Annotated in this window: 46 protein-coding genes and 3 pseudogenes (2 of these 49 only partly in view); 28 read left to right on the forward strand and 21 right to left on the reverse strand. The window is 60.6% G+C overall.

Annotated features, from left to right (window positions below; all coding sequences use genetic code 11):
• Positions 1-17 (forward strand): annotated as a pseudogene (locus AC1Q7Q_RS32760) (IclR family transcriptional regulator) (it extends 720 nt beyond the left edge of the window).
• 179 nt (positions 18-196) lie between these two features.
• Here AC1Q7Q_RS32760 and AC1Q7Q_RS32765 read toward each other — a convergent pair.
• Positions 197-1,039, reverse strand: a pseudogene (locus AC1Q7Q_RS32765) (aldehyde dehydrogenase family protein); the annotation flags it as partial.
• 354 nt (positions 1,040-1,393) lie between these two features.
• On the opposite strand from AC1Q7Q_RS32765, the gene AC1Q7Q_RS32770 reads away from it, so the two are divergent.
• The 5 genes from AC1Q7Q_RS32770 to dapA all read left to right on the forward strand — a co-directional run bounded on the left by AC1Q7Q_RS32770 (position 1,394) and on the right by dapA (position 7,881).
• Complete coding sequence (locus tag AC1Q7Q_RS32770) at positions 1,394-2,806, forward strand: FAD-binding oxidoreductase (RefSeq protein ID WP_492372618.1); 1,413 nt, start codon at positions 1,394-1,396, stop codon at positions 2,804-2,806.
• A 69-nt stretch (positions 2,807-2,875) separates the two neighbouring features.
• Positions 2,876-3,964: an ABC transporter substrate-binding protein gene (locus AC1Q7Q_RS32775; protein WP_492372572.1), complete on the forward strand. Its 1,089-nt coding sequence runs from the start codon at positions 2,876-2,878 to the stop codon at positions 3,962-3,964.
• Positions 3,965-4,008: 44 nt separating this feature from the next.
• Positions 4,009-5,109 carry an ABC transporter ATP-binding protein gene (locus AC1Q7Q_RS32780; RefSeq protein ID WP_492372573.1) on the forward strand — a complete coding sequence of 367 codons (1,101 nt, stop codon included), beginning with the start codon at positions 4,009-4,011 and terminating at the stop codon, positions 5,107-5,109.
• A gap of 18 nt (positions 5,110-5,127) precedes the next feature.
• Positions 5,128-6,912 carry an ABC transporter permease subunit gene (locus AC1Q7Q_RS32785; protein WP_492372619.1) on the forward strand — a complete coding sequence of 595 codons (1,785 nt, stop codon included), beginning with the start codon at positions 5,128-5,130 and terminating at the stop codon, positions 6,910-6,912.
• 66 nt (positions 6,913-6,978) lie between these two features.
• Complete coding sequence (gene dapA / locus AC1Q7Q_RS32790; protein WP_492372574.1) at positions 6,979-7,881, forward strand: 4-hydroxy-tetrahydrodipicolinate synthase; 903 nt, start codon at positions 6,979-6,981, stop codon at positions 7,879-7,881.
• 61 nt (positions 7,882-7,942) lie between these two features.
• Here the strand turns inward: dapA and AC1Q7Q_RS32795 are convergent, their stop codons facing one another.
• Positions 7,943-8,707, reverse strand: a complete 765-nt coding sequence (locus AC1Q7Q_RS32795; protein WP_492372620.1) for an IclR family transcriptional regulator — start codon at positions 8,705-8,707, stop codon at positions 7,943-7,945.
• A 208-nt stretch (positions 8,708-8,915) separates the two neighbouring features.
• Between AC1Q7Q_RS32795 and proC the strand changes: the two genes are divergently transcribed.
• The gene (gene proC / locus AC1Q7Q_RS32800) at positions 8,916-9,734 is read left to right on the forward strand and encodes a pyrroline-5-carboxylate reductase (RefSeq protein WP_492372575.1); all 819 of its coding nucleotides are present in this window, start codon (positions 8,916-8,918) and stop codon (positions 9,732-9,734) included.
• A gap of 564 nt (positions 9,735-10,298) precedes the next feature.
• On the opposite strand, the pseudogene AC1Q7Q_RS32805 reads toward proC, so the two are convergent.
• The 3 genes and pseudogenes from AC1Q7Q_RS32805 to AC1Q7Q_RS32815 all read right to left on the reverse strand — a co-directional run.
• A pseudogene (locus AC1Q7Q_RS32805) lies at positions 10,299-10,970 on the reverse strand (ISKra4-like element ISBusp5 family transposase); the annotation flags it as partial.
• 48 nt (positions 10,971-11,018) lie between these two features.
• The gene (locus AC1Q7Q_RS32810; RefSeq protein ID WP_492372576.1) at positions 11,019-11,558 is read right to left on the reverse strand and encodes a YbaK/EbsC family protein; all 540 of its coding nucleotides are present in this window, start codon (positions 11,556-11,558) and stop codon (positions 11,019-11,021) included.
• Between the two features lie 206 nt (positions 11,559-11,764).
• Entirely contained in the window at positions 11,765-12,469 is a 705-nt protein-coding gene (locus tag AC1Q7Q_RS32815; protein WP_492372577.1) for a TetR/AcrR family transcriptional regulator, read from the reverse strand.
• A gap of 136 nt (positions 12,470-12,605) precedes the next feature.
• On the opposite strand from AC1Q7Q_RS32815, the gene AC1Q7Q_RS32820 reads away from it, so the two are divergent.
• The 9 genes from AC1Q7Q_RS32820 to AC1Q7Q_RS32860 all read left to right on the forward strand — a co-directional run bounded on the left by AC1Q7Q_RS32820 (position 12,606) and on the right by AC1Q7Q_RS32860 (position 24,509).
• The gene (locus tag AC1Q7Q_RS32820; protein WP_492372578.1) at positions 12,606-13,820 is read left to right on the forward strand and encodes an ABC transporter substrate-binding protein; all 1,215 of its coding nucleotides are present in this window, start codon (positions 12,606-12,608) and stop codon (positions 13,818-13,820) included.
• A gap of 52 nt (positions 13,821-13,872) precedes the next feature.
• Positions 13,873-14,775 (forward strand): branched-chain amino acid ABC transporter permease, encoded by a 903-nt coding sequence (locus AC1Q7Q_RS32825; protein ID WP_492372579.1) that lies wholly within the window; start codon positions 13,873-13,875, stop codon positions 14,773-14,775.
• 44 nt (positions 14,776-14,819) lie between these two features.
• Positions 14,820-15,719 (forward strand): branched-chain amino acid ABC transporter permease, encoded by a 900-nt coding sequence (locus AC1Q7Q_RS32830; RefSeq protein WP_492372580.1) that lies wholly within the window; start codon positions 14,820-14,822, stop codon positions 15,717-15,719.
• On the forward strand, positions 15,716-16,486 hold the full coding sequence (locus AC1Q7Q_RS32835) for an ABC transporter ATP-binding protein (RefSeq protein ID WP_492372581.1): 771 nt from the start codon (positions 15,716-15,718) through the stop codon (positions 16,484-16,486). The genes AC1Q7Q_RS32830 and AC1Q7Q_RS32835 overlap by 4 nt, the downstream gene beginning before the upstream one ends.
• A complete protein-coding gene (locus AC1Q7Q_RS32840; protein WP_492372582.1) occupies positions 16,479-17,198 on the forward strand; it encodes an ABC transporter ATP-binding protein in 720 nt (239 codons plus the stop codon). Before AC1Q7Q_RS32835 ends, AC1Q7Q_RS32840 begins: the two co-directional genes overlap by 8 nt.
• Positions 17,199-17,430: 232 nt before the next feature.
• The gene (locus tag AC1Q7Q_RS32845) at positions 17,431-19,056 is read left to right on the forward strand and encodes an AMP-binding protein (protein ID WP_492372583.1); all 1,626 of its coding nucleotides are present in this window, start codon (positions 17,431-17,433) and stop codon (positions 19,054-19,056) included.
• Positions 19,053-22,394, forward strand: a complete 3,342-nt coding sequence (locus tag AC1Q7Q_RS32850; protein ID WP_492372584.1) for an acetyl-CoA carboxylase family protein — start codon at positions 19,053-19,055, stop codon at positions 22,392-22,394. The genes AC1Q7Q_RS32845 and AC1Q7Q_RS32850 overlap by 4 nt, the downstream gene beginning before the upstream one ends.
• A gap of 44 nt (positions 22,395-22,438) precedes the next feature.
• Positions 22,439-23,401 (forward strand): crotonase/enoyl-CoA hydratase family protein, encoded by a 963-nt coding sequence (locus AC1Q7Q_RS32855; RefSeq protein WP_492372621.1) that lies wholly within the window; start codon positions 22,439-22,441, stop codon positions 23,399-23,401.
• 112 nt (positions 23,402-23,513) lie between these two features.
• Positions 23,514-24,509 (forward strand): NAD(P)H-dependent flavin oxidoreductase, encoded by a 996-nt coding sequence (locus AC1Q7Q_RS32860; RefSeq protein WP_492372585.1) that lies wholly within the window; start codon positions 23,514-23,516, stop codon positions 24,507-24,509.
• A gap of 351 nt (positions 24,510-24,860) precedes the next feature.
• Here the strand turns inward: AC1Q7Q_RS32860 and AC1Q7Q_RS32865 are convergent, their stop codons facing one another.
• The 3 genes from AC1Q7Q_RS32865 to AC1Q7Q_RS32875 all read right to left on the reverse strand — a co-directional run bounded on the left by AC1Q7Q_RS32865 (position 24,861) and on the right by AC1Q7Q_RS32875 (position 29,207).
• Entirely contained in the window at positions 24,861-25,520 is a 660-nt protein-coding gene (locus tag AC1Q7Q_RS32865) for a TetR/AcrR family transcriptional regulator (RefSeq protein ID WP_492372586.1), read from the reverse strand.
• A 171-nt stretch (positions 25,521-25,691) separates the two neighbouring features.
• Positions 25,692-27,467, reverse strand: coding sequence for an acyl-CoA dehydrogenase C-terminal domain-containing protein (locus AC1Q7Q_RS32870; RefSeq protein ID WP_492372587.1), 1,776 nt, complete (start codon positions 27,465-27,467; stop codon positions 25,692-25,694).
• A 66-nt stretch (positions 27,468-27,533) separates the two neighbouring features.
• A complete protein-coding gene (locus AC1Q7Q_RS32875; RefSeq protein WP_492372588.1) occupies positions 27,534-29,207 on the reverse strand; it encodes an AMP-binding protein in 1,674 nt (557 codons plus the stop codon).
• A gap of 570 nt (positions 29,208-29,777) precedes the next feature.
• Here AC1Q7Q_RS32875 and AC1Q7Q_RS32880 point away from each other — a divergent pair.
• The 3 genes from AC1Q7Q_RS32880 (at position 29,778) to AC1Q7Q_RS32890 (ending at position 32,826) form a co-directional block, all read left to right on the forward strand.
• A complete protein-coding gene (locus AC1Q7Q_RS32880) occupies positions 29,778-30,356 on the forward strand; it encodes a TetR/AcrR family transcriptional regulator (RefSeq protein ID WP_492372589.1) in 579 nt (192 codons plus the stop codon).
• A 377-nt stretch (positions 30,357-30,733) separates the two neighbouring features.
• Positions 30,734-31,468 carry an SDR family oxidoreductase gene (locus AC1Q7Q_RS32885; RefSeq protein WP_492372622.1) on the forward strand — a complete coding sequence of 245 codons (735 nt, stop codon included), beginning with the start codon at positions 30,734-30,736 and terminating at the stop codon, positions 31,466-31,468.
• 173 nt (positions 31,469-31,641) lie between these two features.
• Positions 31,642-32,826: an acetyl-CoA C-acyltransferase gene (locus AC1Q7Q_RS32890; protein ID WP_492372590.1), complete on the forward strand. Its 1,185-nt coding sequence runs from the start codon at positions 31,642-31,644 to the stop codon at positions 32,824-32,826.
• A 312-nt stretch (positions 32,827-33,138) separates the two neighbouring features.
• Here AC1Q7Q_RS32890 and AC1Q7Q_RS32895 read toward each other — a convergent pair whose 3' ends face one another.
• The gene (locus AC1Q7Q_RS32895) at positions 33,139-33,459 is read right to left on the reverse strand and encodes a hypothetical protein (protein ID WP_492372591.1); all 321 of its coding nucleotides are present in this window, start codon (positions 33,457-33,459) and stop codon (positions 33,139-33,141) included.
• Between the two features lie 79 nt (positions 33,460-33,538).
• Between AC1Q7Q_RS32895 and AC1Q7Q_RS32900 the strand changes: the two genes are divergently transcribed.
• Positions 33,539-34,162 carry a 2-hydroxychromene-2-carboxylate isomerase gene (locus AC1Q7Q_RS32900; RefSeq protein ID WP_492372592.1) on the forward strand — a complete coding sequence of 208 codons (624 nt, stop codon included), beginning with the start codon at positions 33,539-33,541 and terminating at the stop codon, positions 34,160-34,162.
• A gap of 1,185 nt (positions 34,163-35,347) precedes the next feature.
• Here the strand turns inward: AC1Q7Q_RS32900 and AC1Q7Q_RS32905 are convergent.
• The 5 genes from AC1Q7Q_RS32905 to AC1Q7Q_RS32925 all read right to left on the reverse strand — a co-directional run bounded on the left by AC1Q7Q_RS32905 (position 35,348) and on the right by AC1Q7Q_RS32925 (position 41,349).
• Positions 35,348-36,235, reverse strand: coding sequence for a helix-turn-helix domain-containing protein (locus AC1Q7Q_RS32905; RefSeq protein WP_492372593.1), 888 nt, complete (start codon positions 36,233-36,235; stop codon positions 35,348-35,350).
• 464 nt (positions 36,236-36,699) lie between these two features.
• Positions 36,700-37,158 (reverse strand): DUF3237 domain-containing protein, encoded by a 459-nt coding sequence (locus AC1Q7Q_RS32910; RefSeq protein ID WP_492372594.1) that lies wholly within the window; start codon positions 37,156-37,158, stop codon positions 36,700-36,702.
• Between the two features lie 170 nt (positions 37,159-37,328).
• Positions 37,329-38,444: a saccharopine dehydrogenase family protein gene (locus AC1Q7Q_RS32915; protein ID WP_492372595.1), complete on the reverse strand. Its 1,116-nt coding sequence runs from the start codon at positions 38,442-38,444 to the stop codon at positions 37,329-37,331.
• Between the two features lie 64 nt (positions 38,445-38,508).
• The gene (locus AC1Q7Q_RS32920) at positions 38,509-40,107 is read right to left on the reverse strand and encodes an AMP-binding protein (protein ID WP_492372596.1); all 1,599 of its coding nucleotides are present in this window, start codon (positions 40,105-40,107) and stop codon (positions 38,509-38,511) included.
• 3 nt (positions 40,108-40,110) lie between these two features.
• Complete coding sequence (locus AC1Q7Q_RS32925; RefSeq protein WP_492372597.1) at positions 40,111-41,349, reverse strand: thiolase family protein; 1,239 nt, start codon at positions 41,347-41,349, stop codon at positions 40,111-40,113.
• Between the two features lie 639 nt (positions 41,350-41,988).
• Here AC1Q7Q_RS32925 and AC1Q7Q_RS32930 point away from each other — a divergent pair.
• Complete coding sequence (locus tag AC1Q7Q_RS32930; protein WP_492372598.1) at positions 41,989-42,435, forward strand: MarR family winged helix-turn-helix transcriptional regulator; 447 nt, start codon at positions 41,989-41,991, stop codon at positions 42,433-42,435.
• 52 nt (positions 42,436-42,487) lie between these two features.
• On the opposite strand, the gene AC1Q7Q_RS32935 is transcribed toward AC1Q7Q_RS32930, so the two are convergent.
• From AC1Q7Q_RS32935 to AC1Q7Q_RS32945, 3 genes are read right to left on the reverse strand one after another with little or no spacing between them, the layout of a single operon-like run.
• Entirely contained in the window at positions 42,488-43,639 is a 1,152-nt protein-coding gene (locus tag AC1Q7Q_RS32935) for an alkene reductase (RefSeq protein WP_492372599.1), read from the reverse strand.
• Positions 43,640-43,670: 31 nt separating this feature from the next.
• The gene (locus tag AC1Q7Q_RS32940) at positions 43,671-44,459 is read right to left on the reverse strand and encodes an enoyl-CoA hydratase/isomerase family protein (protein ID WP_492372600.1); all 789 of its coding nucleotides are present in this window, start codon (positions 44,457-44,459) and stop codon (positions 43,671-43,673) included.
• A 23-nt stretch (positions 44,460-44,482) separates the two neighbouring features.
• Positions 44,483-45,376: an alpha/beta hydrolase gene (locus AC1Q7Q_RS32945; RefSeq protein ID WP_492372601.1), complete on the reverse strand. Its 894-nt coding sequence runs from the start codon at positions 45,374-45,376 to the stop codon at positions 44,483-44,485.
• A 110-nt stretch (positions 45,377-45,486) separates the two neighbouring features.
• On the opposite strand from AC1Q7Q_RS32945, the gene AC1Q7Q_RS32950 reads away from it, so the two are divergent.
• From AC1Q7Q_RS32950 to AC1Q7Q_RS32965, 4 genes are all read left to right on the forward strand, one after another.
• Positions 45,487-46,293, forward strand: a complete 807-nt coding sequence (locus tag AC1Q7Q_RS32950) for an alpha/beta fold hydrolase (protein WP_492372602.1) — start codon at positions 45,487-45,489, stop codon at positions 46,291-46,293.
• Between the two features lie 30 nt (positions 46,294-46,323).
• Positions 46,324-46,770, forward strand: coding sequence for a nuclear transport factor 2 family protein (locus AC1Q7Q_RS32955; RefSeq protein ID WP_492372603.1), 447 nt, complete (start codon positions 46,324-46,326; stop codon positions 46,768-46,770).
• Positions 46,771-48,221: 1,451 nt separating this feature from the next.
• Positions 48,222-49,817: an MFS transporter gene (locus AC1Q7Q_RS32960; protein ID WP_492372604.1), complete on the forward strand. Its 1,596-nt coding sequence runs from the start codon at positions 48,222-48,224 to the stop codon at positions 49,815-49,817.
• 69 nt (positions 49,818-49,886) lie between these two features.
• Complete coding sequence (locus AC1Q7Q_RS32965) at positions 49,887-50,351, forward strand: MarR family winged helix-turn-helix transcriptional regulator (RefSeq protein ID WP_492372605.1); 465 nt, start codon at positions 49,887-49,889, stop codon at positions 50,349-50,351.
• A gap of 53 nt (positions 50,352-50,404) precedes the next feature.
• Here the strand turns inward: AC1Q7Q_RS32965 and AC1Q7Q_RS32970 are convergent, their stop codons facing one another.
• Positions 50,405-51,298, reverse strand: coding sequence for a DMT family transporter (locus AC1Q7Q_RS32970; protein WP_492372606.1), 894 nt, complete (start codon positions 51,296-51,298; stop codon positions 50,405-50,407).
• 137 nt (positions 51,299-51,435) lie between these two features.
• Between AC1Q7Q_RS32970 and AC1Q7Q_RS32975 the strand changes: the two genes are divergently transcribed.
• The gene (locus tag AC1Q7Q_RS32975; RefSeq protein WP_492372623.1) at positions 51,436-52,230 is read left to right on the forward strand and encodes an AraC family transcriptional regulator; all 795 of its coding nucleotides are present in this window, start codon (positions 51,436-51,438) and stop codon (positions 52,228-52,230) included.
• A gap of 9 nt (positions 52,231-52,239) precedes the next feature.
• Here the strand turns inward: AC1Q7Q_RS32975 and AC1Q7Q_RS32980 are convergent, their stop codons facing one another.
• The 3 genes from AC1Q7Q_RS32980 to AC1Q7Q_RS32990 form a co-directional block, all read right to left on the reverse strand.
• The gene (locus AC1Q7Q_RS32980; RefSeq protein WP_492372607.1) at positions 52,240-53,598 is read right to left on the reverse strand and encodes a cobyrinic acid a,c-diamide synthase CobB; all 1,359 of its coding nucleotides are present in this window, start codon (positions 53,596-53,598) and stop codon (positions 52,240-52,242) included.
• Between the two features lie 73 nt (positions 53,599-53,671).
• Positions 53,672-54,373 carry a response regulator gene (locus tag AC1Q7Q_RS32985; protein WP_492372608.1) on the reverse strand — a complete coding sequence of 234 codons (702 nt, stop codon included), beginning with the start codon at positions 54,371-54,373 and terminating at the stop codon, positions 53,672-53,674.
• A 404-nt stretch (positions 54,374-54,777) separates the two neighbouring features.
• Positions 54,778-55,731, reverse strand: a complete 954-nt coding sequence (locus AC1Q7Q_RS32990; protein WP_492372609.1) for a LysR substrate-binding domain-containing protein — start codon at positions 55,729-55,731, stop codon at positions 54,778-54,780.
• A gap of 938 nt (positions 55,732-56,669) precedes the next feature.
• On the opposite strand from AC1Q7Q_RS32990, the gene AC1Q7Q_RS32995 reads away from it, so the two are divergent.
• A complete protein-coding gene (locus tag AC1Q7Q_RS32995) occupies positions 56,670-56,960 on the forward strand; it encodes a transposase (protein ID WP_492372610.1) in 291 nt (96 codons plus the stop codon).
• Positions 56,961-57,105: 145 nt separating this feature from the next.
• Positions 57,106-57,137, forward strand: partial view of a hypothetical protein gene (locus AC1Q7Q_RS33000; RefSeq protein ID WP_254615495.1) — the 5' end (the start) only. The gene runs 337 nt beyond the window's last position; only the first 32 of its 369 coding nucleotides appear in the window; the start codon lies at positions 57,106-57,108; the stop codon falls past the right edge of the window.

The following is a 57,137-nucleotide window of genomic DNA, read 5'->3' on the forward strand; positions in this document are numbered from 1 at the left end:
GCGAGCCTTCCGGTTAAGCAGCTACGTATCGATAGAGCTTGTTAGTCCTTAGGTTGCAGCCGCAGCTTAAATCGCTCATGGGTGTAAATGTGCCAGTCAGGGCTCTCCATTCGCCCTATCAGGCGCAGATTGGCGGTATCGATGTAGTAGCGCTCGGCGTTCGGCAAGACTTCTATTACGATCGCTGGCGTCCAGGTTATGCCGCCATATGTGGATACTGGTAATCCAGTGGCGGCACGAAGGTCTCCTTGACGGTGCGGGGCGACACCCAGCGCAGCAGGTTAAGCGCTGAGCCTGCCTTGTCGTTGGTGCCGCTGCGGCGGGCGCCGCCGAAAGGCTGCTGCCCGACCACGGCGCCGGTCGGCTTGTCATTGATGTAGAAGTTGCCCGCCGCGAAGCGCAGCGCCCCAGAGGCCTGGACGATAGCGGCCCGTTCGCTTGCGAACACGGCGCCAGTCAGTGCATATGGACTGGTGCTGTCGATCAACTCGAGCACCTCGGTCCACTTGTGGTCGGGATAGACATAGACCGACAGCACCGGGCCGAAGAGCTCGGTTTCCATCAGTGTGTGGCGCGGGTCGGACACTTCGAGGATGGTTGGCTGGACAAAGTAACCGACGCTGTCGTCGGCCTTGCCGCCGGCGATCACCTTCACCGATGCATCGACGGCGGCGCGTTGCAGGTGCGTGTTGATGCGATCGAAGGCGCGGCGGTCGATTACCGCGCCCATGAAGTTGGAGAAGTCCGCGACATCGCCCATACGGATGGTATCGACCAAAGCCAACAGCCGGGCCTTGAGCGCCGGCCATAGGGATGCAGGAACATAGGCGCGCGACGCCGCGCTGCACTTCTGGCCCTGGTATTCGAAGGCGCCGCGCAGCAGCGCCACCGCCAGCGTTTCGACATCAGCGGAGCGGTGGGCCAGCACGAAGTCCTTGCCGCCGGTCTCGCCGACCAGGCGTGGATAGCTGCGATAGCGCGAAGTATTGCTGCCCACTTCCGCCCATAGCTTGTCGAACACGGCGGTGGAACCGGTGAAGGCGCTCTTGAAGAAGATCCTTTGACTGATCCAACCGCTTGGAGCCCGCACCTCATCGCAGACAAGCATGATAGGAAGCTCAATGGCCTGTCTGGCAACCTCGAGCCCGGCAAGCCGGGTACGGAAAGAGGTTGAGCAATGACATGCTCAATACCACGCACCACATTTGATACCCCACCGTGCACCACGACGGCGCCAGTGTTTGCAGACGCTGGTGCATGATCGTGCCTGTTTAGGTAATAACCCTTATTTAATCTCTATGCAATCGAATAGATTGCGATTCGCACATTGACGAATTATTCTCTGACTACCGACCCGCCTGTCGCGGGTGGATAGTCAACCGGGATGTTTATGATGAAATTGTTGCTGGATACCTTGTCCAATATCGTCGGAGCGACAGGGCTGCTTACCGGGAGCGACGATCTTGCAGGCTATGTCAGCGACTGGCGCGGCCGCTACACCGGTAAGGCGCTTTGTGTGGCGCTCCCGCGCAACGCCGAACAGGTTTCCGAACTCGTCAAGGCCTGTGTTGCCGCCGGCGTGGCGGTCCTGCCTCAAGGTGGCAATACCAGCCTGAGCGGTGGCGCAGTGCCGTATGGAGAAGGCGACTGTGTCATCGTCAATCTCTCGCGTATGCGCCGCATTGTGCGCATCGATCCAGCGGACAACTCGATGGAGGTGGAGGCCGGCTGCGTGCTCGCGGACATCCAGGCCGCCGCCATCGAGGCGGGCCGCTTCTTCCCGATCAGCCTGGGCGCGGAAGGTTCCTGTCAGATCGGCGGCAACATCGCCACCAATGCCGGCGGCACTGGCGTCCTGCGCTATGGCAACACCCGCGAGAACATACTCGGCTTGGAAGTCGTATTGCCGGACGGACGTGTCTGGCGCGGCCTGCGTACTCTGCGCAAGGACAATACTGGGTTTGACCTCAAGCAGATGTTCATTGGCGCCGAAGGCACGCTGGGTATCGTCACGGCGGCCACGCTGAAGCTGCACCCGTTGCCGAGCGCGCACGCAATGTCCTGGGTTGCGCCGGTCGACGTGGATGCGGCCCTGAACCTGCTGGGCATGTTCCAGGCCGCTTGCGGTGCACAGCTCTCGGCCTTCGAACTGATGAACGCCAACCAGTTGGACATCGTGCTGGAGCATGTGCCAGGGCAGCAGGCACCGCTCGCAGGCGCGCACCCCTGGCACCTGCTCGTGGAGCTCAGCGATACCTGCGATGACAAACGGTTGCAGGACACGCTCGAGGCCACCCTGGAAAAGGGCATGGAGCTCGGCCTGATCGCCGATGCGGCAGTCGCCGCCAACTCCGCGCAGCGTGAGGCGATGTGGAAGCTGCGGCATAGCGTGTCGGAGGGCAACAAGAAGGCCGGCATCGGCCTGACCCTGGATACCGCCGTGCCGGTGTCGATGGTGCCTGCTTTCATTGACCAGGCCACCCGCGCGATCGAAGACGGCTTCGATGCCCGTGTTGTGGTGGTAGGCCATCTCGGCGATGGCAATACTCATTTCATCCCGCTCTTCTGCTTTGACACCTGGCAGGCGCTGCCTGACCAGGCGAAAACCGCCGCCGCGGTGCGCCGCGCCGGGCACGACGTCGCGGCCGGATTGAACGGTACCTTCAGCGCGGAGCACGGCGTGGGCCGGACCTTGCTGGACGAAATGAGCCACTACAAGAGCGACATCGAACTCGACATGATGCGCGCGATCAAGCGCACCTTCGATCCGCAAGGCCTGTTCAACCCGGGCAAGCTGATTCCCTGAGTTCCCCCGGCGCAGAACGGTTTCCCTATTTTTTTCCTTTACGACCCCCGCCCCAGTAGGAGTACTGCCATGAGCAACGCCGACAAGCCGAGCAATCCTTCGCGCCGTGATGCCTTTAAGTTGCTGAGCGCCGGCACCGCCGCACTCGCCATGCCGGCGATCTGGGCATCCGCCAAGGCGGCCTCCCAGCGCATCGTGGTTCGCGACTCAGGCGGCGTGTTTGCCAAGGCGTACGGAGAGGTGTTCTACAAACCGTTCACCAAGGCAACCGGCATCCAGGTCGTCGGCGTTCCCTCCAACGCGGAGCCCACCGCCCAGATCCGAACCATGGTGGACGCCAAAAACTACAGCTGGGACATGGCATCCATCAGCCAGCCTGCGATCGAGGTCCTGACCAGCGATGGCAAGGAGTACCTGGAGAAACACGGGCTGGGCGCCGATCCGGTGGTGGCTGGCATCCCTGCGCAGTACATGTCGCCGTACGGTGTTGGCACCAACGTGTACACCACCGTTCTGGCCTACCGTACCGAGGCGTTCAAGGGTCGCAAGGCGCCTACGCAGTGGAAGGACATGTGGAACGTGCAGGACTTCCCCGGCCGCCGCTCGCTGCGCAAGCATCCCTTCGACACGATCGAGGAAGCACTGATGGCGGACGGTGTGGCGAATGCGTCGGTATATCCCTGCGACGTGGATCGCGCGCTGCGCAGCCTTGACAAGGTGAAGTCCAGCGTCGCAGTGTGGTGGAGCGGTGGCGCGCAGGTCGAGCAGATGCTCAAGTCCGGCGAAGTGGATATGGTCGCTACCTGGATCTCGCGCGCCCAGGCCGCGATGGATGCTGGCGCACCCGTCGGGATCTGCTGGGACCAGCACCTGTGGGGCGTCGACAGCTGGACCATCCTGAAGGGATCGCCCAACGCGGCCGCCTGCCGCGAGTTCATCAAATTCGCTTCGGACCCGAAGCGCCAGGCGCAGCTTACGCAATACCTGGCTGCTGGCGTCACCCATCCGGATGCATTCAAGTACATCGATGCCAAGCATGCCGTGACGCTGCCTACGTATCCCGACAACATTAGGCGTGGCGTGAAGATCGATGCCAAGTACTGGGTCAAGAACCAGGAACCCGTGCTCGAAAGATTCAATGCCTGGATCCTGAAGTGAAGCGCACGCATTGACCTCGGCAATATCAAGAAAAGGTGGGCGCGATGCCACAAGTGATACAGACAAAGACACAGAAACTGCAAACCAAGCAGCTATCCAAACGCTACGGCGATTTCATCGCGCTCGCGCCCACGGACCTCTCGGTCCCGGAAGGTGAATTCCTGACCCTGCTGGGCCCGTCGGGCTCCGGCAAGACCACGCTGCTGAGCCTGATTGCCGGCTTGTCGCAGCCGGATGGCGGCAGCATCCGCATCAACGGTGCCGACGTGACCTTTGGCGCGCCCTATGAGCGGGACATCGGCATGGTGTTCCAGAACTACGCGCTGTTCCCGCACATGACGATCGCGGAGAACATCGGATTTCCGCTGAAGATGCGCAAGATGCCGGCACGGCAGGCGGAGCAGGAGGTCAGCCGCGTGCTCGATCTCGTGCACCTGCCGCACGTGGCGCATCGCCTGCCCAAGGAACTCTCGGGCGGCCAGCAACAGCGGATCGCGCTGGCGCGCTGCATGGTCTACCGTCCTTCGATCATCCTGATGGACGAGCCGTTGGGCGCGCTCGACAAGAAGCTGCGGGACCAGATGCAGCTTGAGATCAAGCGCATCCACCGCGAGCTCGGCACCACCATCGTGTACGTGACGCACGACCAGGAAGAGGCAATGACGATGTCTGATCGCATCTGCCTGATGAATGGCGGCAAGATCGAGCAACTCGGCAGCCCGGCAGATCTTTACTTTCGTCCCCACACCACCTTCGTGGCGGATTTCCTTGGCGAGTCCAACCTGCTGCCGGCTACCGTCGATGCGGTGAACGGCAGCCTGCTGGACGTCAGCTTCGAGGGGCTGCCCTCACGCGGCAAGGTGCTGGCCAATGGCGCAGCCTTCCGCCCGGGAGAACGGGCCAAGGTGATGATCCGTCCGCAGAACCTGCATGTCGGCGGCACGCAGGGCGAGGCCAATACGTTGTCGGCGCGCCTGACGGATATCGTCGTGACGGGCGGCGTGACCAAGTCCTACCTGGTCTTGCCGGGAGAGCAGCCACTGGTGGTGGCTGAGCTGACCCGCGGCGGCCTTGGCCGCCACCTTCCCGGCGACACGCTCACCCTGAGCTGGCAGGCCGAAGATGCCGTTGCGATCCCGGAGTAAGCCATGGTCACTCAAGTCATGAGCGCGGCCGCGACGCCGGCTGCCAAGCGCCGGCCTACCTGGCACCGCGATTTCCTGCTCGGCGCGCCCACTATCCTGTTCCTGCTGGTCATGCTGGTGTTTCCGGTCGGGCAACTGATCTGGATGAGCGTGTCGGTGGACGGCCGTCTTTCCCTCGAGCTGTACGCGCGGCTGTTCCATTCGTCCGTCTATCTGGACGTGCTGTGGATCACCCTGAAGATTGCCGGCTGGACCACCTTGCTGGCAATCGTCGGCGCCTATCCGGTGGCTTACCTGACGTCGGCCGCGGGCGCCCGGGCGAAGAGCTCGCTGCTGTTCTGGATCCTGTTGCCGTTCTGGACCAGCTTCCTGGTCCGCATGTTCTCCTGGATCGTCCTGCTGGGCCGCAACGGCGTGCTCAACCAACTGCTGAAAGCCGCCGGCGTGACGGACGCGCCTGCCGACCTGCTCTACAACTTCGGGGCCGTGATGGTCGGGATGGTGCACGCCATGATGCCGCTGGCCATCCTGACGATGATCTCCGTGATGGAGAACATCGACCGGCGCCTGCCGCGCGCCGCGCTGACCCTGGGTGCGCGCCCTGGCACGGCGTTCTGGCTGATCTACTTTCCGCTGTCCATGCCCGGCGTGGCGGCAGCGGGCATCATGGTCTTCGTGACGTCGCTTGGCTTCTTCATCACGCCCGCCCTGCTGGGCGGCCGCCGCGAAACCATGATCACGCAGCTCATCATCGACCAGGTCCAGCAAACCATGAACTGGGGCTTTGCCGGTGCCATCTCGATGCTGCTGCTGGTCGCCGCGCTGATCGTGTTCTTCGTCTATGACAAGCTGGTTGGCTTGTCGACCCTGGCCGGCAGCGGCTCCGCGCCGGCGGGCCGCAGTTCTGGCACCCGCGGCCCGTTGCGGCGCGCCGGTTACCAGTTGCTGGGCGTGCTGGCCACGCTGTCGGACGGGCTGGGGCGTTTGCTGCCGCGCCGTGCCCGCACGGCGGCAAGTGTGGATGAGGGCGGCGGCAAGCTGCTGTGGGTGGTCGTGATCCTGATTCTCGCCTTCCTGACCTTGCCGGCGCTGCTGATGATCCCGATTTCGTTCACGGGCGGCAGCGGCCTTGACTGGCCGCCCCGCGGGTTCTCGCTGCAGTGGTACAGCGAGGTGTGGGAATCTCCCACCTGGATGCAAGCCACGGTGCGCTCGCTGATCGTCGGGGTGGGCACGGGATTCCTCGCCATGCTGATCGGCACGCCCACCGCGTTCCTGCTGGTGCGCTCGAACATCCGGTGGAAGGCTGCGCTGCTGGCCTTCATCCTGCTGCCCATCATCGTGCCCCGGATGATCACGGCGGTCGGCATCTTCTACTTCTTCTCCAAGCTCAACCTCGTTGGCTCCGCTGCTGGCCTGATCCTCGGCCATACCGTCGTGGCAATCCCCTATGTGGTGATGACCATGATGGCCGTGCTGAAGAACTACGACACCCGCCTGGACCAGGCTGCGCAGAGCCTCGGCGCGCGCCCCTGGCAGACGATGCGCTACGTCACGTTCCCGATCCTCGGGGCGGGCCTGCTGTCTTCGTTCCTGTTTGCCTTCGTGACGTCGTTCGATGAACTGACCATCGCGCTGTTCGTGACCGGCGGCCTGGATTCGACCTTGCCCAAGCAGTTCTGGGACGAAGTGATCCTGAGCGTGTCGCCCACGATCGCCGCGGTGTCGAGCCTGCTGTTCGTCTTCATTGCCGTGGTGATCATGGCAGCGGACTGGCTGCGCCGGCGCAGCGCGGACCGCTGAAGCCTCCATCCTTATTAAATCTTACTGAATAACCAGCCGCCAGTGCGGCACCTCTCCGACAAGACGATGATTGATTCCAAGCAAGTGCAAGGCATTTTTGCCGCCATTCCCACGCCTGTCCAGCACGACGGGTCCATCGATGAGGGCGCCACCCGGGCCCTGCTCGACTACCTGATCCGGCAAGGCGCGAACGGCGTGGTACCGCTAGGTGGAACGGGTGAATTCGGTTCGCTGTCGCAATTTGAGCGGGTACGGATGGCGGAAGTGACGGCCACCCATATTGCCGGCAGAATGCCGGTGATCGCGGGCGTGCTGACCCCGGGCCTGCGCGATGGGCTGGACGCTACCCGCGACTTCGCCGCCGCTGGCGTGGATGCGGTCATGGTCGTGACGCCGTACTACACGAATCCCACGCAGCAAGGCATCCGCGATTACTACATGCGGTTCGCCGACGAGTCGCCGCTGCCGGTCATGCTCTATGAGATTCCCTACCGTACCCGGATCGCCATCGATCCCACGGTCATCCACGAACTGTCGCGGCATGAACGGATCATCGGCATGAAGGACTGCAACCCGGACCTCTATCACTTTCTGAAGACGGTGGCGGGGATCGACGAGAGCTTCTCTCTGCTGAGCGGCGAAGACACCCTGTTCCCGTTGCACGTGTCCGCTGGTGCTCGCGGCGGGGTGCTGAGCACGGCTACCATGCTGCCGAAGACCTGGCGCCGCATCATGGATCTCGTGCGTGGCGGGAACCTGCAGGAAGCCCTGTTGATGCACCGCCAGTTGATGCCGTTTATCGATCTGGTGTTTGCTGAAACCAATCCGGGTCCGATGAAATCCGTGCTGCAAGCGATCGGGGTCGATGCGCCCGAGTTGCTGGAGCCGCTGTTGCCGGCCGCGGCGCAGACCAGCACGCGCTTGCGCGAACAGTTCGAGCGCCTGCTGAAGGCATACGAGTACGCTTAAAGCAGCGCGAAGGCGGCGGCCCAGCCGAGTGGCTCGGGCGCGTCGCCGCGCATAGAACGGATTACCGCCCGTATTCCGTGAATTTGGATTTGGAAACCGAGGTGGCGGCCACCTGCACGTACTTGGCAAGTTCGGCCTCGACCTTGTCGGGTGTCCAGCGGGAGGTCGGCACTGAGATATTGATAGCGGCAACGGGACGGCCGCGGTGATCGAGGATGGGCGCCGCCACGGAAATATCGCCCATCACCGTCTCGTTGGAGATGATCGCATAGCCCTTCTCCGCCGCATGCTGGATGCGTCGGCGCAGTTTCCCGAGATGAACCTCCGTGTACGGCGTAATGGCGACGCGCTCGACAGCGGTGAGGATCGCTTCGCACTCGTCCTCAGGCAGGCGCGACAGAATCGCGGTACCGGACGAGGTGCAGAACGCGGGCAAACGGCTGCCGACGGCAATATCCATATTGACCAGATGCCGGCTCAGGAAGCGTGCGACGAACACGATCTCGTGGCCGTCAAGCTCCTGCAGATTGGTGGTCTCGCCCACGGTGCGGTTGATGTCCTGCAGGTAAGGCAATGCCTTGTCTATCAGCTCGTTAGCGCGTACGTAATTGAAGGAGAACTGCAGCAGCTTCGGTGTGAGGCCATAGGTCTTGGTTTCCGCGATCCGGCGCAGGTAGCCTAGCGTTTCGAGCGTGTAGACGATGCGCTGCGTCGCGCTGCGGTCGAGTTGCGCGGCCTTTGCGATGTCAGCCAGCGTCATATGACGGATCGGACCATCGAACGCGTGCAGGACGCGGAAGGTCTTGGCCGTCGAGCCAACAAACAGCGCGGACTCGGTTGGATCCGGCTGTTTGGCTTCTTCCGCAAGCGGGTTTCCATTCCTCGTGGCGGCTTGCTTGCGGGCGCGATTTGATTTTGGTTCCACTGTCGATCCTGTCGTGTTACGTGCTCACGCGCGCGGCAGGGCAAATGCCATGGCACACGCAGTGGGGATTGTTATTCGCTTGCGTGATGCAAACGTGATTGGAGATGAAATGCTGAACAAGCTCAAGATAGTTTTCGTCGGTGGCGGTAATATGGCCAGTGCCATCATCGCCGGGGTGCTCGCCAACGGCGCTGACGCAAGGAATATCACTGTCGTCGATCCTGCCGACGGCATTCGGGAGCGCCTGGCCAGGGAGTACGGTCTCCATGCGCTGCCCGCCGCGGATCGGACGCTGAAAGATGCCGACGTCGTGGTCCTTGCCGTCAAGCCACAGGTCTTGCGCGATGTCTGTGAATCCTTACGCGAATGCCTTGGCGATTCGCTGGTGTTCAGCGTGGCAGCCGGTATCAGGCTGGAGGTGCTGGCAAGCTGGCTTGGCGGCTGCCCGCGCCTGGTGCGCGCGATGCCCAACACCCCGGCGCTCATCGGCCAGGGGATCACCGGGATGGCATCGGCCGAGACGCTGTCGTCAGCTGACCGGAAGATCGCGGATACCATTGCCGGTGCTGTCGGAGAGGTGACATGGGTGGAGCGTGAAGAACAGTTGGACGCCATCACCGCACTGTCCGGCAGTGGTCCGGCCTATGTCTTCTACTTTATCGAGGCCATGGAGCAGGCTGCGGAGAAACTGGGGCTGCCCGCCTGGCAGGGCGCCCAGCTCGCGCGCCAGACCTTTCTCGGCGCCTCGGCGCTGGCGCGGGGCAGCAGCGAGGCCGTCACTACGCTGCGCCAGAGGGTGACCTCGCCCGGCGGCACCACGGCCGCGGGAATTGACGCCATGGATAACAACAACCTGAAGGCGGCGTTCGTCGAAGCGATCCAGGCCGCAGCGCGCCGCAGCGTTGAACTGGGGGAGCTTGCCAACTAGCCCGGCGCCATCCCCCGGTCCATGCTGGCCAGTAGCACTGGATCCGGCTTGCGCGGTGCCATGGCTGCCAAGCGCCGATTCGCGGGACCGTCCTGCAAGGGGCGGCAGTGGATGGATGCCCATAAGTTACGCAGCCTGGATGCCAGTTGGAGCAGATGTCTCGAACTTCAGCAATTGAGCCGCCTTAGCTACACAGCGCCGCAACAAATAATTTTCAATTATTATAATTATATAGCAATTAATTGAAACCCAAGGAACCCATCTTTGGTACATGGAGTCCATCGAGCCGTCGCGGTAGCCGAGTTCCAGACATCTGAGGCAAACTTGCGTCGCCTCAGATACTTGGGATGCGTCATCCGACGGGGCGGTCTGGCCATCCAAACGTGCCGACGCGAAGGCCGAGCATGGGGGTTCCGACCTACCGCCGAGATGAAGGATCTACGCTGATTGCAAACGAGATGGCCGAGACTCTGTGCGAACTGCGGGAGAGTTCGCGGTTGGTGTAGAGGGAGGCCATGAAAAAAAACCTAGGATGTTCTTTGCCATGGTCACGACACGTCGCCGCTATCCTATCCATGGAAACTGCCGCCGAGCGAGATCGCCGAGTTCGTGGTTTAAGAGTGCAACGCGCACTTGCGCGACGCTGTATGCTCCCACGCGACTCCAGCGCATGTGTTGGATCGTGCACATTCGACGGCCGACGATCCGATTGATCGACGATTCGACGAAGCCGGTTGAGATTCGCTGGCCCACGCGCTGCCATGTGCGGTAGTTGATCAGCGACTCAAGATTATTTTCGACGTAAGTGAGGACATTCATGAGCCTGTAGCGCGCATACTTGGCTTAATGGCTCGAGCTTGGATCACGCTTCTCGCGCAGCTCAAGCAGCCGATACAGCCGGTCACCGAGCTTCTGCCAGTGCGCCGTTTCTCCGGTCCAGACGAGGCTGCGGAAGCGGACGAACAGATCCCAAAGCTCAAAAGGAGTTCTGTTGGCCGTGAGCCGCCCATATGCAAGAGGCGCGATCGCTTGATCGACGTACCGCAACATTCGCCCGATGTGCGCCCAGTCGAGCACCCGTTCGCTGTCGAATGGAAGGTCAGCCGCAACGCCGACGAGATCCAGTGCTCCATCGGTCAGCACGCAGACTTCGTTCGGATCGCCGTAGCCGCTGTCCTTCAAGAATCTCGTCATCTCTACCTGCAGTCGCTTGGTTCGCGGCATGGCCGAAGCCCACGCCAGGACAGCGGCTCCGACGATCCGAATGCCCCGGATCTCACATTGCTATGGAAACGTCAAAGGTGCGACGCTCGCAAGCGGAAGCGTATTCAGGAGGGCAGGATTGAGCAGAAGCTTTGTCTTTCGTACCCCAGCCCCCATGACAACGTACGGCCGCTCCATTACTGCCGCATCGATCAGGATAGCCATGTCGGTTGGCAAGCCGAACGCAGTAATTCCTCCAAACTCCATCCCCGTCATCTCCACCGCTACTTCTTGTTTCGCAAAGGATAGCCGCTTCGCGCCAAGATAATTCTTGACGGCACCATTGACGTCTAAGCGTCTTGATCCAAGTGTTACGATCGCAGCGTGGCATTCGGAGCCATCTTTTTTATAACGCAATACAATTGTATTCGCACAATCCTCAAGGCTGAACCCATAACGGGTGCTGAATTGAATAGTGTCGGAATCGTCGTCGGATACACCGAATACGACAATGTCCAGATCTTGTACCTGTGAGGTAATACGGGAAGGCAAGTGATCGCTGTAGTGACCCTTTGGAATAACGTTAAATTGGAAAAGGTGTGCAAAATCAGATGGGAGCATGGGAAGTAACCTGTTCGCTTAGGGAAGGTTTGTTGCCGAGGAGGCCCTTGGAAGGGTGCTTCGGCAAGGCCACGTCTTTGTCCGTGGCATGTGGCCAGGTCCATTGCTTCGCCAACCGCCGACTTGCATGGCTGGCCGGCGATTCCAGACATGGGCAGGCAAACCAGGACCCCATGCGATGAGGTCCCGGTGAGTTAGGGATAGGTCTAGTCCAGCAAGACCCTGCGAAGCACGTCCAGATAGATGGCCACTATGCGGTCGTCTATGTTGCCGCGCCTGTCTATCGCCTTCTGCAGGCGCAAGCCATAGAAAGTACGCTGGGCCATCAGCATGAGGGCAATGGCTTCAATCTCAGTCTCGTCCAACTTTCGAAGCTCCCCACTCTCCGCGGCTTTGGCCAAGACCTTGCGGTAGCCCCGTGTGATCGCTTGGAAGTACGCCTCGAACGCAGCGGGGCAGAAGATCTCGGCTTCGTTCAGCACTTTGAGAAAGAACGGGTGGCGACGAAGAAACCGGAACCACGCACGGAACGCCGCCTCTTCGCGTGCGAAGAAATCTGCATCCGCCGGTAGCGAGGCGCGGACCGAGTCACGAAGCTGTTGTCCGTACCCGACAACCAACTCGGTGAACAAGGCATCCGTGCTCTCAAAGTAGTTATAGAACGTGCCGAGTGCGATGCCCGCGTGTTCAGTGATGCGGGTGAGGGTAGCGGCTGAAAAGCCACTTTCGGCAATGATGACGGCAGCCGCCTCCATCAAGGCGTCGCGTGTCCGTTCACGGTTCTGCTCGCGCTTGGATGGTGTGGGGGCGCCATTGGGAGCGGCTTTCGGTTCTGGCTTGGGCATCGCCGGAGTGTATGCCGTCTCGGTGCGCAGAGGCAAGCGTTCACAAAAAAATGAAAATACTTTCATTTTTTGTTGACATCCCGATGGCTGCGAGCGAGTATCTGGGCGACGGGGATGTCCGTTGCTTTCGTCGAGTTCGTCGATGACAGCGGATGGACCAATGCCCGGAGGTTGGCCGCATAACAACTACGGAGACAAAACCATGAGAAAAATGGTGCTATTCGGCTTGGCACTCACCACTGCGCTTTGCGTGCTGACGTCCTCTGCTCGCGCCCAGGGAGAGCCAGGAATCACTGACAAGACGATCAAGATCGGCATGTTTTCGCCGATGTCCGGCCCTGCCATGACCTACGGCTTCGACGTCATCAATGCCGCACGGATGTGGTACGACAAGATAAACAAGGAGGGCGGAATCCATGGGCGCAAGATCCAGGTCGTCCTGGAGGATGACCGTTGCAACGCCAACGACCTGGTAGCCGCGGTCAAGAAGCTCACTGAGCAAGACGATGTGTTCATGCTCAACGGCGGCTCATGCTCCGTCGCCGTCATGGGGGCGCGAGAATACATCGAACGCGCGAAGATCCCGCTCCTTATGCTCAATGCATCGGGCGACGGCGCGCTGTACCCGCCGTCCCCATATATCTACGGGGCGTTCTCGATCTCGCAACATGCCGTGGGCGGCTCCATGGTTCAGTTTGCGTTCGAGCACCTGAAGGCGAGGAAGATCGGTTACATCAGCAACGACGACGCGTACGGCGAGTGGAACGTGGAAGCTGCCAGGGCGCAAGCAAAGACCCTCCCCGGAGTCAATTTGGAGTTCCAGTCGGTCAGCCCCAATATCACCGACGTGACGGCCCCACTGCTCAAAGTAAAGGCTGCGAATCCCGATGTCCTGCTGCTCACCGCCTATGCGCGGCCGGTCGGGCTGATCGTTAAGCGCGCCTTCGAGCTGGGCTTCAACAAGCCGATCGTGCTAGCGATCAACTCGACGGCGGACCTCAACCAGCTCGTGGAGAACGTAGGCAACAAAGACGCCTTCAGGAATGTGTACATCCAGGAAGTGCTGGCCGACGTGCCGGGTGGGCCAAAGCTTCAATGGGTGTACCAGATGTACAAGGCCGCCTATCCGGAACTCGCCTCCAAGCCTGGCCATCCGCAGCCGTATATGCCCCAGGGGCTGGCGTCGGCGATGACCTTGGTCAATGCACTGAAGGCGGCGGGCCCGCAGCCCACGCGGAAAAAGGTGCTCGACGCGCTCTCCACACTCAAGTTCGATTCAGGTGTCATGGCGGGGCCAATCGAATTCAGTGCGCTGGACCATGCGGCGCAGGAGTCTGCCATCTATATCAAGTTCGATGGTTCCACCATGACGCGCGTCCCTGGCAGCTTCAAGAGCACCTGGACGTACCGACCCTGACAAGAAACGCCGGCAGCGCCTTCCCGCGGCGCGCCGGGATGGAGGATTCTTCATGAGCCTTTCCGATATCTGGCTGTTCGTCCAGCAAGGCGTGCTCTCCGGCATCATCACCGGCAGCGTCTACGCGTTGCTAGCCGTGGCGATCGTGATCGTATTCAAGACTACCGACGTGCCCAACTTCGCCCAGGGCGAGATCTTCATGGCCGGCGCCTACCTTGCGCTGCTGATGCTGGGGATGTGGCAATTGCCCTATTGGCTGGCCGCACTGCTGGCGATTGGGCTGACGGCGCTCGTTGCCGCATCGTTCCAGTGCGTGGTGATGCAGCGGGTAGCCACCGCCCGCGGTGCCAGCGTACAGATGCTGATCGCCACGCTGGGTTTCGCCTATCTGCTCAAGGGCCTCGTGCGCAAGACGGGATTGGGCGATACGCCGCGTACCCTGCCGTCGCCGGTGCCGCAGGATCCGGTCATGATCGGTCAGGCCTCGATCACAACGTTGGACCTGGCGATCCTCATCACCGCGTTGGCCGTGATGCTGCTGTTGTGGTTCATGCTTACCCGTACACGCAACGGTCAGGCCATGCGCGCCGTGGGTATGAACGCACTGGGCGCTCAGATCGTGGGGATACATTTGTCGAACATCCGCATGAGGGTGTGGGCACTGACGGGCGCCATCTCAGCCGTCTCCGCGCTGCTGATCGCGCCCAAGATCCTGGTCACGCCTGATATCGGGCACATCGCAATCCTGGCCTACGCGGCTGCGATAGTTGGCGGTATCACTAGTTTGCCTGGCGCGGTGATAGGCGGCTTTCTTGTCGGTATTGTCGAGAACCTGGTGGGCCTCTTCATCTCCACCAATGCCATCGTGGTCGCGCCATTCGTGACCATTATGATCGTACTCCTCGCCCGGCCCCAAGGCTTGTTCGGCGGAAGGCTTCGGGTGAAGAAAGTATGAACCACGCCGCTTCCTCCAAGCTCGACCGTGCGCTGCTTGCACTGATGGCGATGGTGCTGGCCGCGCTGCCGTTCGTGGCCACCGGCTATGTGGTCTACCTTGCCAATCTGTTGATGGTGTTCGTGGTACTGGCCCTGGGCATGCACCTCCTGATCGGCGAGTCAGGACAGTTTGCACTAGCGCATGCGGCATTCTTCGGCACGGGCATCTACACGGCGGGAATCGTCAACGCGCACTACAGCCCCCCGTTCGTGCTGTCGATCGTGGCGGGGGCAGCCGTCGCGGCGGCGCTCGGTTGGGTGATTGGCTTGCTGGCATTGCGCATGCGCGACATTTACCTGGCGCTTGCTACCTTCGCATTCGGTGAGGCGATGCAGTGGATCTTGCTGAACTGGGAATCCGTGACCCACGGAGCCAACGGCCTGCGCTTGCGCCCGGCCGTGATCGGCGGCATGCAACTGACATCGGACGTACAGGCTTATCCGTTCGTCAGCGCAATCGCTGCGCTGATGCTCTGGCTAACGGTTGCCATAGGGCGGTCGCGTCTTGGCTTTGGCTTGCGCGCGGTCCGGGAGAGTGAAATGGCCGCTATTGCGATGGGGGTGGACGCGCGCTCGGTAAAAGTCACGGCCTTCGTCTTGTCGGCAGCCTTCGCCGGCGTTGCGGGCGGCATGTACACATTGTTCACCTCGTTCATCCATCCGGAGAGCCTGGGCTTCCAGTCCACGATCCTCGTGCTCACCATGGTGGTGGTGGGCGGGATTGGCTCGGTGCGCGGTGCGGTGGTGGGCGCCATCATATTTGCGCTCGTGTCCGAGCTCTTGCGCCAGACGCCGTCGTACCAGGAGATCGTCTACGGATGCATCCTGATGATGTTCATGATGTTCCTGCCAAAGGGCCTCGCCTCCGTGCTTTCCGTGCAGCAATCTGGAGCGAAATCATGATTCAAAGCCAAATGCCTTTTCTCGCCGTGGATGAAATCTCGGTGGAATTCGGTGGATTGAAAGCCGTCAACAAGATGTCGTTCGAGGTGGAAAAAGGGTGCATCCATGCGCTGATCGGACCGAATGGGGCGGGGAAGTCGACGACCTTCAATTGCATCTCCCGCTTCTACTCGCCCTCCAGTGGAAGCGTGAGGTTTCAGGGACGCGAGCTGAAGGACGTCGCGCCGCACCGAATGGCATCCCTCGGGATAGCACGTACTTTCCAGAATCTGGAGTTGTTCGGCGGCCTGTCTGTACTGGACAACGTGCTGATGGGCACCCACGCTTGTGCTACCGCGTCGTGGGGGCGAATGCTTCGTCGCGTGGATCCCGCGAGCATCGAGTACGCCGAACACCTGCTTGAGCGGGTTGGCTTGACCAGCGAGCGGCATCATCTCGCACGCGACCTGGACTTCGGTCATCAGAAACTCCTGGAGCTTGCCCGCGCACTGGCGATCCGGCCGACGCTGCTTCTGTTGGACGAGCCGGCAGCAGGGCTGCGCAACCGCGAGATCGAAAGCCTGGACCGCTTGCTCAAAGAGCTTTCCACGCGAGATGGCATCACGGTGCTACTCGTGGAGCACGTGATGCAATTGGTGATGTCGATCTCGGACCGGATTACCGTGATGGCATTCGGCGAGAAGATCGCGGAGGGCACGCCGGAGGAGGTGAGTAGCGACCCGTGCGTGATCGAGGCCTACCTTGGCCAGGAGGTGGCTTATGCCTGAGGTTGTGCTCGAGTTGGAGGCCATCAGCGCCGCCTATGGAGCGATCCAGGCGCTTTCCGGTTTGTCGATGCAAGTAGGCGCCGGGCAGATCGTTGCGCTGCTGGGTAGCAACGGGGCTGGAAAGACCACAACGCTGAATGTCGTGTCGGCCATTGTGCCTCGCTCCGAGGGGCAAGTGCGGATGGCCGGCGAGCGCATAGACCGGCTTCGTTCCGACGAACTCGTGCGCCTTGGCATCGTTCAGGTTCCAGAAGGCCGCCAGGTCTTTCGCGAGATGAGCGTGCGCGGGAACCTGGAGCTGGGCGCTTACCTGCGGCGGGACCGCGCAGGCATCCGTAGCGACCTGGATGCCGTCTATGCCATGTTCCCACGCCTTGCGGAGCGCCAGCAGCAGGCGGCGGCGACGCTATCGGGCGGCGAGCAGCAGATGCTGGCCATCGGCCGCGCCGTGATGGCCCGGCCGACGCTGATGCTGTTCGACGAGCCATCCATGGGCTTGTCGCCCCTGATGGTGCAGCAGATGTTCCAGATCATCGAGCGGTTAAATCGGGAACGGGGCATCACCATCTTGCTCGTCGAGCAAAACGTGAAATTGGCGCTAAGTATTTCCAGCTACGGTTACATCATCGAGAACGGCGAGATATCCCTACACGGCCCCGCGGCAAAGCTAGCTGCCGACGAGGCCGTGCGCCGAGCGTATCTGGGAATCTAGGAATCTAGGAATCTAAGAATCTAAGACGTTCTTCGTTTCCCGGTCGGACCATTATCGCCGTCGGCTGCTGGCAGCGCGTCACGCTGCCGATCCGACGCGGTTCCGCTCGACCTGAACATAGAAAAATCAGCGAGGAGACTTAAATGCATACGATATGCAGATCAGACTGCGGCGCGTTCTTCAACTTCAGCAGTGGCCTTGCAGTTGGGGAGAGCCGTCGAGGTGAGCGCCAATGATGCCGGAAGCTGAAGATCGCATTCCCGGGCCGGATGCGTGTGTTCTTCCCTATATTCTGGCCCGGGCCGCTGAAGAGCGGCCACATGAAATGCTGGCGGTGTTCGAAGGAGGAGAGGGCTGGACCTGCTCGGAGGCGGCTGCACGCGCCAGAAGCGTAGGGGCGGGATTGCGCGCTGCCGGGGTGCGCCGGGGGGAAAGCGTCCTCGTATGGATGCCAAATGGTGCGCTCGCTCTCGCCGCATGGTTTGGGATCAACATGCTGGGGGCGGTCTTCGTGGGAATCAACACGGCATATCGGGGATCCCTTTTGCGCCATGTCATCGAGAACGCTGAGGCCAGGGTGATTCTATGCCATCCGGAGCTGGCCCCGCTGCTGCTCGATTGTGGGCCGATCCCCCAACTGACAATGGTAATTACCGATGTCGAGCAGCTCGCGAACGGACAGCTATTCGGGGAGCGGGGCGTGGCGCTACGCTCGCTTCAGGAACTTGAATGTGAACCGGCCCCTGACCTGCCCGTGGAAGGGCTTCAACCCTGGGACATCCAGTCCATCTGCTATACCTCGGGGACAACAGGCCCGTCCAAGGGCGTGCTCTCCAGCTATCTGCATCTATTCACCATGGGCGTGGAATGCACCGACGGGACGGATCGTGGGGACCGATGGTTGATCAACCTACCGCTGTTCCACGTTGGCGGAACCCTCTTTGTCACGGGGGCGCTCGCTCGTAGTGGCTCGCTCGCGATGCTTCGCCAGTTCCGTACCGACAGCTTCTTCGCGTCATGCCTGTCCCTGGGGGCAACCGCCGGCTGCCTGTTGGGCTCGATGGCGACCTTCCTGTTGCGTCAGCCGCATTCGCCGAACGATCGCCGTCACGGGTTGCGCCGGGTCCTGGTTCTGCCACTTAGCGAGGATGCCAGGCTGCTCCGTGATCGCTTCGGGTTCACTGTCTACACCGTGTTCAACATGAGCGAAATATCCTGCCCGATTCGTTCGGACGACAACCCGGAGCGGCGCGGCTCTTGCGGACGGTTGCGGCAGGGCGTCCAGGCTCGGCTTGTCGACGAAAACGACCGCGAGGTACCTGATGGTGAAGTCGGCCAGTTAATGCTGAGGGCGGATCAACCCTGGACGATGTCGCACGGTTATCACAGGATGCCGGAGGCTACCGCGCAGGCATGGCGCAACGGCTGGTTTCACACCGGAGACGCGTTTCGGCGCGATGCGGAAGGCAACTACTTCTTCGTCGACCGGGTCAAGGACGCGATTCGCCGGCGTGGCGAGAACATTTCCTCCTTCGAGGTCGAAGCCGAGTTGCTTGCCTTCCCGGACATGCTCGAGGCCGCAGTGGTGGGTGTTCCAAGCGAACACGGAGAGGAGGAGGTGCTTGCCATCCTGGTCCCGAAGCCCGGCGTGCAGATCTCCAACGAAGCATTACTTTCCTTCCTCCATGGACGATTGCCGCACTTCATGGTTCCCCGCTACTTCCGTCACGTCGACAGTCTGCCCAAGACGCCAACCGGCAAGATCGAAAAGCATGTACTCCGTGCGGCAGCAATTACCAGCGACACCTGGGATCGCGAGATGCAGGGCGTTCGCATTACCCGACCCAGGCTCTCATGAAACTACACAACATGCACGCAGCGCGAATGAATAACGCACGCTTTCAAAAGATTCTCATCGCCAACCGAGGCGAAGTCGCGATCCGTATTGCACGTGCTGCGAGCGAGATGGAGATCGCCTCCGTGGCCGTCTATCCTGCAGACGACGCGGACGCATTGCATGTAGTGCGTTCGGACAGTGCTTTCCAGATACCGGGGTTTGGTGCGACGGCTTACCTGGACGTGGAGGAAATTGTCCGTGCCGCCCTCGCTACGCAGTGCGATGCGCTGCACCCGGGATATGGTTTCCTTTCCGAAAGCGCCGCACTGGCAAGGGCCTGCCGGGCTGCCGGCATTACGTTCATCGGGCCCAATCCGGAAGCGCTGGACCTGTTCGGCGACAAGGGTGCAGCGCGACGCCTGGCTCGTCAGGAGGGCATCGCGCTCGCCCGAGGCACCGAGCAGGCAACCACCCTTGAGGAAGCAAGGGAGTTCCTGGACTCCCTGGGACGTGGCGGTTCGCTCATGGTCAAGGCTGTCGCCGGCGGTGGCGGCCGAGGCATGCGTGTTGTACGGAATGATGCCGAGCTGGACGAGACGTTCACGCGAGCAAGCTCCGAGGCGAAAGCGGCCTTCGGCTCCGACGCCGTCTATGTCGAGGAGTTTATTGCCTCGGCCCGTCACATCGAGATTCAGGTGGTCGCGGATATGGCTGGCAACGTCAGTCATCTTTTTGAGCGCGAGTGCAGTCTCCAACGCCGCTACCAGAAGGTCGTGGAGATCGCACCCGCGCCCTGTCTGGACAGCGCAACTCGCGATAGGGTGGCGGCCGCCGCGATTGCCTTGGCCCGGGCGGCCGGCCTCCACACGTTGTGCACCTTTGAGTTTCTACTGGACGGCCGCGCCGGCATGGAAGACCGCTTCGTCTTCATGGAGGCGAATCCGCGCCTTCAGGTGGAGCATACGGTCACGGAGGAGATGACTGGCATCGACCTCGTCAAGACACAGATCGGGCTTGCCGCCGGGGCTAGCCTGGCGGAGCTGGGTCTGCTGCAGACCGAGATCCGGCTCGGTGAGGGCTTTGCCGTTCAGCTGCGCATCAATACGGAGCGTGTGAGCCGCGACGGTGGCGCGGTGCCGACAGGCGGGCGCCTGAGTGCGTTCGAGGTGCCTAGCGGCCGGGGCGTACGGATCGAAACCCTCGGCTACACCGGGTATCAGACGAGCGCCCTCTATGATTCGCTGTTGGCAAAGCTGATCGTCCACACGCCTTCCGGGGGCTTCGAGCGCGCATTGGCCCGCACCTATCGTGCCGCTTGCGAGTTTCGCATCGAGGGCGTGGAAACTAATCTGCCTTTCCTTCAAACGCTGATTTGCGATGAACGGATACGCTGTGCCGCGTTCGACACCGGCTTCATCGAGCACAATGCCCGGGAGCTTCTGGAGCGCAACGTCTCGCACCCGAAGCTGTTCACGCGCGCGGGAGAGGCCGTTTCCGCTGGCGCTATTCCTGAGGCGCATGAACACCCCCCCGGTACGCACGTGGTCGGCTCCCCGTTGACCGGAAGACTAATCGCCTACATGGTCGATGAAGGCGATCTGGTTCGCGCAGATTCCGCGGTGGCCGTCGTGGAGGCAATGAAGATGGAACACTTGGTGCAAGCCGGTATCGGCGGCAGAGTGTCGCAGTTGAATGCCAACGTTGGCGACACGGTGCAGCTCGATATGTCATTGCTCTACATCGAACCTGGAGAGCATCTGGTGCACGATGCAGCGCAAGGAGAGGCGTTGGATCCAACGGCGGTTCGTCCCGATCTTCGCGAGGTGCTTGAGCGTCACGAGCAGCTCGGCAACGAACGCCGACCTGATGCCGTGTCCGCACGCCGCCGTACGGGCCAGCGGACGGCGCGTGAAAACATCGACGACCTGTGCGATGCGGGAAGCTTCATCGAGTACGGCGCGCTGGCGCTTGCCGCTCAGCGGCGGCGCCGCTCGGAGCAGGAACTTCGGGACATCAGTCCGGCGGACGGATTGATTGCCGGAATCGGTACCATCAACGCTCCTGACTCTGACGAGGAGGGAACACGCTGCGCGGTTCTTGCCTACGACTATACGGTCTTTGCTGGAACACAAGGCTTCATGGGCCACAAGAAAACGGATCGGTTACTCCATCTGTGCGACCAGTGGAACCTGCCGCTCGTGATCTTCGCTGAAGGGGGCGGCGGCCGTCCTGGCGAGACGGACTACATGGGAGTGGCCGGCCTGGACATGCCGTCGTTCAAGCTGCTGGCCAGCCTGAGCGGCAAAGCGCCATCGGTGGCCATCGTATCTGGCCGCTGCTTCGCGGGAAACGCGGCTTTCGCCGGCTGCTGCGACCTCATCATCGGTACCAGGAACGCCAGTATCGGCATGGGCGGGCCAGCGATGATCGAGGGCGGTGGTCTTGGCCGCTTCACGCCGGAAGAAGTGGGGCCGGCGCAGGTCCAGACTGCGAACGGGGTCATCGATATCCTGGTCGAGGACGAGGCCGAAGCTGTCGCAACGGCGAAACGCTATTTGTCGTTCTTCCGGGAGCCGGCGGGGGCGTGGTCTTGCAGCGACCAGCGATTACTGAGGGCAGTGGTGCCGGAGAACCGGGCGCGTGCCTACGATGTGCGTCAGGCGATCGAAATCCTCTGCGACGAGGATTCGGTTCTCGAATTGCGGCCGGGCTACGGCAAGGGCATTGTCACAGCCCTGGTCCGTATTGAAGGGCGAGCATTCGGACTGTTTGCCAATAATCCTAAGCATCTTGGCGGTGCGATCGATGCCGAGGCGGCTGACAAGGCGGCGCGCTTTATCGAGCTTTGCGAGGCCTACGCGCTACCCCTCATTTCTCTGTGTGATACACCAGGCTTCATGGTTGGCCCGGAGGCGGAAAAGACGGCGCTGGTACGCCGCGTCTCCAGGATGTTCGTTGGGGCGGCGAATATCACAGTGCCGCTACTGACGTTAGTCTTGCGCAAGGGCTACGGATTGGGTGCGCAGGCGATGGCCGGGGGGAGTACCCAGGCGCCATTTTTCACCATTGCATGGCCTACCGGCGAGTTCGGTGGGATGGGAATCGAGGGCGCCGTCAACCTCGCTTACCGCAAGGAACTGGCTGCGATCGAAGACGACGGCGACAGGCGAGCGACATTCGAACGTCACGTCGCCGAACTCTATGAGAAGGGCAAGGCTACGAATATGGCTTCCTTCCTGGAGATAGATGGCGTAATCGATCCGGCAGAGTCACGTCACTGGATCGTCCAAGCGCTGAAGGGCCTCCCGCTTCCCCGCAAGGACGCTGAAAAGCGGCGTCCCTTTGTCACACCTCGCTGAGAAAAACACTTGCAATGGACAATCACCAGAAAGACACGATGTCGATGCAGTACGACACGCTCTCGCTCTCAAGGGACGAGCAGGGCATTCTTATCGTGCGATTGAATCGCCCGGAGCGGATGAATGCCTTTACCGTCACGATGGCCAATGAGCTGATCGACCTGTTTGGACGGGTCAATCACGACGATGTCACCCGCGCCGTCATCGTGACAGGCAACGGTACGGCATTCTGCGCTGGCATGGATCTCACTCGAGAAGGCAATGTCTTTGGCTTGGACGAGACATTGCAGCCATCGCTGGAAGACATGCGCGATCGGCTCGACGATGCGGCAATTCGGGATGGGGTACGCGACACTGGGGGAAGAGTGTCGCTGGCAATCTACGCTTGCCGCAAGCCAGTCATCGCCGCGATCAACGGCGCAGCGGTAGGCGTCGGCGCGACGATGACCCTCGCGATGGACTTCCGCGTGGCGGCGCAGTCGGCGCGGATTGGCTTTGTCTTCAGCCGGCTCGGCATCGTGCCCGAGGCATGCTCAAGCTGGTTCCTGCCAAGGCTCGTAGGGCTCCAGACGGCGCTTGAGTGGACGTATAGCGGCGATATCCTGAGTGCTCAGGAGGCGAAGGAGGCCGGCCTGGTACGTTCGTTGCACGCCGACGAGGATTTGCTGAATGCTGCAATCGCCCTTGCCCGGCGCCTCACCGAGCGCAAGTCCCCCGTGTCAGTCGCGTTCATCCGCCAACTGATGCTGCGCAATATGGCAGCGGCTCACCCTATCGAGGCGCACAGTCTCGACTCGCTGGCGATGTTCTACACCAGCATCGGTGATGGCAAGGAGGGCGTGAGAGCTTTCCTGGAAAAGGAGGCGCCTCGATTTAGCGCCGGGGCGTCCGTAATGCCCGATTTTTATGAGGAGTGGGTCTTGGAGCGTGGAAATGGTTCAAGCATGACTGATGCGAGCAGAGCGGAGCAAGCTCAGCAGCATGCTTTCCGCGATCAAACGGCGTGAGGTAGCCGAGGTTTGTAGACGGCAACCCATGCGAGCTGGCCCGGGGTTGCCGACCGTCGATTAGTAGGCTCATCAACGGAAAATGAGTGTAGTTGTGACAGGAGAGATCCTTATGAAAACGCGTATTACCGAGTTGTTCGCCATCAAGCATCCCATTATTCAGGGTGGCATGCACTATGTAGGACTAGCGGAGTTGGCGAGCGCTGTCTCCAATGCAGGAGGCCTGGGAATTCTCACGGCCCTCACGCAACGCTCGCCGGAACTGCTCGCCAGAGAAATTGCCCGCTGCCGAGAGATGACTGACAAGCCATTCGGCGTCAATCTCACCTTCCTGCCGATGTTCAATGCGCCTCCCTACCCCGAGTACATCGCGGCAATCGTGGAAGGAGGCGTCAAGGTCGTCGAGACGGCTGGCCGCAGTCCGGAGCCGTATATGCCGCAGTTGAAAGCAGCCGGCGTCAAGATTATCCACAAGTGCACGTCGGTGCGTCATGCTCTGAAGGCGGAACAGATTGGCTGCGATGCTGTCAGCGTGGATGGATTCGAATGTGGAGGGCATCCTGGCGAGGACGACTTGCCGAATATGATTCTGCTCCCGCGCGCGGCCGAGGAGTTGAAGATCCCGTTCGTGGCGTCGGGCGGCATGGCGGATGCCCGCAGCTTGGTTGCGGCGTTGGCGCTGGGGGCCGAGGGTATGAATATGGGCACCCGCTTTGTCGCTACCCAGGAGGCGCCGGTTCATGAGAACGTCAAGCGGGCTATCGTTGGGGCCTCTGAGCTTGATACGCGGCTCGTGATGCGCCCCTTGCGCAATACCGAGAGGGTATTGAACAACGCTGGCGTGGCGCGGCTACTCGAAATTGAGCGAGAGAAAGGCCGGGATCTTCAGATATCCGACATCCATGAGCAAGTGGCGGGCGTTTACCCTCGCGTCATGGTTGACGGAGAGATGGACGCTGGAGCTTGGAGCTGCGGAATGGTTGCCGGTCTGATCAACGATATTCCGACTGTCAAGGACATGATTGAGCGGATTATGGCGGAGGCCGAAACGCTGATCCTGCATCGGTTGTCTGGCTATTTGGGAGTCGCTGGCACAGCCATGAGTTAGGCAGCAATCAGATATCAGCACGCTTGATCGCCCCTTTTCGGGAGTAGGCGGAGATGGGATTCTGCTCTACAGAGCAGAATCTCGAATCGAGCATCCCTCGTCTACTATCAACGCTTTGTCTGCCTGGTTCGCTGGCGGCGAAAGCAATTCCTTATAGCCGGAAGAACAGCGCAAGCTCGTTGAAATTGAAGGGACACGAAGGTATCTGGTCAGGGCTTACACCTCCAGCGGCCCACTGGCGGGCTAGGTCGGCTACCAACCCTCGCGTCATGCCGACGTTCCCGTCTCGCCGCAACGCCCTGCGTGCGGGAAGCCTTTGTGCTCTGTTGCCTCCATCGAGAGATACCGTTCTCAAGAGCGAAGGGTGGCGCCAGGAGGCAATATGATTCCGTGCCTTCTCAGGATCCCCGGGAATGCAGCAGACCTGAACGACACAGGCTCCCCGAGAAACATGCAGTCATGCTGGATCCCCAGCACAAAGCTGTAGATCTCAAACTCGAGCTGCCTTGTATCCACACTCCCAGCGATTTCCCCAAGTGCTGCAGCATCGCGCAGTTGCTCGTGGAGACAGCGCCTCCAAGCATCCACAGCGAACCTCATTGTGTCCCGGATGAGCTCGTTAGTGCGACTGCAGCATTCGGTGGCGCCACGTAGCAATAGACAGCCTCCCTCTTGTAACACGTACTCGCTTAGCCACATATCGAGAATGCGAACCAGCCGCCGGACCCCCTTCGGCGTGGCGCGTGAGGCTGCATTCGCATCGCGTAGCAAGGTAGAGTAGTACTCCACCAAAACCTCAGAGACGAGCTCCGCCCGTGACTGAAAACGGTCGTACACCATGCTCTTGGATATGCCGAGCTGCGCGGAGACATCGCTGATGGAAAAGTTATCAAGCCCGTGTAATCGCGCTAGCCGCGTCGTAACTCGCAGCACATTTTCTCTTGCCGACCGGGGAGGCACGATCGTCCTCCTGCGCCGTGTATAGCCAGAATTGGAATTCAGCGTTGTCATATTTACCCGATGCTGCGCTTGGTTGCAGAGCCCAACTTCTTCGGCGCTTGGCAGACAGCGTTACGGCTCGGCGCCGAGCTACTGGGCGCGCAGCTTACTCTGTATCTTCTGGCGGCAGCGCATTCTGCCGCGGCTGCCGCCAAACTGGCCATAGCGAAAGTGGAGGTGGCGTTAGCCGAAGTCAAGCTCCATGACCGGCGCGGAGCCGGCGGAGATGGCCGCTGCCAGAGAATGTATTTCGGGTAGCAGCTTCTTGAAATAGAAACGTGCTGTCGCGACTTTTGATGCATAGATGGGATCGGCAGCGGCGGTGTTGGCCAGCCCGATCGCGGCCATACGTGCCCACATCCATGCCAGGCCGACATGGCCGGCAAGCCGAAGGTATGACGCAGCAACGCTTCCCACGGCGTGAGGATCCGCCTTGGCTTGCATCAATACCTCCTGCGTTGCGTTCCGCAACACACCGATCGCGCTGGAAAGCGAGGTCGTAAATTCCTGCATGACCGAATCATCGGCATGAGCATCGATGAATTCAGTGATGATTGCAAGGAACACCTCCAGCCTTGCGCCTTGGTCGATGAGGACTTTGCGTCCGAGGAAATCCATAGCCTGAATGCCGTTCGCGCCTTCGTAGAGCGGGATAATACGTGCGTCACGAAGGTGCTGCTCGACCTGGTTGTCCACAATATAGCCATGCCCACCAAAGACTTGTATTGCCAGGCTGGTACATTCGATGGCGAGGTCGCTGCTGAATGCTTTAACGATTGGTGTGACAAGGGCGGCTAATTCTGCCGCCTGATGCCGAATCTCGGAGTCATCGCTGAAGTGTTGGATGTCAGCCAGTTGGCATGCCCACAGCGCGAATGCTCGTGTTCCTTCAACATATGTTCTCTGGGTCAGCAGCATACGGCGGACATCGGCATGCTCGATAATCGGATCCGCGGGGCTGTTACGGGCCGTTGCTTTTGGGGACCTTCCTTGTGCACGATCCTTCGCATAGGCCAGTGCCTTCTGGTACGCCGCCTCCATCAGCCCGATTGCATTGACCCCGACAAGAAGCCGCGCGTGGTTCATCATGACGAACATCGCCGCTAGCCCCTTGTTTGGCTCGCCCACGAGATAGCCTGTTGCGCCATCGAAGTTCATCGTGCAGGTGGCGTTCGCATGGATGCCCATCTTGTGCTCCAAGGAGCCACAAGTTACTGCGTTGCGTTCGATCAGATCTCCTTGAGGCGACACCAGGAACTTTGGAACAAGGAGGAGGGAGATGCCCTTGACACCGGGGGGCGAGTCCGGTAGGCGGGCGAGTACCAAATGGAGGATGTTGTCCGTGAAGTCGTGTTCGCCCCCCGAAATGAAGATCTTCGTACCGGTAATGGCGAAGGTCCCATCAGCATTCGGCATTGCGCGGGTACGTAAAAGTCCAAGGTCGGTGCCGCAGTGTGGCTCGGTCAAGCACATGGTTCCCGCCCATTCGCCGGAAGCCAGCTTCGGCAGGTAGAGCGCCTTCTGCGCGTCCGAGCCATTTGCCGCCAGGCATGTGTAAGCCGCCTGTGACATACCCGGATAAGACGCCCAGGCCATGTTTGCACCAGCGAAGATCTCCAGGACAGCGGCATTTACCGTATTTGGCAGTCCCTGGCCACCGTGTTCCGGTTGACATGCCAGTGCGGTCCAGCCGGCTTCAATAAAACGCTTGTAAGCGTTCTTGAACCCAGCAGGAGTGGTCACCACCGCTGCTGAGGGCATGGTGCAACCTTGGAGGTCTCCAATGCCGTTCAAGGGCGCCAGAATCTCGGTAGCGAATTGTCCTGCCGCTTCGATTACCTGGTTGATCGTGTCGGGAGTCAGGTCGGCAGCTTCGGAGATTGCAGAGTCGGTCGACACGTCGAGCAGTTCATGTAACACGAACTGAAGATCGCGAAGCGGAGCGTAATAGGGGGTCATATGGTTCGGGTGTGCGGGCTGCCGATTGGCCGGCCAGAGTGAAATCGAAAAGGGCTGAAGGGGGCGCTATGCACTGTTTTGATCGGCGGCCAAGAGCGAACGCAAGTCTCTACGCAGGATCTTGCCCACGGTTGATTTGGGCAAGGAATCGACAAGCGTAATGTGTCGTGGCACTTTATAGGCTGCAAGATGGGCGCGACAGTGCACCTCCACTTGTTCTGTTGTGAGCGTGGTATTGCGTGGCACGATGAAGAGGTGCGGTGCCTCGCCAGAACGGTCGTCAGGCACTCCGACACAGGCGGCCTCCAGGATATCGGGCATCATTGCGACGACGGCCTCGATCTCATTCGGATAGACGTTGAAGCCCGAGACGAGAATCATGTCCTTCTTGCGGTCGACCATTGTCATGAATCCCAATTCGTCCATGGTCACAATGTCGCCCGTCCTGAACCAGCCACCCTCAAGGAACGCTCTGCGTGTTTCCTCTTCCCGATTCCAATAGCCGGTGAAGAGTTGTGGTCCCTTGATAAGAAGTTCGCCCGCAACCCCGAGTGGGACGTCGTGCTCACTTTCATCTACCAGGCGAACGTCGGTCGAAGGCGCAGGAATACCGATCGACCCGCTTCGCCCAGGAGGATTGAAGGTGGCACTCGGTGAGGTCTCCGTAAGACCATAGGCTTCGGTAACGGCAGGAGCACCCGCGGCGAGCCATCGCTTTGCAACGGCTTCCTGGATTGACGCCCCGGCGCCAATCACCAAGCGGGTAGCGCTGAAGTCTACGGAAGCAAGTTCCGACGCGTTCACCAAACTGTTGAACAAGGTGTTGACACCGACAAACATCTGAAATGGCCGCCTCTTCAGTTCAGCAAGCACAGAGCCCGCATCACGCGGATTGGGAATCAAGCGATTCTCACAACCAAGCGATAGCGCCAGCAGTGCAGTAGCAAGCGGGAAGATGTGATACAGAGGCAGCGGTGTCACCATGGATGCCTCCGATCCCGCTAATGGTGGCCCCGCCCAAGTCGAAACTTGCGCCAGACTCGCGCAAACTGACTTGTGCGTGAGGACCGCCCCCTTGGACACACCCGTCGTGCCCCCCGTGTATTGCAGAATGGCGATGTCCTGAGCGGTCTGCGCGACCTGGGAGAGACTACCCCTGCTTCCATGGAGAATTGCGTGGGCCAACGATTGGCACTTGCCATTGCCGGTCGTGTCGGCTTGTTGAACAACGTCAGCGTCTGTTGCGACTGCCGCGAGTTCGCCGACAATAGGTTTAATTCCAACAACCGGTGCTGTCAGTACCTGAACAATGCTGGTTTCATCCAGTACTTGCTGCAGTGACTGCTGCAGTTGGTCAGCGACGATAATGCAGGCGGCGCCAGAATCCTGTAGCTGATGCTTCAATTCGCGCGGTGTATATAGGGGGTTGACTGGAACCGCCACCATCCCCGCTCGGAATACCGCTGCCAAGCCTATCAGGAAAGCGGGACAGCTTGGCAGCATCAACGCTACTCGGTCCCCCTTTTTTAATCCCGACTGCTGCAGAAAGGTCGCAAGCGCCTCGGTTAGAATGCCGAGTTCTGCGTAACTAAGTGATTCCTCCAGGCAGGTTACCGCAGGACGCGCCGCAAACGAAGCGACCGCACGTGCAATCATCGATCCCAGTGTCGCTGTCTCGTCCACATCAATCTCGAACGGCATCCCGGGGGGATAGGATCCATGCCAGCGTCTGGCTTCCATATTGACGTCTCCTCAGTTGTTATACCCCCGGTTGAATCCGGGGCTGTTTCGCTCCGTTGCCATCTACCCCACGGCTTCCCGAGTGAAATTGACTCCGTGCGGTGAGAAGCAGCATCGTGACGGACGCGCATCTTGCTGGCGCGCCAACTGACCTAATGCCCGTGCGGGGATTGGCGCCAATATATTCCGCGCAACATTTAGTAAACGACCGTTTGGTAAACGATGCTAGGTTACACACTGAGCGATGTCAACAAGTATTCACGGTTGGGGCGATATGATCCGTGCATGCCGTCGCGGCGCACGTCAGCACAGGAGTGGAACGTGACATAGGCGCCTCCGAGCTCCGAGGACGGCACTGATTCGGGCAGCGCGATGAGACCCGCACTTAGGCGGGCTTGTGTAGGACGGCGACGGCGGCCCCGGGTGCCTGCCGGGGAGATCGGGCGAGCGTAGGCCAGCTTATTGCGAATCGGCGGCCTTGTGCGCCGCAGCATCTGGCTTGGGTAGAGCTTTCCTGAACGATCGTCATGCTACAATTCCTGCCATGTCCTACGTTCGAGGTGAGCCGAAATGCGCTACTCAAGCACGCACAAGCAGGAGACGCGGGAGAAACTCCTTAACAGTAGTCGAGCGATTGCCAAGAAGGGTGGATTCGATTCAACGGGAGTCGATGCCTTGATGGGGGCGATCGGGCTCACTGGCGGCGCCTTCTATAGTCATTTTGGCTCCAAAGCGGAACTGTTCGCTGAGGTCATCGAGCGGGAGTTGGCCAACAGCGGTGAAATGCTCGCAGGCGAAGATGAGACGGCTGAAGATCACTTCGTGAAATGCATCAGAAGCTATCTGAGCAGCTCTCATGCTCTGCATCCTGAATCAGGTTGCGTGCTGCCGACCTTGGGGCCTGAAATCGCGAGGTCCGAGCCAGCGGTCCGCGCCTCGGTGGAGCGAAGTGCGAAGAAGTTGCAGAACAGTTGGAAGGAACGTTTGGACGATCCGGATGCGGCTTGGGCGTTGATAGCGCAGTGCGTGGGTGCTATTTTGCTGGCCCGGGTGGTTGAAACCGACCGGACCAGGCAGCAAATTCTCGCTTCCAGCCGCCGCTTTCTCGGGCGCTCTATTGAACGGCTCGAACCCCTCAGCAGGACCTGAGCGATGCCAGGGTAGCACCGGCCTTCCTCCGGGCGCGGCTCCGCCCTGTTCTGGCCTCTTCTCGATGCGCGCAGATATGAGCGCGCAAGCCGGGGGTACCGCGCTTTCGTTGCGACGTCTTCGATTGTCGAACCCGGCCGCACCGCGCGCGCTGTCGATGCCACCGGTTCAAGCCCGGGCGCGCGAAGCCATACGCCCGACCGCCGACGCGGCTTTTCTTCTTTCATCCTTACCAGTCTCGCTGTTGCTCGCATTGCGCAGAGCGTTCTCCTGAGCTTTCTCGTTGGCGCGGCATTAGGGTATGTTGCCCTTGACTCCTGCGTGGGGATGAAATACTGTCTCTTTACTAAACGATAGTTTATCAAAAGGAGGCGATGATGGATGTCAAAGAGCAGAGGGTGGCGCTCGTGATCGGAGCGGGGGACTCGACGGGTGGTGCAATCGCCAAGCGTTTCGCCGCGGAAGGCATGGTCGCTTGTGTGACGCGTCGTTCAGCGGACAAACTCCAACCGCTGGTTGACTCGATTCGCGATGCCGGAGGAATTGCCTACGCGTTCGGCACGGATGCGCGCAAGGAAGAGGAGGTAGTCGCGCTCATCGACAAGATTGAGTCCGAGATCGGTCCAATTGAAGTTCTCGTATTTAACATTGGCGCCAATGTGCCTTCTTCCATTCTGGAGGAAACAGCGCGAAAGTACTTCAAGATCTGGGAGATGGCCTGTTTTTCCGGATTTCTGAACGCCAGGGAAGTTGCCAAGCGCATGGTCCAGCGTCAACGAGGCACGATCCTCTTTACCGGCGCGACTGCGGGTCTGCGAGGCAAGGAAAACTATGCCGCGTTTTCGGGCGCCAAGCATGCGCTTCGCGCGCTCGCGCAAAGCATGGCCCGCGAACTCGGGCCGAAGAACATCCATGTGGCACATATTGTGGTGGACGGCGCGATCGACACGGAGTTTATCCGCACGAACTTTCCGGATCGTTATGCATTGAAAGACCGGGATGGCATCCTGAATCCAGAGCATATCGCGGAGAACTACTGGTATCTCCATTCGCAACAGCGAGACGCCTGGACCTTTGAACTTGACCTGCGTCCCTGGACTGAGAACTGGTAATCAAAGCGCCTGACCACGCGGGATAGACGATCGATGCCGCATGATCGCGATGTCTTGCCATCCGAAGAGATTTCCCATTCGAACTGTTGGTGGCACAGCCTAGCGATGCGTCAGAGAGAGATGCGGTCATAGCCGGACGTCTACCCCGCCATACACATCATCAAGAGGGCAATATGCGGGAAGCAGTCATTGTATCTACGGCACGGACCGGGATCGGTCGTGCCTATAAGGGTTCCCTGAACAACACAAAATCACCGACCCTCGTGGGGCACGTCGTGTCGCATGCGGTTCAGCGTGCGGGAATCGCCGCGGAGGAGATCGAGGATGTCGTGATCGGTACCTCGATGCCGGGAGGTACGGCTGGCATGAACATCGGCCGTCTTGGCGCGTTAGCCGGCGGACTTCCGGTCAGCGTCGCGGGTCAATCCATTGACCGGCAATGCGCCTCTGGCTTGATGGCGGTGGCCACGGCAGCAAAGCAGATCATTGTAGACGGCATGGATGTGGTGGTGGCAGGGGGGCAAGAGAGCATCTCATTGGTTCAGGACCGTTTTGCCGAATGGACGACGAGTGCGGCCGACTTGGCATTGATCGAGCGGGTTCCACACGCCTATATGCCGATGCTGCAGACCGCTGAACTCGTCGCCAGGAGGTATGGCATTTCCCGAGAGGCGCAGGATGTTTACGCAGCCGAATCGCAGCGTCGCACCGCGCTGGCCCAGGAGAAGGGCCGCTTTGCGGCCGAAATTGTGCCGTTCCAAACGTCCATGGCCATCCAGGATAGGGAGACGGGGGAGATCAGCTTCCGTGACGTGGTACTGGACCGCGACGAAGGGAACCGCCCCGACACAACGGTGGAGGGGTTGGCAAAGGTCAGGACAGTCATCGACGGCGGTGTCATTACGGGGGGGAACGCAAGTCAGCTTTCAGATGGTGCTTCAGCCTCCGTCCTGATGGATCGCCGCCTGGCCGAGCGTCGCGGATTGCAGCCTCTGGGCATCTATCGCGGCATCGCGGTCGCGGGCTGTGCGCCCGAGGAAATGGGTATCGGCCCCGTCTTTGCGATCCCGAAACTCCTGGAGCGGCATGGGTTGAAGGTTAGCGATATCGGTCTGTGGGAACTGAATGAAGCGTTCGCGTGCCAGGTCATTTACTGTCGCGATCGCCTTGGTATCGATCCGGACCGATTGAATGTGAACGGTGGCGGCATTTCCATCGGCCACCCGTATGGCATGACGGGGGCAAGGCTTGTCGGTCACGCCCTGATCGAGGGAAAACGCCGCGGGGAAAAATATGTTGTCGTCACGATGTGCGTCGGTGGTGGAATGGGGGCAGCGGGGCTGTTCGAGGTAGCGTAAAGCGCCATTGGAAGACGGTTATTGGTCGCTTCAGATCGATAACCGGCATCGCGGCGATTGCGATGGCAGCATCCAGAGGATCCATCCGGGGATAGCCATGAAAGACACGGCGTTTGGAAATGATCACGTTTCACAGAAGGCAGCACAAATATTTGCCCTCTTTGTATTGAACACTGAAGTCGAACTGGCAGGGATCATTACGGTCGCTGCGGAATCGGCAGACGATGCGCGGGCGAAGTTCGAAGTTACCCGATCCGCTAACCAACACTTGCTATCGGTGAGGTCCGTATCTTCGCAGACCGTATGACCGCGCTAGGAGAACCATGAGCCGGTCGACGCACGGTGGCGGCAAAACCAATGAGAAGGCGGCCGGTGCCCCGGAAGCGAATATGCCTGGCCGCTGATGGGCTGCACGTGATAGACCTGCGCTGGCGGCGCCATGGCCATGTGCCGGATCCGACTGCGCATTACGAACCCGTAACCTTGGATCGCGTCGGGAATGGCGCGGAAGTAAAGCACGACGACGCATTTCAGCGCCAGGGGGAGATCAGGGAAGGGGAGATCGTAGTGGATGCAGTCCTCGGCCTGAGCCTCGGACCGGGTCGCACCATCGTCAACATCATATTTATCCAAGGAAGCGTCTGCAAGCTGATCGCGATTGCGACAGGGTACCTTCCACACAAACTTCACATGTCATATAACAGAGGACATCATGAGCGGCGTAAGAGTTCAATTCCAGTTTGATTTCGGCAGCCCGAATTCCTACCTTAGCCACAAGGTCATCCCAAGTATTGAGGCACGCCAGGGCGTTAAGTTTGAATATGTTCCAGTGCTTCTTGGGGGGCTGTTCAGGCTGGCTGGGAATCGTTCTCCCGCAGAGGCCTTTGCGGGTATCAAGAACAAGCCGGAGTTTGGGCGTTTGGAGATCCAGCGCTTCATCGCCAAGCACGGACTGACCGCCTATCGGGACAATCCGTTCTGGCCCGTCAATACATTGCAGATCATGCGCGGGGCCGTGGCTGCCCAGAAGAACGGCACCTTCATGCCCTACGTAAATGCCGTGTTTGCGAACATGTGGGAACAAGGTTTGAAGATGGATGACCCTGCCGTCATCGCGGCGGCCCTGGATGCCGCTGGCTTGGATGGGGAAGGCTTCCAGGGCCGCATTGCGGATCCCGAGGTCAAACAGATCCTGCTGGCGAATACGCAGAATGCGTTCGAACGAGGCGCATTTGGCTCGCCGACATTCTTTGTCGGCGACGAGATGTTCTTTGGGAAGGATCAGTTGCGGGATGTAGAGGAGGAGATTCAGAACGCGAAAGCACGACCAAGGTAAGTGAACCGTTGCCCTTGTCGCCCGAAAAAGTTGAGCGGCGTGCACGGTGCGCGACAAAACTATAGCCCTCATGACAGCCGAAGATGGCCAGAAGAGGGCAACAAAACCCAGAATGGAAGGAGACAACGCATGGACAGACGAACATTTGGGGCGGCTGCGGGCGCAGCATGCCTGGGGGGCTGACAAACGGCGTTCCGCAAGCCCTCGGACAAGATGCAAGGAAGTACCCGGGCAAACTGATCCGAGTGGTCGTACTGTTTCCTCCGGGAGGGGCGACGGACAATCTGACTCGCGTCTAGGGCCAGGAGCTCTCGAAGGCCAAGGGTCGGGTTGTGATTGTTGACAACAGGCCCGGCGGATCGTATCCCGACAGTCAAGGAGTTGATTGGCCGCATCATGGGAGACGCTGAAGAGCTGATTTTCAGCCGGCTAGCTGGCTACATGGGAGTGGTTAGCTCCGCCGCCCGCCAGGTAAGCGTCAGAACGGGTGATCGCCGCCTCTTGGGCCGAGGAGCAATGGGGGGTGTTCCGCTACCGAGCACACCGATGGCGGTGCGGCAATCGCTAGTCGAACCGGAGAATTGGCACGCGACAACTCCTGCATGATTTGGCCATGCCACAAGAATGCGGACGCAGTGCAGTAGGCAATCAAGGTGGAACAACGATGGGAAAGCCGCGGGGATTCGAGAAGGGGTTATCCGACGCTGAGAATCTCTTTTTCATTGCAATCGAACTGGTTAAGCCGGCCATGTATCAGCTCGATCGAGGGTCAAAGCATTCTGTCCCCCACTATCACGCAGCGATCGAGACTTTGATCAAAGCCTCTCGCGCGCGATCATTGTGTAGATCGTTGTTGAGTACCGCTAGTTCCCTGGTCGCTCTCTGCCTTGGATTCGGGTCGCACGTTTGCAATCCAGACGCGGCAGCCAGTCGCTGATTCTTGATCTCCTAAAGGGGCGCAGCATCGCTTTGATGGAGGACGGCCGGCAACCAGCCTGGTCGGCGCGCGCGGCGCTATCAGCGCGCGAAAAGTTCCTGCCACGGCACCAAGGTCCAACTCGTCGAGAAGCACACGCTTACCGTGCGCCCAGTCAGGGCCAGTTAGCTTCATCCCATCATTGTCACTGGCAAGCTCATTCATGGGCCTCCGGGGTCGCGCAAGTTTGAATCACCCATTTACCATTTTTAGTTGCGAAATGATGCACGATAGACACTTGGTGTCGCGCTGAGATATTTCTGAAAGATACGCGTCATATGGCTTTGGTCCGAGAAGCCACTCTTGGATGCGATGTCCTTGATTGGCAAAGCGGTCCTTGAAAGTAGATTCTGTGCGCACACAAGACGGCGCTGAATAACATAGCAGTGAGGCGCGTTCCCAAAGCGCAGCTTGAATTGCCGAAGGAAATGCGACGAACTTACATGTGCCACCTCCGCGAGTTCAGCGAGCGATAGCGGCTGGTCGATATTGGCTTCGATGTATTCCGCAACCTTTTTCGCTTGCAAGGGTGACAATCCGGTCGTCGACTGATATTCGCGGAATACGACGGTCGCGTACTTGCGTAATATCTGTATGCACATCTGCGTCGTAACCGCATCTACGAACAGGCGTCCGCCGAGGCTGTCTGTCCGTACTTCGCCCGCGAGTGCTTCTATACCGCTGAGCAGAATAGGGTCGTCAGTCTTTAAAATATCCTGTAGGTGAACATCGACAATGTCTCGATCGAATACGTCGGCAGAGACCTTCGCCAAGACGTCCCGGGTGATATAGAGATGGATCACCTCGATGTCGCTGGTCCAATGCCAATAAGATTCTTCCGCGCGAGTGAGCAGGGAGACGTTCCCCGGCACCAGTAATTCGTGCGACCATGGACCGTCGACTCTCCGATCCATGGAAGTGGGCCCCTGACGATATGCAACGAGCATGAAATCCCGCATTGCGGGGACAAATACATCCGACGGTGAATATCTGTAGGCCCTGAGGAGCACGTTGCGCCAGTCCAGCGGATCGCTAGCGAGCAAGACCTCGCCGGGAACCCAGCGAGGGACGTCCTCGGGGCGCAGTAGCTCTGCCATATTCTCCTCCTGCCTCGCGAGTCTTCTTAGCGACTCTATATATGCACTAATTGTGGGCGCAAGAACGGCTACATCACTTTTTGCGTTCCATAAAACATCCAATCACCGGTACGGCCGCTCACTTGCCAACAGGGTGTGGTGCCAGAATCATAGGATCTTGAACGATACGAGGTATCGAAATTAGTATAGTAGGTCAAGCTATGATCGGGGCCGAGCATCATTCAGTATGGACACCAACCCGGTGTTTTGGGCACGGGAATTCGCCTCGGCGGAATGCCCGGCAGGTCGTCCAGACCGATGGGCGTCGGCCGGGCAGACATCGCCATGCCGACGCCGTGGCATTCAGCGTTGCGCTACTGTGAGCCAAGCCTCGTATCGGCAAGCTGCTGTCAGAAGAAACGGGCTAGCAGCTACTTCGAGCCTCTCCCAGACTAGCATGCATCGCCACAATGCTTGCCGCCTGATCAACGGGTCGCGTAGACGTCGTAGATTACTTCGGAGCGCTCGAAGTCCACTTCGCCGATTCCGACACAGAGAACCCGGTGCATCCATGCGTAATCCGGGTGAGAGGTTCTGAAACGCGGGCTCGTGTGCAACTTCATGTGCTTGGGTAGTTCGCCCCGGCGAACCTTATCGTAGCCGTCGATACCCAGATCGCCGAGGCCGGGATAAGCGACATCGATCAATACGCCGTCGTGCGTCAGAATTGAAATCCTCACATCGAGCGCCGCCATGCCATCCCGTCTAATCGTCAACCAATCGGCGCCGACCGGAAGGAGCTTGCCTTTCAGCTTTGGCCCTTCAACCTCCCCCCCAGTTACCCAGTAGTTCACACGAAAACCCTCAGGCACTTCCCCAAGGACCTCCGGCGGCTTCAAGGTTGCGGAGTACGTAAATAAGTGGTCCAGTTGATATGCGAGCATGGTGGTCTCCTTCCTTCTTGATTTGTTGATTTGAAAGTTGCTACGCCACTTCCGAGCCTTATGAGCATCTGATGGAATTCGCGACGGGCCGGGAACCGGAACATCCAGGATTACAGCCGGAATCCGGGCTCGTGGACTGATATCCCATGTCTCTACGGCAGGTTGTTACCCTAGACCGCCTGGGACTCCCAGGTGTGGTAGCCGAGAGTCGCCAGTGCGCTCATGAGGCTGCGCGCCCCGAATGCCTTTGCGGGCGAGGAGAAGCCCGTGTTGAGCAACTGATTTGCCAGGATGCGCCGGCAGGATTCCGCGGCGATCGCGGCGGTCTGCAGATAGGGCGAGTTTCCTCTGAGCACTACGGAAACCCCTCCGGTATTGCTTCGCCCGAAACAAGTAATCACGCCGCGACATTTCGCCGGATCTTCGCGTTCCGGTTCTTGCTGGGTAAGCACGCCCCCGATTTCGTTGGTAACACGCTCCTGCTCCGAAGCAGGAAGGTGGCGATATTTTTTCTCGAAGTCCAGCAGGGTATCGATGATGGCGCCAAACATCGCCTGGTTGCGAAAGGCGACCAAGGTGGAGCAGTTCCGCACGCGCGAGTCGGTCTCATACCAGAGAGGTTCGCCGCCGCCCGACCACGGCAAGGACTTATAGACGCGTGAAGAGTCCGCCACGCGGACGTCATAGGGTGTAGCAAACGGCCATTGAACCAGCTTCCCTTGCTCAAGGAAGTACTGCGGCTTTGTACACATACGCAGAAAGGACTTGGTCGATGCAACGCTGGTTGATGTGTCCGCCAGGTACAGAATCTCCAATGTGTCCACGCCTGGCGATTCCAGCGCGATCTCAGCGGCGATGTTACCAGCCGTCCACATATAAGACGAAGCTGGCGCGACGAGAAGGTCGGCATCGGTGAACTTTTGGCCATACTCGTTGCGGACCTTGAGCATCCAGTCGGTTTCACCGGTCGTATCGAGGTAATGGCAGCCGGCTTTGAGTGCTGCCTGTAGGACAGGCTCCGCGAGTTGCATGAAAGGCCCGGCGACGTTGTAGACGATTTTGCGGCCATCGAACAGCCGGGCAAGGTCGTCTACGTTATTGTCGACCGCATGGCATTCGAAGTCGCCTTTTCGGAGCTCCGGAATGCTTGCCATTTGTGCCTCGAGCCGTGTCTTGTCGCGGCCTGCCGCGATGAACGGAATCCCTGCTCTCGCCAAATGCCAGGCAATCAGCTTGCCGGTATAGCCGCTGGCACCGTATACAACTACGGGTTTCTTGTCGGTCATGCTTTGTCTCCTCTTTGGGTGGGGTTTTGCGGTCGTGACGATCGATGGCAATACAGCTATTTGCTCACCGCGCCGCGTGAATGCTCTGCGGATATTTTTGAAATGCCTCTACAAGGAAGCGGTCCTGAGGCTTCTCGGAGGCGGTTTTGGGGATTTCCTGCAGAATCTGGATAAAAGCGGGAACGTGGCCGGGTTGCAGTTTCTCGCGGCAGGCATGGATGACGGATGAAGAGTCGAAGGGTATGCTCGCCTTGGGGACCACCGCCGCGACGACATCCTTTTCACCTGGAGCGCATCCCTGCGTGGCGATGCCGTAGACGTAGACGTCGTCCACCAGTCCGGACTCGGCAATGGTTTTCTCGATCAGGGCGGGATCGATAAATTCGCCATTGCGCCGGATGGCGCTGCCCAAACGGTGATCAAAGAAGAGCCAACCTTCTGCGTCCTCGTGGACGCTATCCCCCATGTGTAGCCAGCCACCCTCGCACTTCTTCGATGAGGCCTCGGGCATGCCGTGGTACTCGACCTTGAAGGGAGTACCATCGGTTGCACGCAACAGTAGTTCTCCGGATATACCAGTCGGTACATCGGCGCCGCCTTCGTCGACGATCCGATGGACGAAACTAGGCGCTGGTTTCCCTATACTCCCGATGGGGCCTTCTCCCAATGGCCTTACAACGAGGCCGCCTTCGGCCGCCCCGTAGAACTCGAGCACCCCGACGCCGAATCGTGACTCGAACGGTTCCCATATGGCAGCGGGCATTCCGGCCGATACAACGAATCGCACGGGATTGTCAGCATCGTCGGCCTTCGGTGGCTCCGCGTAGATTGCCGTGGTCATGCCGCCGAGCAAGGTGAATGTCGTGCATCCATATTTGCGCGCAATGTCCCAAAGTCGCTTCTTTGTGAAGCGGCGTGACATCATGCAGCGCAGGCCACCGGCGAGCGCGGCGCCGAGCGATATGATCTGGGCGTTGGCGTGCGTAAGGGAGAGCCCAGTATAGAGACGGTCCCCTGCCTCGTAGCCAAAGAGCTTGAGCGCTGCTGCCGACGTGTCGCAATATCGTCGGTGTGTCATGACGATACCCTTTGGGTCCCCTGTTGTACCAGAGGTGTAGATCAGTTCCATTGCTGCGGACGGATCACTGACGGCAATGGGTAGATTGCCGTCTTCCGAGCAAACGGCTGGGAAAGGAATGACTTGTCCATACTCTGCGATCTTTCCAGGCGCTTCATCGGTCTCGAGTCCGATGGTCCACCGTAACTCGGGCAACTGGCCCCGAATTTCTTCAAGATTCGGGAGCGCGTAGTCGGCGGCAACGACACCCGTACATCCGGAGCTTTTCAGCACATACGCCAGTCGACTTCCTTTGGTCCGTGGGTCGATCGGAACGAGGACGACCCCAACGATGCCCGACGTTATCATCAGTTCCACGAATTCGGCATGGTTCGCCATTAGCACGCCAATGAACTCACCTGGGCGCGTTCCAAGTCGTTTGAAGCCAAGAGCCAGGCGTTGCGCGTTGCGCCAAAGATCGCCATAGGTTCGAATCTCGTCAGGGCGCAGCCCGGCGCCCTCGACAATCAGCGCTTCGCTTCCTGGCGCACGGAGGGCGTGATTGGCGACAATTCCCGCAAGAGTGGAATTCGGGTACGTTTGCATAGATCAGGCCGCCTGCAAGATTGAAACGACGACGACTGCCGGATCGTCACCTATCCACCCACCACCGTTTTCTGCAAGGGCAGTCCGCGCCCGGGGCACTTGTCGGCCCCCGCACCGTCCGCGGAGCTGGTCAGCCAGTTCGACTAGCTGGGCGCAACCGGATGCCCCGATGGGGTGGCCCTTGCGCAGCAAACCGCCCGAGGTATTGACGGGAATACGTCCGCCCAACTGTGTCGCGCCACTTTCAATCAATGCCAGGCCCTCTCCACGTTTTGCCAGGCCTAGATACTCGTAGTAAATGATCTCGGCGGGCGCTGCCGCATCGTGCAACTCGATGACGTCTAGATCAGACGGCCCGACCTCGGCTGCCTCATACGCTTGTCTAGCTGCATACTCGGCCACGTGGACCGGCTCATCGTCTGCATAGTCCCAACCGGTGGCGAGCACCGACGAGCGCACGCGTACCAGGTCTTTTGGCCCCATCTGGCGGGCCATCTTCTCGGAGATCAGGACCATCGCCGCCGCGCCGTCCCCGATCGGCGAGCACATTGGAAGGGTGAGGGGGTCGACGATGCGCTGAGCGGACAGGACTTGCTCGACCGTCAACACATCTTGATACTGCGCTTTCGGATTCAGGCTGCCATGGAAGGAATTTTTTGCCGAAACCATCGCGAAATGCCTTGCCGTCGCGCCGCTGCTGGCCATGTAGTCGCGGGCCATTGCGGCATAGACATCCATAAACAAGGAGCGCCGGGAGCCGGCGCCATCGGCATCGGCCATTGTGCTGCTGTTGTCCATGTCCTTTGTGATGCGACGCATGACATCATCAATCGACTCCAGGTCGACGGCGCCGCGAAAAACGGAGAAGGTGCGATGCTTATCGGTGCTGTAGAGCTTCTCAAAGCCGACGACCAGGACGACGTCGTAGAGCCCGGCGCTGATCAGGGTCGCTGCTTGCTGGAAGGCGGTCGCGGAGGTGGCGCAGGCGTTCTCGACGTTGACGACTGGGATCTTGCCAATCCCGACGCCACGAAGGACCACTTCACCGGGAATTAACACCTGACCGGTGATGACGCCGGCCGCCGCGTTGCCGGTGTAGGCCGCCTGGATTTGCGATTTGTCCAACCCCGCGTCGGCAAGTGCTTCATTGATTGCCTCCGCGGCCAGCGACTTTAAGCCACGATCCAGGAACTTTCCAAACCTCGTCATTCCAGTGCCTGCTATGTAGACGCTTTGCTTCATAAATAGATTTCTCCAAAGATCAATAGGCCAAGACAATCGGAATGCGAAACCCTAATCCCGTGCGTATTGGCCGAATGCCATGGCCGGTCAGCGGCAAACTGGGTTGCTGCTTCCCGCCGAATCGGTACAGGCAGTCTTCCATGCATACTTATGTGACCGTAGGAGACAGTACGACCGCTGTTAGAGTCCCCAACCGGCTTACGTCGGAGCCTTATAGAAGTCCCGGATGTGTGCAGAGCTTATGCGGATGCGATGCCCCGGTATTGAATAAAATCTCCGGGTGCATTGAAAAAATTGACCAAAGAACTTCCGCTCAAAGCGGGGTGGTTCCGCGACACGCGGGCGAACGTGCTCCTGACGGATCAGGCGTGTTGCTGTGTGGCAGGGGATAAACCTGCACCCAAAAGTTGCGTGGTTCGCGCTTCCACGTATTCGATGATGAGGGCCAGGTGGGGCGACAGTTTTCTGACTGAACTGCTTCAGGGCAGATTGGGGCGGCTTGCAACAGGGTCCAGCGCTATCTGGCAAGACGCTATTGGCTTGGGGGGGCTCTTCGGCTGGTCGTGGCTTCCAAAAATGCTAATATGTGCGTATGCGCTTATTCTTTCCTGAATGGGTGCCATGCAAGCGGATACGACCATGCCGAATGATATGTCCTCAGAGATCACCCTATGCAACTGCACGGCAATCCGGAAGGCCGCGCGGCATATGACACGCTTCTACGATGCGTGCCTTGCTGAAGTCGGCTTACGGGGAACGCAGTACATCATCCTGCGTTCCCTCGCAACGCGCGGACCGATGACCATCAACGAACTGGCGGACGCCATGGTGATGGACCGGACAACCGTGACGCACAACGTCAAGCCGTTGCAGCGCGACGGCCTGGTTGCGATCGAAGTGGATCCTGGAGATCGCCGCTCCCGTATCGTCGGGCTCACAAAAGCCGGGTTGTCGCGCGTAAGGGACGGTGAGTCGGCTTGGGCCAAAGCGCAGGCCGAGTTTGAGACGCAGTTTGGCAAGAATAAGGCGCGCGAGATGCGTAAGGTGATGTCGGAGGTCATCAGTACGGAGCTCTTGATCGACTGAGTTGACGCGGGCCGAAGTGCGAGGCGCATCGGGAGGCGTCTCGCACAATGGATCAACTCCGCGGCGCGCGACCAGACCGCCATTCTGCCGGTGCTGACACGCCTAGCACGCCATAGTCCGTGTAGCCACGCGGCCCCTTGCTATAGAAAGTTAGGCGATCATAGGCATTGAGTGCCGCACCCGTGCGGATGCGGGCGGGCAGGTCGGGGTTCGCGATAAACGCTCGACCAAAGCCAATTGCATCCGCCTGCCCCGCCGCAATTGCCTCGGCGGCAGACTGCGCGTCGAATCCGCCGGCAGTAATCAGCACGCCGGGCCAGAGTGGACGGAACAGTGCTGCGGCGGAGGGCTGATCCTGGTGGTCCACCTCTGCTGCGCCCACGCCGCTAGATCGAGGCTCGATCAGATGAAGGTAGGCAAGGCCAAGCGGTGCGAGCGCCTTGATCGCGTGAGTGTACAGAGGGAGTGGATCATCCTCGCCGCTATCCCCCGCTTTCCCATAGGGCGACAGCCGCACCCCGACTCGATCGGCGCCGGCGGCGTCAGAGGCTGCCTTGGTGACTTCAATCAGGAAGCGCGAACGATTCTCTATGGAGCCGCCATAGGCATCGGTTCGAAGATTCGTCCGGCTTTGCAGGAATTGTTCGATCAGGTAGCCGTTAGCGCCATGAATCTCGACGCCGTCGAAGCCGGCGGCCATTGCGTGATGGGCTCCCTGGTGGAATGCGTCGACGATCTCGGTGATGCCCTCGGCGTCCAACTCCGCAGGCGTCTCATATGGCACCTTCTCACCAGTTGCCGTATAGGCTTCTCCGCGTGCACGGACGGGCGAGGGTCCCACGGGCAGCTGGGCGCCTGGGAGTAACGACGAGTGCCCAATGCGGCCACCGTGCCAGAGTTGCAAGAAGATGACCCCTCCCTTCGCATGGACGGCATCCGTGACTTTCCGCCAACCGTCGATCTGCCGGCTTGAGTGGATGCCGGGTGTCGCCGGATAGGGCTTGCCGGAAGCTGTGACAGACGTCGCTTCGGCGATTATCAGCCCGCCTTGCGATGTGCGCTGAGCATAGTACTCGGCATTAAGCTCGTCCGGCGCGTTGTCCGGTTCCGGCGCGCGCATGCGCGTGAGTGGCGGCATGACGACTCGATGCAGAAGGCGGAAGGGACCAAGCTGCAGTGGCTCAAATAGTTTTGTGACGTGCATGGGAAAGTCAAGAGAGTGATTGCAGAGCGGCTCAGCGGCCCTCGAACGCGAGCACCGGGCGCTTGATGCCCTTGGCCAGTGCCTCCATCGCGGATTGCAAGCCGCGCTTGGTGTCCTCTGTCTCGAACAGCGGCATTTGGATGTCGAAGATCACCTCGTCTGCTGCCTGCACGCCACCTTGCGCCCAAAGGCGCAGGACCGCCTTGTGCGCCGCGTGGGCACGGGTCGGTCCGCTAGCGAGACGCTGGATTAGTGCGACGGCTTCCTGGTCGAGCGCATCGTCGGCGACCACGTGGTTGACGACGCCGCGCTGGTGCAATCTTTCCGCGCTGACCGGATCGGAGGTGAAGGCGAGTTCGGCGGCGAAGGCGCGTCCTGCCCGTTCTGCCACGCGATAGACGCCGCCGACAAGCGTGGTGATTCCCAGCGACTGCTCGGGATGGGCGAAGGTTGCGGACTTGGTGGCGATAATGATGTCGCAGCGAAGTGCCAGCTCGAAGCCTCCGCCGAAGCAGATACCTTGCACGGCGGCGACGGTCGGGATCGGCAGGCGTTCAATCCGGTTGAAGGCGGACATATAGCGCTCGAAGAGCGCACGCAGATTCTCTGTCTTCATACCAGACCACGGAGTGATATCGCCGCCATAGCAGAAATCCGGACCGTTGCCGCGGATCAGCAGGGCGCGCACGCCGCCGTTGGTGATGGCCTCTACCGCCGCCTCGAGTTCGCCGAGCATTTGGATGCTCAAGCGATTCTGCGGCGGATTGGTCAAGGTGAGGGTGGCGACAGTGCCGTCAATGTGCAGGTCGAGATGGCTCATGGTCCTGTCCTACGTATTTGGGGTTAGAGGAGATGCTCGCGAAACCATTCAGTCGCGGAGTGGCTCGCCAGTTCGAACTGGCCAAGGTAGGGATCGAAATGCCCACCGGGAATCATTACGAGCTTCTTGGGCTCGAGCGCGCGTTCATAGGCGGCAAGCTCGAGATCGGTGAGTGTGACCCGGTCGTCCTTGGCGACGACCATGAGTAACGGAGTTGGCGACACCCGGGCGATCCAGGCACCGGGCTCATACATGCGCGCCGCCCGCGTCGAGCGCACGGTGACTTCGTTCTCCCAGGTACCTTCTGGAATGAACTGTAGATAGAAGTCGATCGACTCCTGCGAGCGGTAGGCGGCGGCAACTGCGGGATCGGCGCTGACGATGGCTTGCCGGCGGGGCGGTTCGCCGCGTAACTGTGCTCGTTCATCCTCGGCAAATGCCTCTTCCAAGGCAGCCAGAGCATCCGGGGATATGCGCCGCAGGCCTTGCTCATAACCGCTGATCGTTGGCACCTGCGCAACGACGCAACGCAGCCGTCGATCCGTCGCGCCGAGCACGATGGCATGGCCACCGGCATAGCTGGTGCCCCACAAGCCAATTCGAGACGGGTCCACTTCCGGTCGTGATTCCAGATACGAAATCGCTTTGCGCCAGTCGGCAATCTGGCGCCAGGGATCGATGTCGCCGCGCGGCTCGCCGCCACTTGCGCCGAAGTTTCGATGGTCGTGCAGGAGAACCACGAATCCTGCTTCGGCGAAGGCCTTGGCGAAGCACTCGATGCCATGATGCTTGGTCCCGGCGTAGCCGTGCGCCATTGTAATGGCTGGCTTTGGGCCGGGACCGTCCGGCAGGAAGAGCCACGCCCCGATGGTGATGCCGCCATCGGTCGGGAAGGTGACATCCGTTCTTCTAATCATGCGATCAACTCCGTGTTGACAAATAGGTGAATGTACACCTATTGTGTCACCCGTCGATAGGAAACGCAATCTCGCATGTCTATGCTAAGAGAGAAAGGGAGACTATGGCTATGACACCACATGCTGCCGGAAGCACAGCGCCCGCAGGCGCGAAAACGTTTGCTGCGCTGCGGCGTACCGACTATCCCATTGTCTTCGTCCATGGCTTCTTGGATGAAGGGAGCCTCTGGCAGCCAGTGATGGATGCACTTGCGGTAGAGGGAGTAGCTTGCGTGGCGCCAGATCTGCCGGGCATGGGAGCCCGTGCGGCCGATGCCGGGCCGTTTACGCTGGACTGCCTCGCTGAGGATGTGGCCAGCGTGGTTGCGGAGTTTGACAGCCCAATTGTGCTGGTGGGACACAGCATGGGTGCGCAGATTGCCGAACTCATTGCCGCTGCGCACCCTGATCGGGTTGCCGCGCTGATGCTGCTGACGCCAGTACCGCTAGGCGGCTTGCCAGTCCCTGAGGAGACTGCGGCTGCGATGCGTGCACTCGGCGGGAATGCCGACGGCCAGCGCGATCTCCGCCGACAGTTTGCAGGGCCGCACGCGGGGGATGTACTCGACGATCTTGTGGGCGTCGGCATGAAAGTGCGGGAGGCTGTAGTCCGGGCGCTCTTCGAAGCATGGAGCAGCGGCGATCCAGGCGGACAATCTGCGAGCCAGTATCACGGCCCCGTTCTGATCGCGGCAGGGTCGGACGACGGATTCATTACACCGGAGCTGGTGGGCTCGCTGGTCACGCCCCGATTTCCTCAGGCATCGACCGTACTGATCCCGGGCGCCGGTCACTGGCCTCACGTGGAGCGGCCGCTTGCCGTGTCCACAATTCTCTCTGACTTCCGGGCCAGCAACACTCGAGCTCAAGGCAAATAACTATCCAGATTTTTTTAAAGGAGACTCAAGATGGCAACAAAGATTCACGGCGCGGTACAGGAACAGCCCTGGACGGATGCGTTCACTCAAAACTCGGCAAACGCATTTGCGACCGCTCTTGCTGCTGACGTCCGATTTATCGCAAGTGCGGTTGCCAAGCCGATCGTCGGTCGCGACCTGGTAAAAATCGTGATGGCAGGAGCCAGCGCAGGTTACGAGCACCTTGTGTTCACTGACCAGGCGAAAAGCGGCAAGAGGACGTGGCTGGAATGGGAGGCTCGTACGTACAGTGGCCTGGAATTGTCAGGAGTCACGGTGCTGACGATGAATGCGAATGAAGAGATTGTCGAGATCAGCATCCATCATCGTCCGCTGCCTATGCTGCTGAAGTTTTCCGCAGAGCTGGGCGATCGCTTGAAGGGCCAGATTGATCGTAGCTATTTTTATCAACCGGACGATACCGCTGACCCTGCGTGACGGTCCCACAGTAGCAATCGAGCAGGCTGGTGAAGCGCAGAATCCTGGAATGAACTGCACTAGCTGGGCTTAATCTGACAGGCAGTCTTGGCAATTGAATCACGAGGCTCCGATTCAATGGGGGACAAGTTTCTCCCCGGCGCGGTCAAGCGAATCGAGGAAGGAGCGCATGCGCGCAATGCGGTTGTGCTCCCGGCACGCTCGCCTGGCGGAACGAGAGCGAAAGCCTGCGCCGCCCGCATAGTCGTAGTCTTCAACGCGGGCGACGACTGGGCGATCGGTTTCCGGGAAGTGGAAGCCTCATTGTTTGAAGACTTCTGGCGGGTCGGTTGCTTCGCAGGATTCCTCGTTGAGCGCGAAGCTGCCAGAAGAATGGTTCCGCTTGGCCTGGGCACGGTGAGCTTCACGTGGGCTTCGGGAGGTCTACGAATGCAAGGCGCGGTACGCTCAGTTCGCCGCGGCCAAGGCCGCGCTCCGCATGATCGCGCAGAGCGCGGCGCGTGAAATCGGCCCGCTAGCTTGCATGTCGCACACGCTAGCATCGACAGAGGCATCGATGGGGATCGGCTACGCGTGGCGCTGTTCCAAGCCATGGAGGTTCAGGGGGAAGATGGCATTCTTGCCATCGAGCCACTGGTGCAACAGCTTCAGACGGTGGTCTTGGCGAGCAGGTCGACCAGTTCGTCGGCGGCTGCTGCTCGCTGTTGAGCGTGCGGAACGCGACCTGGCATTAAGGACACGAAGCCGTTGGTCTATCGCATGACCTTCGGCGAGGCGAGGCTGCGAAGCCCGCGTTTTCCCTCGTACTGCAGCGCATGCTGTTTCTGCTCGAGCGACAAGGGCACGCTTTCGCCGCTGGCACAGGCGTTGCCGCAACGCGTACATCCCTAGTGGAGCTGGCTCCACTGTCAGTACGCCAGCTTGATGTCATATCGCTTGGCGCAGATCTTTTTGCCTGATGCGTTTCCTGGCGGACGGCAACTTCCGACCTCAAGCGTCAAGGTGAGTGTGACGAGGGCAAGTGGCGCTCAGCAGTGTGTTGCTCTCTCTGGACTTCGCGGATTCGTCAACATCTCAACTTTCTTTTGTAATCAAGATTTCCATCTCAACTTTCTTTGTAAAGATGACGGTCATTCCTGGCTTTCCGGGTGAGTGGTTGCTCACGCTGGGCGGGCGGTCCCTGAGCGTGGTCCTTGGGGCCATCGTATGGCTCGTGGAGGATTTGTCACGGTGAATCCTGGAAATTTAGGAAAATCAATAAGTTAGGCTTGTGACGCCTCGGCAAGAAAGTTGAGGTAAGGGCTGCCAGCTCAACTTTGTTTGTCCAAACGGCCCACCTCAACTTTGTTTGTCGCAGCTCAGATCTCTTTTGTCACCACACAATCTCTATCACCGGGCCGCTAACCCTGTCCTATAATGCTTGACTACACAATCATTGATGGAACAATAAAATGATTTCGCAGCCTCACGAGGCGCATAGCAGCGGGCAGGTGCTGCCATTCCGCGAGTCCTTGCTGGCCATGCTGGGTATCGCGTTCGTGGTGATGTTGGTGGCACTTGACCAGACGGTGGTCGGCACCGCGCTGCCGACCGTGGTGGCGGAGCTGCAGGGGTTTGAGTACTACGCTTGGGTGGCGACGGCCTATCTGCTGATGTCGGTGATCACGGTGCCGATCTTCGGGCGGCTGGGCGATTACTACGGGCGAAAGCCCTTCGTGATGGTGTCCATCGTCGTGTTCACGCTGGCTTCCGCGCTGTGCGGCATGGCAACGAGCATGCCGTTCCTGGTGCTTGCGCGCGGCCTGCAGGGCATTGGCGGTGGCATGTTGGTGGGCACTGCGTTTGCTTGTATCCCTGACCTGTTCCCCGATTCGCATGTGCGCTTGCGCTGGCAGGTGATGATGAGCGCGGCGTTCGGCATTGCCAACGCGGTGGGGCCGTCGCTTGGCGGCGTGCTGACCGAGGCCTATGGCTGGCGCTCGGTGTTCTATGTGAACTTGCCGGTGGGCTTGCTGGGGTTGTGGTTTGCCTGGCGCTACCTGCCGCACTTGCGCCAGCAGACCAATACCGGCGCGATCAAGGTGGATTGGCTCGGCGCGGCGCTGATCGGCGTGGGGCTGGGCGGCTTGCAGTTGTGCGTGGAGCTGATGCCCGAGCGTGGGTTCGGGCTGGTCACCGGCGGCTTGCTGGTGATGTCGGTGTGTGCCTTGGTTGGGTTATGGCAATGGGAGCGCCGCACGCCGAACCCGATCCTGCCGCTGGAGATGTTCCGCAATCCCGGGCTGGCGCCATTGTTCCTGCTGGCCGTGTTCGTCGGCTTCGCGATGTTCTCGTTGCTGCTGTACGCGCCGCTGCTGTTCCAGGGGGGCTTTGGCTATTCGCCGAAGGAGGCGGGCGTGCTGGTGACCCCGCTGGTGGTGTGCATCACGGTGGGCAGCATCATCAATGGGCGCATCATCACCCGCATCCGCCAGCCTAACAATATGCTGTATGCGGGATTCGGCATGCTGGCGCTGGCTTGTCTCGGGCTGTCCCAGGCGACGCGCGGGATGTCGCACCATTTGTTGCTGGGCATGATGCTGCTATGTGGCTTCGGGCTCGGCTTCATCATGCCCAACCTGACGGTGTTCGCGCAGCAGACCGCGGGCCGCGAGCATCTGGGCATTGCCACGGCGATGCTGCAGTCGCTGCGCATGGTCGGCGGCATGATCGGTACCGCCGTGGTGGGCACATTGGTCACGCGCAGTTACCTCAGTGGCGTGCACGACGCGCTGCAGAGCGCTGGTGCCGGGCAGTGGCAGGCGCGCATGGCGGATCCGCAGATCCTGATCGACCGTGCGGCGCAGGCAAGCCTGCTGTCGCAGCTGGAGGCGGCCGGGCACAATGGCGCCCTGTTGCTGGAGCAGGCCCGGCTGTCGCTGGTTGGCGCCATCCATATGGGGCTGGCGCTGGCCGCGGTGATTGCGGTGCTGGGCCTGTGGCGTTCGCGGCGGGTGCCGCCGATCAAGCTGGAGCGTGCCGTCAAGCCGGTCATGGCAACGGAGTAGGGCGCGGGGCTAGCCGATAATGTAGGGAGGTTGCCCGTCGCGTGACGGTGCCCCAAGCAGGAGATTGGAGTGGAATTGGAGCGTCAAAGCCTGGCTGTGCTACAGCAGTTCGGGCGAACTTACCGGGCCTATGCCGCGGCTTTCGAGCAGCGCATCGGCCATCCCTTGCCGCGTTGGCGCATTCTGTCCGCGCTGTACGCCCATGCTGGGCCCATTGCGCAAAAGCCCCTTGCCGACCGCGTCGGCATGGACCCGGGCGCGCTCACGCGCCAACTCAAGGCGCTGCAGGAGCTCGGCTGGGTAGAGCGCAACACCAGCGAGCGCGACAACCGCGTGACCAATGTCACGCTGTCGGCGCTCGGCCATGGCGTTGTGGAGCAGGCATTGCCGCTGCGCTCGGCATTTCTGCAGGACGTGCTGGAAAACGTCTCCGAGACCACCATGCGCGATCTGTCCAAGGGCCTGGAAGAGCTTGAGGGTGGCATTGCCGAAGCGGTGCTGCGCACACAGCAGGACAAGGCGGACGCCGTGTGAGCGCGGCATCCACGACGACCTTGGTCCAACCGTCCTGACTACCCCAACCGATGCTACGGCCGAGCCGGTTGCAGCCTCAACGGCGCCGTCCATACCTCGGCCAGCAGCACGCCCAACACCGTGAGCACCCCACCGACCGCGTGATATGGCGCGAGCGATTCGCCAAGCAAGCCCGCCGCAATCAGCGCGGTGAGCAGGGGGATCAGGTTGAAGAACATGCTCGCACGGTTCGGCCCGATGCGGGCGACGGCGTGCATCCACACCAGCGGTGCAACCATCGACGCCATGAGCCCGGCGAATCCGACCAGAGGGAGATTGGCGGCCGAGAGACCCATCTTTGGCGTGAGCAGGTATAGCGGCAGCAACGCGATGACGGCGGCGACGATCTGAAGGTAAAGCAGTTGCAACGCCGGCACGTCCTTCATCTTCCAGCGCTTGAGCAAAATCACATAGACCGCGTAGGCCAGCATGGCCAGCAGCATCAGTGCGTCCCCGAGGTTGGCGCCGCTGGTCAGCAGGCTGTCCAGGTCTCCGGACGATACGACCACCAGCACGCCGGCGATCGACAGCACGGACCCCGCCACGGCGCCGGCGGTCAGGCCCTGCCCCAATAGCAGGATCGATAATGCCAGCACCATCATCGGCGTGAGCGAGCCGATGATGCCCATGTGGGTCGCCGTGGTCAGGTAGGCGGCATAGTAGGCCAGGCACTGATAGGCCACCATGCCGAGCAGGCCCAGCACGGCGATCCGCCCCAATCGGGGCCGGATCGCGGCCCAGTTGCGCAGCACGGGACGCAGTGCCAGCGGCGTGAAGAGCACGGCTGCCAGCAACCAGCGGTAGAAGCTGATCTCGGCCGGCGCGATGGTGCCGGCGGCCATTTTGCTGACGACGGTGTTGCCCGACCAGATCACGACGGCCAGGAGCGGAAAGGCGTATTGCCACATGAGCGCTTTCTCTGATGTGTATGGAACGCTATCATGAGCGCGTCTGTGTTGATTTATATAGCTCAATTTGGACATATCGACCGGAATTCCGGACTAATTCCGGACTCTGTGTAGCAACGGACCTAACAAGCATGGCTATGGCCGACAAGTGGCGTTTCCTGCCGATCCTGGATGTCGAAGGGATGGAGGGCCCCTTCTACCTGCGCTATGACGAGTTCGGCGCCGATACCCTGGCGGAGGCGCACAGCCATAGCTGGGGTCACCTCAACTACGCCGCGCACGGCTCGATGCAGATGGAAACCGTGGGCATGCGGCTGCTTTCCCCGCCGCAGTACGCGATATGGATTCCGCCAAAGGTGGTGCACAGCTGCACGTTGCGCCACGCGATCGTTTACCGCTCGATCTACATCGAGCCCGGCCTATGCGCGCAACTGCCGGCCGAGCCCTGCACGGTGCGCATCAGCCCGATCATCAAGAGCGTGCTGGCGGACTTTGCCGCGCGCGACCTGCATGTGCCACGCACGCCGGCCGATCTTCGGCTGGCGCATGTGGTGGTTGACCAGCTTGCCGTGGCGCCGGTGCAGCGCTGCTACCTCCCGGCGGCAACCACGCCTGCCCTGGCCGCCGTGCTGGAGGCGCTGCAGGCCGATCCTGGCGACCATCGCACGCTGGCCGAATGGGCCGCCAGCGTGCACATGACCGAACGCACCCTTGCGCGCCGTTGCCAGCACGAGCTGGCCATGTCCTTCGGCGACTGGCGCCAGCGCCTGCGTTTCCTGCGTGCTATCGATGCCCTGGAGGCGGGCCGCAGCGTGCAGGAGATCGCGTTCGAACTCGGCTACAGCACGGCATCCGCGTTTATCGCGATGTTCCAGCGCGAGGCTGGCGCCACGCCGGAGCAGTACCGGCGCGAGTTTTGTGGCATTGCATGATGTTTGCGCTTACCGCGCGCCGCTGAACAGCGCCGCGATGGCCAACGGGTCGGACGGGAAATACAGATGCGTGTAGGACGCCATCAGGGCACCCTGCCGGAACACCGCCTCGCCCCGCGACCCGTCGCGCGGCACGGTGGCGTGGCAGTAGGGCGCCAGCGGGGTTTGCGCGCTGGAGTAATGGAAGGTGTGGCCGCGCAAGGTGCCTTCGGGCAGCGCCAGTCGTTGATGGCCGAGCGCGGCAAGGCGGCGTTGCATTGTCACCGTGCCAGGCAGCAGGCCCGCTACGGCGTGGCTATCCCCGGCCTTGTCGACCAGCGTCTCGAACAACGCCATCATGCCGCCGCATTCGGCGAGGATCGGCAGGCCGTTGGCATGGGCTTGGCGCAGGGCGGCCAGCATGCCTGTGTTGGCCGACAGGCGCGCGGCGTGCAGCTCGGGGTAGCCGCCGGGCAGCCAGAGCGCATCGCAGGCGGGCAAGGCAGCGTCGTCGAGCGGGGAGAAGAAGACCAGCCGGGCGCCGAGCGCCTGGAGCGTATCCAGGTTGGCAGGGTAGATAAAGCGGAACGCGGCGTCGCGGGCGATGGCGATGGTCTTGCCGGCCAGCAGCGGCGGCGGCACGGGCAGCGGCGGCGCCGCGGCGATCTCCACGGCCGCGGGCAGGGCGCCGATGGGTTGCCCGGCGAGGGCATCCGCGAGGCGGTCCAGCCGCGTGTTGAGGTCGGGCAGTTCATCGGCCGCCAGCAGGCCCAGGTGCCGCTCGGGCAGTGATGCCGCGTTGTCGCGCGCCAGCGCGCCGGCCCAGGCGATATGCGCCGGCAGGCTCTCTTGCAGCATGTCGGCATGCCGCGGGGAGGCCACCCCATTGGCAAGCACTTGCATGGAGGCCAGCGGCTGGCCGTAGCCAGCCAGGCCCAAGGCCAGCGCGCCGAACGTCTGCGCCATCGCGCCGGCCTGGATCACGCTAAGCACCGGCAGGCCGAAATGGCGTGCCAGGTCGGCGCTGCTGGGGGTGCCGTCGTGCAGGCCCATGACGCCCTCCACCAGGATCAGGTCGGCCTCGGCCGCTGCCTGGGCAAGGCGTGCCGCGGCGTCTTCGGCGCCGGTCATCCACAAGTCGAGCGAGTGGACCGGCGCGCCGCTGGCAGCCGCGAGAATGGAGGGATCGAGGTAGTCGGGGCCGCTTTTGAAGACGCGGACGGTGCGGCCGGCCCGGCGGTGCAGCCATGCCAGCGCGGCCGTCACGGTGGTCTTGCCCTGGCCCGAGGCCGGCGCCGCCACCAGCATGGCGGGCACGCGCAGGGGCCTTGCCGCATCGGATTGGGTGCCTGGAACGGCGGGCGCAGTGGTTGCGGCAAGGTTGGACATGGCGATGATGTTGGCTGACTAAGTAGCTAAGTGGCGGGGCTGGCGGAAAACAGCTGCCTGCGCGGCGCTGCGATTATAGCCAGTCGGACTGGCTGGCCGGCTGGCTCTCCTGAGGACGATCCGGGGTCGGCAGCACCAGACCCTGTTGCGCCGCGAAGTCGAACAGCTCGCGCTCATTGCTGGCCCCAAGCTTGCGCATGGCGCTGTTTTTCTGGCGGCTGATGGTCTTGACGCTGCGGCTCAGCTGCCCGGCAATCCCGGTGATCGAGTTGCCACTGAGGTAGAGCCGCATGACTTCAGATTCGCGTACCGACAGGCACAGGGCGCCGGCGCTGCCGGGTGCGTAGTGGGCGCCGGACTGATCCAGCACGCGCGCGGCGGAGTCGCCGATAAAGCGCAGCCCGCGTTCGACGCGGATGATGGCGGTGACCAGTTCGTCCAGCTGCGAGTCCTTGAGCAGGAGGCCATGGGCGCCTGTGTTCAGGATGGCGCGCAGAACCAGCGGGTTGGTGATCATGGTGAGCACCACCACGCCTAGCGCCGGAAAGTGCCGCCGCAGGCTGGCTAGCAGGCGGATGCCATCGCTCGCGTTGCTGCAGGGCATGTGGTAATCGGTGACGACGATATCGGGCCGGAATGCGCGCACGGCCTGCAGCAGCTCGGCGCAGCTGTGGACATCGGCGCAGACCTCCCAGCCGGTTTGGCTCCGCAACTGGCTCCTGACTGCGAGCGTAATGGCGGGATGGTCATCGGCAATCAAGATTTTCAAAGGCATGGCAATGCTCCTGAGCAAGCGCAGGCATGCACGGTGTCCGGGCCGCACATGCCTGGCGCGAGCTGGAAGGGCTTACGGCACGGATGCCGCGAACATGAAAAGCGAGTGCTTCGATTCGCGCTGGGCGGCGCTTGCCGCAAGTGGATCGCGCCCTTGAAAAAACGCGCCGCACGGCTTTTCGCCGGCGGCGCGAACAGCACAGGAACAAAGCACCTCCAGGCGCATGCTTTGCTCGGACGAACAAGAAGCAGGAGGTGCCCATGAAGCATAAGCGTTGGCTTCGACGTCAGGACTGAGACTATTCTCAATTTTGAGAGGAGGGCGCGGAAACCCTCACGGGCCGGCGGGCGTGGCTAGCCGCGAGGCGACACGCCGCGGCGCGGCGTGCTTCAGTGGCAGCAGGGTCAGGCTGCGTAGGCAGCGGTGCGCGTCTCGAGTGACTGGTGACGGCGCTCGATCGCGCTGACGGGATCTCGCAGCACGGTGCTGCCGATCTCCATGATGCCGCGCAGCGCATTGCCGGCGCGGACCGGCGCCCAGAAATGCAGGGCTGCCCATTCCGGGAAACTGCTGGGGGGCGCCAACAGGCGTGTTTTGTGTTTGCGTGTCACTAGCGGCACGTTGAAGTCCAGCAGCGGACAGATGCCGCCCGCGGCAAGCAGCAGCGCAACTTGCGTGTGCCAGGATGGCACTACGGTTTCCCGGTAGGCGGGATCGTGCGCGAGCCGGTTCAGGAAACCCTGCAGCGGGCTGCCGGGCTCGGTGTCTTCCTGCAGCAATATCCACTCGTGCCGTCCATCCGCATCCTCAACGCCGCCTGGCCGCACCACGCTGACCAGGCGGCGCGGCGTGGCCATGATGTTGTGCAGCGCTATGTCCTCTGGCACAAAGTGGCTATCGACCACGAAGGCGCAGTCCAGTTCGCCGCTGCCAAGCTGGGTGGCCAGCGCGGCGTCGGCAAAGACTGGCCGCGTCATGAAGCGGTCATCGGGGAACTGCTCGCACATGGCCGTGAGGATCTCGGTGATGACCGGATCGCCGATCGACGGCGAAAACCCGATCGAGATACGGCGGTGCGGGCTTGCCTCCTCGGCGACGGGGGCGAGCGGGCGTACCAGGTGCGCCCATTTTGACAAGATCTGGCGGGCGGTCTGCTCCAGCCGCAAGGCATGCGCGGTAGGTTCCAGCGTGCCATTGCGCTTGATGAAAAGGGGGTCGCCGGTGATTTCGCGCAGGCGCGCGAGGCTGTAGGCAATGGTCGGAACCCGGCCTTGCGTGCAGGCGGCGACGGCGCTCAGGTCACGATATTCCATCAACAAAACAAAAACGTGCAAGAGCTTGGTGCTGACATGCCGCATGGTGACTTCTCCCGATTCGAAACTTGTTTTTGTTTTCTTCTCTGTCTCTCCGCAGGTGCGCCAAGGCCCCAAGGCCATGCCGCACCTGCCGTGCCGGGTAGTTGGCGTATCTGGTCCATTGCCGTGCCAGGCCGTCAACGCAGGGCCTCTCGCAGTGCCATTGCATCCGCAAGACATGACGGTTTTCAAAATCTCCCGGCTTACTTGGGAAATGACGACGCAGTGCTGCTTGCATGTGGCCCGGCATCTAGAAGCAACGCCGAAAAAACGACCAGCCGACCGGCTACGCGTTGCGCTTATCGTCGCCAGTCTGCGCCGGGGCGCGAGGCCCGGTTGCTGGAGATCGAAATTTAGTTAATGCCAGACAAGATTAATACAGAACTTTGAAACTTGCCAGTAGTCTTCTGGAAGTCATTTCATAAAACCAAGTCAAAAAGTGCTGTTTGTCATGACATAAAGACATTAAAAATATTTATGCCATTCGATTCATAACTTTGTGTGATTTGGTGCTTTGTGCGGCGCAAAGTCGGCTTTTTTTTTCGCGTATCAGGATTTCTTTGCGGTTGTGTGACAGTAAAAAGAGAATCAGAGAATCGGGAAGTGGACTATCAAATTTTGGCAATTCGATCTAGTTTTTTATGATTTTTTCCAGGTTGGCATGTGATGGCGCTAGATTTCAACATTGTTTTTATCGATAAATTAAAATGTTGAGTTGTTTTTTTGGTCATGGATGATATGCTCGCGGGTTTGCTTGCGTTGCCGTAGGTTGCCGGTCAGACGGGGGCCGCCTCGCGGCGGGTTGCCTCTCCAATTTGCTTAACTCGCGGCTTGAACACACTGAATTGCCTTTTGCGGTGCGGGTGGTAACTTTGCGGCAGGGGTAGAAATGGTCAAGCTCGGGCATTGGCACGAGCGGCCTTTGCTAGCGGAGGCAGTCAGTGAACAGACGTTTCTCGGAGGAACAGATCCGCGGCTACCTGGCGGAAGCCGGTACCGGCGTGCCGGTGCGCGAGCTATGCGCGCGCTATGGTTTTAGCGATGCTTCATTCTATGGATGGCGCATCAAGTACGGCCAGGGCGCTGGCAGCGAAGCGCGCGACAGCCGCAAGTTGCGAGACCTGCAGGAGGAAAACACCCGCCTCAAGAGTATGCTTGCTGATGCGCTGCTCAAGCTTGAGCAACTGCGCAATCGCACGGGTCGGGCTGGCAACGGCAAGGAACGAAGCTAAGTCTGGTTCGTGCCTGCATTGCCGGCGGCTGCCGCCACCTGAGGAGGGACATCGGAAACAGCGGTTTTTCGGTATCAGCCGGCAGGGCGACCCCTGGAACATCGTCATGGGAGGCGCAATGCGTCCCCGCTGTGGAGAACTGAACATGAAACGGGCTTCGATCATCATGGCTGCCGC

The organism is Cupriavidus sp. GW823-FHT07A04, assembly GCF_058794615.1.

What these genes read in the sequence shown, in the direction of transcription:
- AC1Q7Q_RS32875 (WP_492372588.1), bottom strand. Translation starts at nt 29,207, where the DNA reads ATGGAAGCCAGACGCTGGCATGGATCCTATCCCCCCGGGATGCCGTTC.
- AC1Q7Q_RS32820 (WP_492372578.1), top strand. Translation starts at nt 12,606, where the DNA reads ATGAGAAAAATGGTGCTATTCGGCTTGGCACTCACCACTGCGCTTTGC.
- AC1Q7Q_RS32845 (WP_492372583.1), top strand. Translation starts at nt 17,431, where the DNA reads ATGATGCCGGAAGCTGAAGATCGCATTCCCGGGCCGGATGCGTGTGTT.
- AC1Q7Q_RS32890 (WP_492372590.1), top strand. Translation starts at nt 31,642, where the DNA reads ATGCGGGAAGCAGTCATTGTATCTACGGCACGGACCGGGATCGGTCGT.
- AC1Q7Q_RS32970 (WP_492372606.1), bottom strand. Translation starts at nt 51,298, where the DNA reads ATGTGGCAATACGCCTTTCCGCTCCTGGCCGTCGTGATCTGGTCGGGC.
- AC1Q7Q_RS32980 (WP_492372607.1), bottom strand. Translation starts at nt 53,598, where the DNA reads ATGTCCAACCTTGCCGCAACCACTGCGCCCGCCGTTCCAGGCACCCAA.
- AC1Q7Q_RS32910 (WP_492372594.1), bottom strand. Translation starts at nt 37,158, where the DNA reads ATGCTCGCATATCAACTGGACCACTTATTTACGTACTCCGCAACCTTG.
- AC1Q7Q_RS32885 (WP_492372622.1), top strand. Translation starts at nt 30,734, where the DNA reads ATGGATGTCAAAGAGCAGAGGGTGGCGCTCGTGATCGGAGCGGGGGAC.
- AC1Q7Q_RS32900 (WP_492372592.1), top strand. Translation starts at nt 33,539, where the DNA reads ATGAGCGGCGTAAGAGTTCAATTCCAGTTTGATTTCGGCAGCCCGAAT.
- AC1Q7Q_RS32955 (WP_492372603.1), top strand. Translation starts at nt 46,324, where the DNA reads ATGGCAACAAAGATTCACGGCGCGGTACAGGAACAGCCCTGGACGGAT.
- AC1Q7Q_RS32810 (WP_492372576.1), bottom strand. Translation starts at nt 11,558, where the DNA reads ATGCTCCCATCTGATTTTGCACACCTTTTCCAATTTAACGTTATTCCA.
- proC (WP_492372575.1), top strand. Translation starts at nt 8,916, where the DNA reads ATGCTGAACAAGCTCAAGATAGTTTTCGTCGGTGGCGGTAATATGGCC.
- AC1Q7Q_RS32990 (WP_492372609.1), bottom strand. Translation starts at nt 55,731, where the DNA reads ATGCGGCATGTCAGCACCAAGCTCTTGCACGTTTTTGTTTTGTTGATG.
- AC1Q7Q_RS32880 (WP_492372589.1), top strand. Translation starts at nt 29,778, where the DNA reads ATGCGCTACTCAAGCACGCACAAGCAGGAGACGCGGGAGAAACTCCTT.
- AC1Q7Q_RS32835 (WP_492372581.1), top strand. Translation starts at nt 15,716, where the DNA reads ATGATTCAAAGCCAAATGCCTTTTCTCGCCGTGGATGAAATCTCGGTG.
- AC1Q7Q_RS32830 (WP_492372580.1), top strand. Translation starts at nt 14,820, where the DNA reads ATGGCGATGGTGCTGGCCGCGCTGCCGTTCGTGGCCACCGGCTATGTG.
- AC1Q7Q_RS32825 (WP_492372579.1), top strand. Translation starts at nt 13,873, where the DNA reads ATGAGCCTTTCCGATATCTGGCTGTTCGTCCAGCAAGGCGTGCTCTCC.
- AC1Q7Q_RS32855 (WP_492372621.1), top strand. Translation starts at nt 22,439, where the DNA reads ATGCAGTACGACACGCTCTCGCTCTCAAGGGACGAGCAGGGCATTCTT.
- AC1Q7Q_RS32775 (WP_492372572.1), top strand. Translation starts at nt 2,876, where the DNA reads ATGAGCAACGCCGACAAGCCGAGCAATCCTTCGCGCCGTGATGCCTTT.
- AC1Q7Q_RS32930 (WP_492372598.1), top strand. Translation starts at nt 41,989, where the DNA reads ATGCCGAATGATATGTCCTCAGAGATCACCCTATGCAACTGCACGGCA.
- AC1Q7Q_RS32950 (WP_492372602.1), top strand. Translation starts at nt 45,487, where the DNA reads ATGACACCACATGCTGCCGGAAGCACAGCGCCCGCAGGCGCGAAAACG.
- AC1Q7Q_RS32770 (WP_492372618.1), top strand. Translation starts at nt 1,394, where the DNA reads ATGAAATTGTTGCTGGATACCTTGTCCAATATCGTCGGAGCGACAGGG.
- AC1Q7Q_RS32940 (WP_492372600.1), bottom strand. Translation starts at nt 44,459, where the DNA reads ATGAGCCATCTCGACCTGCACATTGACGGCACTGTCGCCACCCTCACC.
- AC1Q7Q_RS32865 (WP_492372586.1), bottom strand. Translation starts at nt 25,520, where the DNA reads ATGACAACGCTGAATTCCAATTCTGGCTATACACGGCGCAGGAGGACG.
- AC1Q7Q_RS32840 (WP_492372582.1), top strand. Translation starts at nt 16,479, where the DNA reads ATGCCTGAGGTTGTGCTCGAGTTGGAGGCCATCAGCGCCGCCTATGGA.
- AC1Q7Q_RS32870 (WP_492372587.1), bottom strand. Translation starts at nt 27,467, where the DNA reads ATGACCCCCTATTACGCTCCGCTTCGCGATCTTCAGTTCGTGTTACAT.
- AC1Q7Q_RS32815 (WP_492372577.1), bottom strand. Translation starts at nt 12,469, where the DNA reads ATGAAAGTATTTTCATTTTTTTGTGAACGCTTGCCTCTGCGCACCGAG.
- AC1Q7Q_RS32945 (WP_492372601.1), bottom strand. Translation starts at nt 45,376, where the DNA reads ATGATTAGAAGAACGGATGTCACCTTCCCGACCGATGGCGGCATCACC.
- AC1Q7Q_RS32860 (WP_492372585.1), top strand. Translation starts at nt 23,514, where the DNA reads ATGAAAACGCGTATTACCGAGTTGTTCGCCATCAAGCATCCCATTATT.
- AC1Q7Q_RS32920 (WP_492372596.1), bottom strand. Translation starts at nt 40,107, where the DNA reads ATGCAAACGTACCCGAATTCCACTCTTGCGGGAATTGTCGCCAATCAC.
- dapA (WP_492372574.1), top strand. Translation starts at nt 6,979, where the DNA reads ATGATTGATTCCAAGCAAGTGCAAGGCATTTTTGCCGCCATTCCCACG.
- AC1Q7Q_RS32915 (WP_492372595.1), bottom strand. Translation starts at nt 38,444, where the DNA reads ATGACCGACAAGAAACCCGTAGTTGTATACGGTGCCAGCGGCTATACC.
- AC1Q7Q_RS32960 (WP_492372604.1), top strand. Translation starts at nt 48,222, where the DNA reads ATGATTTCGCAGCCTCACGAGGCGCATAGCAGCGGGCAGGTGCTGCCA.
- AC1Q7Q_RS32905 (WP_492372593.1), bottom strand. Translation starts at nt 36,235, where the DNA reads ATGGCAGAGCTACTGCGCCCCGAGGACGTCCCTCGCTGGGTTCCCGGC.
- AC1Q7Q_RS32780 (WP_492372573.1), top strand. Translation starts at nt 4,009, where the DNA reads ATGCCACAAGTGATACAGACAAAGACACAGAAACTGCAAACCAAGCAG.
- AC1Q7Q_RS32985 (WP_492372608.1), bottom strand. Translation starts at nt 54,373, where the DNA reads ATGCCTTTGAAAATCTTGATTGCCGATGACCATCCCGCCATTACGCTC.
- AC1Q7Q_RS32935 (WP_492372599.1), bottom strand. Translation starts at nt 43,639, where the DNA reads ATGCACGTCACAAAACTATTTGAGCCACTGCAGCTTGGTCCCTTCCGC.
- AC1Q7Q_RS32850 (WP_492372584.1), top strand. Translation starts at nt 19,053, where the DNA reads ATGAAACTACACAACATGCACGCAGCGCGAATGAATAACGCACGCTTT.
- AC1Q7Q_RS32925 (WP_492372597.1), bottom strand. Translation starts at nt 41,349, where the DNA reads ATGAAGCAAAGCGTCTACATAGCAGGCACTGGAATGACGAGGTTTGGA.
- AC1Q7Q_RS32975 (WP_492372623.1), top strand. Translation starts at nt 51,436, where the DNA reads ATGGCCGACAAGTGGCGTTTCCTGCCGATCCTGGATGTCGAAGGGATG.
- AC1Q7Q_RS32785 (WP_492372619.1), top strand. Translation starts at nt 5,128, where the DNA reads ATGAGCGCGGCCGCGACGCCGGCTGCCAAGCGCCGGCCTACCTGGCAC.